The organism is Segetibacter aerophilus, assembly GCF_007991655.1.
Lineage (GTDB): Bacteria > Bacteroidota > Bacteroidia > Chitinophagales > Chitinophagaceae > Segetibacter > Segetibacter aerophilus.
The window spans coordinates 1-57,671 of record NZ_BJYT01000017.1; the positions used below are offsets into that span (position 1 = coordinate 1).

Consider the following 57,671-nt stretch of genomic DNA (forward strand, 5'->3'; position numbering starts at 1 on the left):
TGCGCTACGATAAAGAAACAATTAGTAACAATGTCAAGATTAAATTATTCAGAGAACAAGCGCTGAATACTGACAAATTTACTGGGAGTAAAAGTCCTTCTTTTTCATCGAAGGATGCAGAAATAATGGACGTAAATAGGCTAAATGTGATATTCTCTAATAGCTATGAGATGGATCTCTTAAACGCTGCATTGAAAAAATATAAAAGGCGTACAAAAAGTGTAATTGTTGACACTGCTGAAGGCCTGTATCAGAACAAAATCTATCAATAGTCATAAGATGATAAAAATAGTATCAACACCGCCAGCAATAAGACTCTTTGGATTTTTTAGGGCGAGCGGTGTTGATGTCGAACAAAAATGTTCGATCAACGCTTGGCTCGCTTTTGCTCCCGTTGGTCGCAAAAGAAAAGACAGTTCTAAAACTTAAATATAGAACATATGGAAAAAGTGAGAGCCCTTAAGAGGCAAGCTGGAAGGCCAGTGAAAGCCATTAAGAAAGAAATAAGAGCCTCTGTAAGATTTACTAAAGCGGAATACTTCAGTATTAGAAATAAGGCTTCAAAAGCAGGCATCAAAGCCTCCGCTTATATCAGGGAGATTGCGATTAATGGAGAAGTAAAAATGCGGTTTACAGAAGAGGAAAGGCAATTTGTCAGGCAGATTGTAGGCATGTCAAACAATTTTAACCAGCTTACGAAAAACAGTTATAAAGAAGGAATGTTGACAACTGTTTTTCATTTTGAAGCATATCGTAACCGTTTAGATGACCTGCTAAAAAAGTTTGATTATGCTAAGTAAAGTGTATTCCGGCCACTCGTTTTCCCATGCCTGTAGGTATATAGTAAATAAACAAGGTGCTAAAGTTTTGGAGTGTGAAGGAGTAAGAGGTCACGATTATAAACTAATGTCGGATGATTTTAGAATGCAGCAACAAATGCGACCAGGAAAAGAAAAAGCGTGCTTTCATTGTTCATTGAGTTTTTATCCGGGAGAGGTATTGAGCGATGAAAAGATGGTGAAGATTGCACAGGAATATCTCGAAAAACTTGGTATCGTTAACACACAATATGTAATCACAAAACATACTGATCGGAAACACCTTCACCTGCATATTGTTGCCAACATGGTAAACAACAATGGCAAATCAATCTCGGATGGTTATTTAGGTTTTCGGGGAAAGAAGATAGCCCAACAGTTGACACAACAATACAATCTTGTTCCTGCGGTAAGCAAAAATATCGAACTAACAAACTTCGAAGCATTACGAAAATCTGAAGCAAATAAGTACAAGATCTATAAAGAAATTATGCAGGCATTACCGCACTGTAAAACGTTTCAAGACCTGGAAAAAAAATTACAACAACGCGGCATAGAGGTACAATATAAGTACAAAGGACAGACATTAGAGAAGCAGGGAATAAGTTTTAAAATAGGGGAGGATTGTTTTAAGGGGAGCAAAGTTGATCGCCAATTTTCTTTAGGAAATCTTGAAAAGGCTATAGCGACAAATCAAAAACAATTACAAGAAATAAAGCCACGAGTTGCTGAAGCGACCAGACCACAAGGTCCGTCAATCCGAGATACATCAGTAAGTATGAGGCAACAAAACACGGTTACAAAAGGTCTGGAGAATGTGATAGAGATGTTAGTTAAGCCAGAAGAAAATCCTGCGTTGCCTCCAACTGAATTGCTGAAGGAAAACAAGCGAAGGAAGAAAAGACTGTCTCAAAGACGATTATAGATCATAAACGAAAAAAATGAGGTTATGAGTGAAGCATTATTAGTTTTAATGATTGATAGACTAGATGAGCTGCAAAGAAGAATTGATTCGCTCGGTGAAAAGCTTGAACCTATAAGTAGACAATCGGAAACAATGAGTGTAATTATTACTAAGGTTGATGCTGTAAGAAGTGATGTTCAAAACATCAGTTTTCCTGTAGCGGAAATTAGAGAGTTGTCAATAAACCTTGACACTACTATAGACTTATTAAAGCGGCCGGTGAAAAAAGAAATAATACATCACCATCATGCTACTAAAGTTCTATGGGTAACTGCTGCTTTGTTTTTGATCATTTGCCTTTTATCAACTGGTTGGTATCTTACTAAAGATGCTTTACTGCGGTATAAAGAAAGTGATACTAAATACCGCTACTTGAAGTTGCAGGCTGGAAAAGGTTTGAGCAATGCTTTGTATTTTATTGATAGTCTCTATATAAAAGATGGAAGCATGAGGGATAAGGTAATTAGTAAAGAAGAAGAAAACCAGCGGAAATTTGATTTGCTTGAGAAAGCTTACAAGATGGAAAAGGCTGCAAATGAGCTCGAGCAACAAGTAAACTAGGCAAATTTACCAGAGGAAAACTCGAAGCTTGTAGGGCGTGGGAAAATAAATAAGGTTGGTAAAAATACTAAAAAATGGAGAGTGAAAAATAAAGAAAATTGCTTCACAATTTTTTGCCGCCGATTTGCCAACGGAATTAGTAGAGCAAGTTATTGCTATTCTTCTACATCAGTTTCATTGCAGGCACCATTCTTTGCGCCCTTGCAAACTCCTATCACACCTTGCTTGCGGCTCGCATCATCACGGGTTTATTTGGTGGAGTTATCGGATCAATTTCCCTGGCTATTGTTGCCGACCTGTTCGATATACATCATCGTGGTCGTGTGATGGGATTTGTGCAAATGGGTTTTGGTGCAAGCCAGGTGCTCGGCGTTCATATCGGGCTTTATCTTGCTAACAACTTGGGATGGCGTGCACCGTTTTGTCTCGTAGTAGCTATGGGTACATTGATAGCGGTCTTGATTGTTGCAAAACTAAAACCGGTAACTGCTCACCTTTCAGCACAGCACAGCCGTACACCGCTTCGCTACTTACTAAACACCTTCTCAAAAAGAAATTACCGCATTCGCTTTTTAGCCACCGCCTTTCTGTCTATCGGTGGGTTTACGATGATGCCCTTCAGTAGTGCCTTTGCAGTCAACAACCTGAAAGTAACACATGAACAATTGCCCCTTTTATTTATGGTTTCCGGCTGCAGCTCTCTTGTCATTATGCCGCTTATAGGGCGCATTGCCGACCGCATAAACAAGTTTACTTTATATACTATTGCATCCGCATTGATGATAGTAGTGGTGGTTGTGTATACCAATATGTCAGTAACACCGCTCGCATGGTTCCTGCCGTTGCATTAACAACAGCCATCCCCGACCTCGCAGACCGTGGAGCATTCATGAGTATCAATTCATCATTACAACAAATAGCCGGTGGCGTAGCGGCTGCGGCTGCAGGAATGATCGTAAAGCAAAAAGACAAGTTTAGTCCACTCGAACACTACAATACGGTAGGCTATGTAATGGTGTGTGTTTCCTTATTAAGCGTGTTCCTTTTGTATCGTGTAAGTGTGCTGGTAAAGAAAAAGCTGGGGGAGAAGAAGGTATAAGAGATTCTTTTGTTGGACCCCCTTTAGGCCCTTGATTTTACATCGTTGTTGCCTGCCCCGACGAGGAGCAAAGAGACGCAACTCGGCGTCACTCACTTTTACTGGTAGTAGTTGCTTCGACAGGTTTGAAAGTGAAGCTATTCGGCTTTCCTTCATTTATTACCCTCCATTTGCCCCGTAATAAATTTTGATAGTTCCTTAGGATCAACGGATACACCTTCTTAGTTATAATAATATGTTTAATTTCAGAGCGATCAAATGGATGATTTGCTTGCGTGTCCGTAACAGGGTCATAACAGGACATGTTTTCCAAATCCTTCAGGTCCATCCGAAATGAAATTGTTTCTTCATCGTCTAAAACTATAGCGCTGCTAATTAGGTCTTTGCCGTGAGTTAGGTATAACAAAGGTAGTTTTTCACAAATGGCGGCAGCGCTATGGCGGACATGAAGTTAATGAGCTGAAGAGGGTAAAGGAGCTTGAAGATGAGAACAGCCGTTTAAAGCGCATGTATGCTAACTTAAGCTTAGTACATGAAGCCCTAAAAGATGCAGTGTCAAAAAAGCTGTAATGCCTGACCAGAAAGGCAGCCTGGCTGAACACATGATCATTGAGCATGGCATCATTTAACGTCAGTCATAATACACGCAGGATTACAACTGTTCAAGAACGCATAAGTTGCTAGGTTATATTCCACCAGCAGAGTATATAAAATCCAAATTCCTATAAAAACCAAAAGAAAAATCTATGGCATTTTATACTTTTGATTGGCATGAAAATTAGGGAAGCTTACAGGATAGTTTCTGGCCACATGGACGAAACAGCTTTTTTTACATCGACTTTTATATTTTGCCATGCTCAAATAAATTTCCGTGATCATCAACCTCACAGAAATCCTTTTTTCAACCGCATTTTTTAAAGCGCCAGCACAGCTATCTTAAAGCTAAATGCGAGTATGAAGTACCTCATGCGATTCAAGGTTGTATGAGAAGACAATGTCCTATCTTAAGACAATTTAGTTCAAATTTTTGTTTTATCTTGATCTTCATATACAACCGTTTATGTCCAACCAATCTATTAAAATTTTCCTTGCCTCATCGTCCGAATTAAGAACGGACAGAGATCAATTTAAGATGTTTCTATACGACGAAAGCATCAGGCTAAACAAATCGGGACTCATTCTTGAAATTGTTCAATGGGAAAACTTCCTCGATGCGGTATCTCAGACCAACTTGCAGGACGAATACAATAAAGCACTAAAACAATGCTCCATTGTTGTCTGCCTGTTTTATACGAAGGCGGGAAAGTACACTCAATTGGAATTCGATACAGCACTTAAACAATTCCATGAAACAGGCTTGCCCTTAATTTATACCTATTTTAAAACAGGTGCGCCGGAAGCAGATCCGAATAATGAACAGGCAAAAGATCTGGATAACTTTAAAAAACGCCTCGGAGACATAGGTCATTTTTATACTTCATACAACAATATTGATGATCTCCAGTTACGGTTTCGTAAACAACTGGACAAGTTAGAGGACAACGGGTTTATTAAGCTGCAGGATGATGTGAAAAGAGAAACCAGAGAGGCAGTTGAAAAATATGCAAGAAGCATTAATACTGCCAACATAGATGGAAACGAAAATGTCGTTACTCAGGGAGAGACGGTGAATCAATCAACAATTTATGCGGAAAATCAGCAAGCAGAAAAAATTGTCAATATTGGATCAAATGTTGGAAATATCAGTTTCTAAAATAACTTATTCTAGGCATGCCAAAAAATACAATTGAAAATAGATTTATACCGGTTGGTCAAGGCAATAGAGGTGAGGTGCACGCTGAGGGTCAACAAGCCGACAAAATTGTAAACCTTGGAACTAATGTTGGAGATATTAATATTCAATCTGCAACATTCATTAACAATACTACTGAGGGTAGAAAACCGGTAAGCATGCTGCTTACCCGCAGGCTGATTGACGCACTTGGTGATTTTAGTCCAAGAGCAAAAAATTTTCTATCAAAAATTAAGGATTCCGAAAAGGTAGACTGGGAGCGGCGCAGCGATAACAAATACTTGTCCACTGCAAAAAGTGTCATTGTCTCCTCTTATGCTTCTGTGATGAGCGTTTATATTTCTAATCTTTTTGGCTGCGAAAACGCAAGAGATTATTTTGGACTGAGTATCGCCATAGCAAAAAGAACGCTCCAGTTGTTATGCTTCGCCTTTGTTTCCAGTTTATCGGATCATCTGGAAAATGAAAAGACCGGGTTGTCGGCGCCGGTGCCGGATAGTGTGAGTAGTTTTTTCAATTCGCAGACAGAACTAGACATTTCTGAATATGTAACCCTTCTTAATGCGCTCGTTATTCTATTTCATCAAAATCAGCTTAAATATCCAATTGCAGAAATAAAAAATATCGAAAAAGACCTTAATGGCGAAAGTGAATTCTTAAAGGCTTGCAATAAACTTAATGACTACGCTGTTAGCGACAGTGGCAGTTTGCCTCCCATAGTTGAGATTGAAAATGTGTTAAGTACTTTCCTCGTATCACTCAATTTCCTCTGCGCATATAAAATGATTTCTGTAAAGGAAATTTCCTATGAGGAAGTAAGGTATAGAACCACCGCTCAATACCTCCACTGTTATACACTGCTTGGAATAAATAATGAAAAAAACGGGCAGAAATATAACTATGACGAAAAGCCTTTAAATACCGACGCTGTCATTTTGTTCAAGGATAAGTACCAGGAAGGAATCAATCTTTTCCCATTTATTATTGACTATAATGCATTGATGGATGAACAACAGGCAAATATTTGCTTTTACGTGGGAAATGAAGAAAATTTTACTGAAGAAGACGATACCAAAACAATTAAAATGCTAAGATACTTTAACACCAGTAAAATTTCATCCGGCAATGATGACAAGGACATTATCATTGAATTTGATGAAGAAATAGAAATGGCAATGGCTGTAAAACCTAATAATGATATTGTTACCCGATATAAAACGGAAGACAACAGCAACAAATTCAAGGCAATGAAAAAGAACGAAGCTTACAAAGCATTTCAACAAGCAAAAAAAATAATAACGAGTTAAAGCATTGCTCCGCAAACATACTTCAAAAAAAATCCCTATCACATAGATGCAGGAAAGTAGAGAAAAAAAGTACCCTTTTAAATTTTTAGATTCCTACAACCGGAACGATACGGATATATTTTTTGGAAGGGATGAAGAAATAAAAGTCCTTTATGAAATAGTCTCTCAAAATCCAATGGTCTTGGTTTACGGGCCATCGGGAACGGGAAAAACAAGTTTAATTCAATGTGGTTTAGCTGGAAAGTTTAAATCTTATGATTGGCTACCGGTGACGGTAAGAAGGGAAGGCGATATTAATGTCTCACTTGAAAAATCATTGGTGGATAATGGTGGTAATGCTGAAAACTTTGATGCTGAGCTGGAAGATGCAAGCGAAAATGAATTAAATAGTCTTGCTAAGCTTGTTAAGGGTGTATATCTGAGTAACTTTAAAACCACCTATTTTATTTTTGACCAGTTTGAAGAATTGTATATTCTCGGTAATAAGGATGAGGAAGACCGATTTATAACAGCAATAAAAGACATTCGGGCTACAGGACAGCCAGTCAAATTCATTTTCTCCATACGCGAAGAATACCTTGGTTATTTGTACAGGTTTGAAAAAGTATTTCCACAGCTTTTACGCAAAAAGCTAAGAGTGGAACCAATGACGAACGAGAATCTGAAGGACATTTTAACTGGTATTAACAATTTAAAAAACACTTCTATTCGTGTAGATGGTAAGGAATTAAATGATATCAGTGAAGCAATTTTCGAAAAATTAAGGGGAGACAGTAAAACGCTCCATTTCGAATTACCCTATCTGCAGGTATTAATGGACAAATTATATCTTGATATCACAAAAGATAAGGATTATAAGACTGATGCATTTATTACACTTGATCTGGTAAACAAAATAGACAATCTCGGAAATGTTCTGAAGAAATTCCTGGAGGATCAGGTTGAGCAGGTTAGGGTTTTAGCCGTTGAAAAAAATATTTGTGCTAACAATATTTCTGGGGGAAGCATCTGGAAAATTCTCTCGCCATTTGCCTCATTGGAAGGAACCAAGGATCCAATATTGAAAGATGAAATTAAGCGTCGCATCTACGATAAGGATATTGATGACTCATTGGTTAGCTTTTGTATAGATGAATTTGTAAATCGAAGAATTCTTAATTTTTCCCACGAGACGGAACTTTATGAACTTGCTCACGACTCGTTAGCAAAATGTATAGCTGGTAAGCGAAGCGATGTAGATATTAGGCTGCTGGAAATTTACAGGCTCATCAAATACCAGGCATCTATAAAAGAAGGAGCGCGGGAATTCTTTTCCGAAAAGCAACTAAAGATAATCAGCCCCTATTTGAGTAACCTGAAGCTTAGTGATGATGAAAGTGAATTGGTTTCAGAAAGCCAAAAAGAAGTAGCCATAACAATAAGCAAAAGAAAAAGAAATCGCTATTTAGCATTAACGATAACCATATTTGTGATTGCATTTTTTGCGTGGCTCCTCTATTATAAAAATCAACAGGGAGCAGACAATATCCGAAAGGTTAAACTTGCCAGACTGAAGGAACAAATAAGTACTTCAACGGGCAATGAACAAAAGCTTCTTCCATTTTTTTATATTTTGGAGGCATTGGATTTAGAAAAGGATCTTTCAGAATATAAAAAGCTTATCGAAACAGCAAAAAGGTGGAAAACTTATCCTACCCATACTCTTGAAAAAATATTTGTTGATAGCTCATTTAAAATCGGCGGCGCTGCATTCGTGCAAGGAGACTCATTGATATATGTATGGGATTATAATGGCAAAAACTTAAAGGCATGGGATTATAACGGAGGAAAAATACTTTGGTCAATATCTGTTGAATTGCGGGACCGCAAATCTGATAATCCATTAGTTACACAGCGCAAATTGTTTTTTTTCTCGCGGCAGGGTCTAAAAACAAATGAGAAGAGGGATTCATTAAACATTTCTGATTCATCACTCTTTTTTGTAAAAATGTATATCGATTCAGTCGTTAACAATTGGGACGTTACTGGACTACCCGTTTTACCCAAAATTATAAATAAAATTTATGGCGCATCATTCAGCCATGACAAACAAAATGTGATGACCTGGGGCAAAAATTCTGAGTCCAATTATGATGCTGCTAATGTTTGGAATAGCGAAGGCCCTAATATTGGAACAGCCCTCGTACACGATGGTATAAAGGGATCTGCTTTTAGTCCGGATGACAAATTCGTACTTACCTGGGATGACAGCACCGCCCGGGTGTGGAGATATACGAATGACAGTGCAATATTCAGGTTGCCTTCCAATCTGTTTAAATTGAGAAGCCAGGTTGAGACGGGTCTTGAACTGTCTCCTTCGGATAATAGTACGCTCCGGATTATTCCTCTCCCCGAGTATAACAAACGACGCGAAGAGTATGTAAAACTATACAACGAGTACCTGGAAAAGGAAAGAAAAAAATAGAATCGATATTAGTGACAATCACGCAAGCGTAGTCATGGGTAGGAAAAGTCGGATAGCGTTAATACAAGTACAAGATTGCGACGCTAGAGTACCTTTGGCAGGCCCAAGCTTAACAAAATGAACACCCGAAGGGTCGAATTTTTTTAAAATCAGTAAATATATAAGTGCTGATTTCAAAAAAATTAGAACCATGTTCATTAGTACGATGTCAAGTTCAAAGAACAAATGCGGGTAAAAAAAAATATTATAGTTCAATCAGCGTAAGACTATTGTGTACACTTTATTTAGTAAAAAAGGGATACTAAATTGTAGCTAAGTTGTTTCTTGGAACTGGCGAAAGTTTTTCATGGCATCATCGTTGTGTCACTACTTGTACCGATTGACACATGATGATCTTTCTTTTAAATACGTTTTTAACATCACATCGTTTTATTGATGAATCGTTGCGACAGGTTTGTATACCGCTGAGAAAAAACCCTTTCAAAATTCTGGTCCTTAATTTCTCCTCTTAGGACCAGAAGAGGAGTATGTGGGATGAGGAGCGGGGACCGTTTCGGGGCCATCTTCAGTTGTAGCCAGTATATCAACTGAAGTGGCTGGACCGTCCTCACCGTAAATAAAAATAAAACGGTCCTCTGCAATCCCCTGTTTTTCAACAAAGTATCTAATTACCGCATTTACATGATCCCAGCTAAGCTGTTGTGTCCTTTTATCATAAGTGCCAAATCCAACAATTTTTACCTTACATCCTGGATTTTCCTTTATGTTTTGAGCCGCAGCACTAAGTAAAGCAATGGAGGAATTTAATAATTTTGAACTTCCCGATGCAAATTGAACAGAAGGTAATGGACCTAATTTACAATTGCTCCTGCCGCTTTGGCCCGACACAGAAAACGCCATTACCGAAAATAGCATTCCTAAGGTAATACTGGTTAAGTTGTATTGAAAGTATTTTAAATTTACAACCATGGTATAAAATCTTTTAGCGTTGTTAAATCTAAACAACCAGCACCTTGTTTCCAAATGAATCACACTTTATTACAAAAGATATGCTTATTTGCCCTTAAAGCCCCGACTGTTAAGGGCCATTAACATGATTGCTCCAAGATTACGATAAGGTGGTACATAGTCTTGAAACCGGTTATCATTTTTAAAACGAACGGACAAGGTTTTCCAAACCGACGGCCAATCCAGATTTTTGCCCTTAACGAGCAATTCTATTATATAGTTTATCAGTGGTTGATTGATTGTTATACTTCCTTCCTGTTTAGTTGCGACAATCTGTGCTAGCGGACTGATTTTATATACCTGGTTCAATTGGTTATACCCCCCGCAGCTGCCAATGAAAACCAGTTTATTTTCAGGAGATAGTAGTTTTAAAGTATTATTAAGATGATAGCTATGCCCCCGGTGGATTATTACTGATGGAACTATGTTCCTTTTTTTCAGATAATTGCTAAGTACTTGCTGGGCGTATTCAGCCTGTTTAGTATTATCATCGAGCGGCAGATTGGCATAAATATGTACCGGAATTCCTTTTGTGTTTACAAGCTCATACCAATATTTACTTCTTATGATTTTCCAGTTAGTGTTTCGAAAGGATTTTATAAAAATGTTGAAAGCATCTTGTCCGTCCTGATCTCCGTAAAAGAACTGCTGAATAATGATACTGCCGTTCTTGTTCTGCAGCGAACTGTTCTCGATCCGGTACACATTAGCGATGCCCAAAGTAGCTGTAAGATTGATGTGATTGGTTGTATTGAGGCTTAAAAATAGTGTGTTTAACAAGGAATATATTCGAAGGGAATCGGGAATGGTTTGCGGTCTGATATCTATTTTGTTTTGTATTTCCTTTAAAATAAACTGGCGCAAACTATTGTTGTGGATGCTGGCATAGCTGTCCGCAACATCAACGGCATCCTCTATTGCATTATTGCCATTTAGACCATCAATAAAAGCATGCATAAGTGTATCGGCTTCTTCTTTTTTCATTCGTCTTAGAAAATCATCGAGCGTATTGAAAGTGCTAGCCATTTTCAGAAAGCGCTTAAAATGATCAAAATAGACTGCCTTCAGAAGAGTGTAAGTGTTTAGAGAAGCGGTTTTCTGAAAAATTCGGTTGTAAATCTTGAGATAACTACTTGTAAAAAGGTCATTAACGCCATTGATACATAGGTAATAGAGCTCAATTGAATTAAGGTCTTCAATTACTTTAAGACGAATATCGTCCTTGTATTCATGCAAGGCGTTTAACACACGGACAAAATCGTATGAAGCGGTAAGTGCGATCTTTTTTGTGAGGTACTGAAAGGCAATGGCGGTATCATTCGAGGCGAGACCTTTATTGTAGCCTATCAGAGTTTTAATAAGCAATTGATAGTAAAATACCCGCTTATCTTTCCCTAATGTGTTTGTTATCGCGTCAAATGATATTTTTTTATGGTACAGGTCATAAATGAAAGGAAGATAAAAAGTACCCTTGGGTAACTTTGCGATGTCAGCTATTAATTTAACCAGCGTATCACTGTTCGTAAGTATTCTTTGCCCTAATTTAGAAAGAGAAGCCTGGCTATAAGCATACAATTCTTCAGGCATCTTAGTTGCTGCAAGGATCAAAAGACTGTCAGCACAAATAACGTCAGGAAATTCAAACAATGTTGGAAAAAAGACCGAAGGATCACGATTAAAAGTTTCACGCACCAGGTATTCTTTGCTTTCATTAAAACTTACGGGGTTTTCTTGCCCGATTGTATTCAAAATTACTCTTCCAAGCGTAAGGTCGCTTTCTTTGATTACTGGCAGAATAGATTGATTATTTGCTACCAACGCTCTTGCTTCGCTATACTTATTTAAGAGCACCGGTATGTTTTGGACTACTAACCCACCGGAATGCAGGGCATACGATACGTCATTTAGCAAAACCTGCCATCTTTTTAAACTTGTGTACTTCGCGCTGTCATTCTGAAGAGAATCGGCTTCAATAGCCAATTGAACTGAGTCAATCAAGGTAATAACCGAAGCCGTAATGCTGTAAAGCTTTTTTTCATAATTAGGTAATTCAACAGGCAACTTCTTTTTAACGTCTACTAAAATATCCTGTTGTAACTGGTCAATTTCTTGGTGAAGCATCTTCGTTCCCGATGTATCAGCCACCGAATTGGTCTTCGTGCTATGAAAATCGAAAGGATTGCTGGAAGGTATAGCTAGAGGATGGGATGATGTTTTATACGCAAGACTATACTTGTGGCTAATGTCGTTAGTTTGTGCAGACAGAAAAAGATAAAAAAAATGGGCAGATAATAACAAAGTCAACCTCATTGAATGCCGCCTAATCCTCATGTCTGTAAAACAGGAACAACTCATTAAGTAAATTTAAGTAAGGAAAACTTGTTTGAGGAGAAAAACGAGTGCATTAACTTGTTTTACCTAAACATTAGGTTGGCGGCGGTAATGTTAGCAAGCCTTAGTTGAATGAAATTTTGTTGAAGCCTTTCATTTGATGCAATCCGAAAGCTGCAATTGCCAGTGTGTGGAGATTTCAACTTTGTTCGTCAAAATTGCCTACTGCTCTTACGCTTTGAACTGATATTGCCTTTATTTCATTATCGGGTATGATCTGTGTAATTGACGTTGTATTTGCTCTAAAGGAAGATCAATGCAACCTCTTTCAGTTTCTTAAGTTCATTCCTCAATATATTGCTTATATAAGGGTCTTGGTAACTGATCGTGTAGAGGGAGAACTCCCCGTGTTGTCTTCCCCAACCAGCTTTCTCGGAGTGACCCGAATGTCAAGGGTCTGAAGCTTTAATAAAAATTCTTTATACTGCGTCATGCTACTCTTTAAAATTTTTCAAAGTGCTTACGGGCATAAAACTAATTAACAAGTTCAATATTTCCTGTTTAAAAAACACCGGGCTTCTACGATACTAGAATTTAAATGTTTGCTAATTATTTGCCTAACCGCTTTAAGAAGAAGAGAAGAAAAAAACAGTCTAAGGGATGGCGTTTGTAAGTGTAAAAGTGGCTATAGTAGCACTAGGTTGGAAAACTCAGTTCGGTCGCTTGGGCATGGTTGAAAAAACTTCACGAATTTGTTAGCTCTTTCATAGGCGACGATTAAAATTAAAATATGCTATCATCTAAATGAAGGGAGCTTTTTTATTTACTTAATGTTCAGGCAGACGACGCAAAAGCTTTAGTTAATTTCTAAATGCTTTTCACCTGTTTCTCTATTTCGAAAGAAATTCATAAGTTGGTTGGGTAGTCGAAGGAAATCTCTTTTGTCGATGCGACTAATGCCAGTTCATTCTCAAAGAAGATAGCGTTTACTTTTACACCCCTAGCCTTATTGAATCTATCGTTTCCCTTCGTTTATTCGTACTATTTTTCCTGTGGCACCTTAAAAGGACCCTTGTAGAAACGATTATTTACCCTAACATTATATGCCTAATTCTAAATCAGATATTTAACGCTTTCTGCACACCTTAGGGAGATGTTTAAATACGCGTCATCAGCTAAATTCCATTTCGTTACCGGTATGCCACCTTCAGGTAAAACCTGAAGTACAGCAAACTCTTGTTTTTCCCAGTCAGATGGCCGGAGGATAATGGGAATAATTTCGACCTCCCCTCTCTTTTTTCTTTCAAAAGCGGCCTTCATTTCCTTATGACAATAGTCCGAATTAATAAAATCTTGACTAATCAGAAGGAAGATTACATTACAGGCGTCAAGGCTATCAAAAATTTCCTTTTCCCATTCTTTTCCAGGAAGAATTTCCGCATCATACCAAGATTCAATCTTGTTGCTTCTTTTTAAATGTTTAAAATATTTATTCAGTTCTTCCAAGTACTTCCTATCCTCGTGGGAATAAGAAACAAAAATTTTATTTTTTCTGCCTCTATATCCGCCATTTCAATACCATCAAATAATTCCTGTATGCTAACATCATCTGCACTTTTATTACATTGTACCTGTTGTCTACCTCTTGAGATAAAATTATTAAGGGTGGTAAGCTTATGAAAATATGGAGCTTCAGAATCCTTACACTCACTACAGATGCATGGAATAGTTTCATCAACTAACAGATTACCGCGAAATGAATCATGGATCTCTTTAATTGCTTCCCTAATTAAAAAAAGAAATTCTTTTCGTTCATTTCCTGTAATTCTTATTGCAATATGTTTATTTCCTGAATAAGAATTTTCGACTATCTCTGCAATCGTCTTGTCTTTCTTCAGCACAACCCCTTTAAATAATAATCCTTTTACCACATTAAGGGGAGCTAGTGAGCATCGTTTTCACAACACTCTCCCGAGCTACCGCTTATAATCCTGCTGCAGGTTCGCAGTTCAATGAAAAGGGTAGAAGTGAATTCGTGAGGCAAATATGGCCGGCAAATTTTTCATCCCTCTGGCATATTATTTTTTCTCCCTTAAAACTGTATAATAGCTTTGTAACACAGTAAACCTTTATCAAGTTAGATAAACTGTTGTAGTCCTTTGAGTTCAATCGAGTAATTAATCGAGTAAAAAAAGAGAAGTAATTTTTTTTTAATAGGTTAGGAGAGTGGGGAGAATTCGCTCGGTGTTCTACAATCACATACTCCGTGTTGTTTTAAAAACTTTAAATAATTGGTATCAGCAACAGAGAAAAGCTAGTGACTGAGTTAATAATGTTCTGTTCATGTTATTCATTGATATTTACGAACTCGAAAGAAGGGCCTATGGTATAACCATCCTTTCCTGGAAAAGGCATGGCGGCCAGCTTATCACCATACAATTTTACGTCATACATCAAGCCTAATGTGTAACCGATATAATCAGGGTATCCGTTGAATGTTTTATCAAGTGCATTCAATAAATTGGAATGGGATTGACTGAAGAGCTTTGCTGCACGGTATGCCTCAGTGGCCGCTGGCAAGTCAGCCAGCTTTGTATGGGGATATAGAGGATGTACGCCGGATGCATCAAACGGTATGGGAGGGCCGCTATATGAATAACCAAGTTTTTCAGCTTTATCCGCTAACAACTGTTTGCCATAATATATCTCTGCAAATCGATAATAATAGGCTAGGTCGCCGGAAGGTTTACGCTATGATTTGCTCGTTCCTTCCCCTTATTATGGATTGTACAACGGTTTCACATCAATTGCAATATTTATAGGGGATATCTTATAAAGTTGCATTTGGTTGTTAGAAGTAATTTTTTTATCAACTTACGATTTTGCGGACAATCGGCTGAGCGGATACTTCTCAAAGTAGGTACCAAACCATTGTACATCTTCTTTCAAGAATGTGTGGCGACAGATGGATGTTTCTTTCTAAAATCTATGATCATTTTAAAAAACCTGAAAACGTCCAGAAAGTTATCTTTCCTTTTCCAGTCAAGCCAACTAATTTCATTATCCTGGTTATAAGCATTATTGTTTCCAAATTGGGTTGCTAAGAATTTATCACCCATTCTAAACATAGGGACGCCGTTAGAAAGCAAAAGGATGGTTGCAAAATTTTAGCTTGCTTTTACGGAGCTTCATTACATTTTCAGGCACGTTGTCGTCGCCTTCAACACCGCAGTTCCAGCTGAAGTTACTATCCGATCCATAGGTATTGTCATGGCCGTTCGCTTTATTATGTTTTGTGTTGTAAGCAACAAGATCATACAATGAAAAACCATCGTGAATGGTAATAAAGTTTATTGATTGAAATGGATGGCAACTATTAGGCATTCTATCAGGAAATAAATCATCGCTTCCATATAGCCTGCCCATTAATTTAGCTATCATTCCATCATCACCTTTTACAAATCTTCTTACACCTTTACTTTAATATACCTTTTACTTAAATATCCATTTTCAAATATTTATAGCTCTGCTAACCCCACACTCCAAATTCAGAGTTTTCGGGTCGGACGATTAATGTAAACAGCAGTTTGGTTAACCCAATTTGCATATTATTTTTTTCTCCGTCAAACTAAGTAATAACTTTGTTCCACGGTAAACCTTTATCAAGTTAGATAAACTGTTGTAGCACTTTGAATTTGATCGAGTAAATAATCGAGTAAAAAAGTAGAAGTAATTCTTTTTCAATAGGTTAGGAGAGTGGGGAGAATCCGCTCGGGACCTCTTAAATAAGGATTACAGAAATGTAATCCTTATTTATTTTTATTAAGTTTACATCAACCGCCTCTGCTAGTTATGATTTCGTGTCAAAAAAGGTTTTAGCTGTTCCCCAATCAAATTAATTCTAACACGCAGGTAAGGACTAATCAAGTCTACAATCGACATTGTTAAAACTACTGATACGACAGAGTTCAAATGCAAGTAGTAAAGGTAAAAGTTGAAATATAAACTTTACCAAAAGACAATCAGCATTACAGTCTTATCAGGAAAACGGTACATATTATTCCTTGCGAGCTACAATAATGATATGTCTAGAAGAAGTAGGTCCAATAATTCTTCCTGAATAATGAAGGAGTTTTGCTAAGTGAGGACTAGCTACGATAGGCTTAAGGAGGGATTTAAAAGGCAGCTTTTTAGCGAGAGACTCCAGCAAGTACCAGGGCCGATCATGCAAATACGTAATTTTCACTATTTTGAAAGCGCTTTGGTTAACTAATTTTATGTAGTCAGCAAAATGGTCTGCAGTAGTGTAGTCTGTAAGAATAATGTATCCTCCCTTTTGCAATGCCCTATAAGTATCTTTTAGGGCTGCCTGCTTTTGTTCCTCCGTAAACCACCAGCCGAGAAGGCCGTCACAGAGTGTAACCGTATCAAAGCTACCATCATTAAAAGGAAGTCCGGGAGTAGTAGTAACGTAATACTCAATTTCACAGTTGTGCTTTCGTGCAACAGGATCACATTTTTGCTTGCAAGCTTTTACAGCACTAAGTGAAACATCAGCAGCATAAAGTTTACTGGTAAAGGAGGCGAGCTTAGCCGTCATTAATCCTGATCCACAACCTAGCTCCAATAAGGCACATGGGTGGGGGCAAAATTCTCGTAGTTGTTGAATAGTAAATTTATGCCGAAATATTTCTCCCCCTCTGTGACTATAGTTCCACGGCTCCTCGTTTCTGCTATATTGCTTTTCGAACCAATCATTGTAAGCTTGATTTTGGGAGTGATAGATACCACCTGTAAGCAAAAAATTGTCAGAAAGAGAGGTAGCAGGATAATTTTGTGGCATAATGTTTCCGAGTTAATCGAACATATTGGTAGTTCGGAGGTAATAGCAATAAATCGTAGGCTCTCTACAAGAAAGCACGAAACGAGAAACAGGTGATAGGGTAAAAAAAGAGCAACGTTTAAAGAAACGGCGCTCGGTAGAGAGAGAAGTCAAAATTATTTGCTGATCTTATCGATGCTGATAGAATTGTCGGTAATTGTACCTGTGATCTTCACTTTGTCGCCTATAAACTTCGCTACTTCCTTAGGGTTGCTGATTGCATAAACTTTTTCGCCTACTACAAACACCGGCGCCTCACCACCTTTAACGCATTTTTGGGCACAAGCTGCATGGGTAGAAAGATCTTCTTTAGCCCCGCAATGAGCATCACTGATATAGCCGGTCCAGGTGCCTTTATCGGCCGCATAGGCAATTGTAACAAAAAGCAGGGAGAGCACAACTAAATACTTTTTCATAAAATTCATTTATTAGTTAAGAATATTCAAGCTGTTACAATATACGTAATATAACGTTTGTTGGCAACATTCTGCAGTTCCCGTCTTGTGTCATCTTAGAGCAGTTAGCGATTTATGTTGCTTAAGTCGTTAACTACTATTGGGGCAGCACTTTTTTTAACCGGTAGTCAAATAAGCTTAAGTAGCTACAAGTAAAATCAAACAGTGTACAGGTAGAAATAGTTTCGCTTAGCTAGTTGTGAAAAAGAGGCTGCAAACGCCCAACCTCAAATAAGATTATTGCCGCTTAAGTAAAAAGGCGGCTTAACTTCCGCGCCTTAAATATTTTCGTTCAAATTTGCTTCTTATATGCCGAAATCGATTTTGCCCTTTCTTTTAATGTGTTTTTATAGCAGCGTATACGCGCAGGTTAATCGATCCATTCGCGTTACAGTGCTTAATGACAAAAAAGTTGCCCTACCAGGTTCTACTTTATACCTTTTAACGGCGGATTCTGTAAACATTCGTACAGCTGCAGCAAATGTCGCCGGCACAATTCAATTTACAGAAATTAATGCGGGAAAATATCTGGTTAAAGCAAGTGAACTAGGCCACGAAGAGGGCTTCAGTAAATTGCTCGACCTTGAAAAAAATGACTCTGCTACTGATACAATTATTCTAAAAACCAAAACAGGGTTACTTAAAGATGTAACGGTTATTGCTAAAAAAGCCTTCGTTCAATTTCTGCCTGATAAAACAGTTATAAACCCTGAAGCCAACATTACTAATGCCGGCGCAACTGTTATGGATATCCTTGAAAAATCGCCTGGTATAACTGTTGGAAAAGATGGCTCGCTAATAATGAAAGGAAAGCCTGCAGTTACAGTATTTATTGATGGCAAACCTACACAACTGAGTGGAGCTGAGCTGCAAGCGTATCTTTCAGGCATGAGTGCTTCACAGGTAGATGTTGTAGAGCTAATCGAAAATCCAGGTGCTAAATATGATGCGTCTGGTAACGCTGGTATCATCAACATAAAAACTAAGGCAAACAAACAGAGGGGTTTTAATGGGTCGTTGAATGTAAGCTATGGGCAGGGTGTTTATGCGAAAACAGGTAATACGCTTAACCTGAATTATCGCGAGGGAAAAATGAACTGGTTTATGAATTATAGCGTTCGTGCTAATACTGAATTTCAAAACATTTGGACACTCCGAACTTATTTTAATAAGCAACGCCAGGATTCGGCGTTGCTTGAGCAACCGAATTTTGGAAAAAACAAAGCGTCAGGCCAGAATTTTAAAACGGGCCTCGATTTTTTTGTTAGCAATAGCACCACCGTAAGTCTTGTATTTACCGGCAATATTTTTGACCGGCAGGGAAATTTTCGTAGCGCGATTAATTGGATGAATCCCAAACATCAGGTTGACTCTACAATCAATACTTTAGGCGAAAACAATACAGAGTTTAAAAGAGGGGGTGTAAATCTGAGCGGCAGGCATCAAATAGATAAAAACAGTGAATTTAGTTTTGACATAGATTATGTGAAGTTCAACATAGCCAATGATCAAAATTATCAAACGCAGTTATTGGTACCCGGTAGCGGTGTATTAGCTACAAAGGGCAATACACCATCAATGCTTGATATAACGACACTAAAGGTTGATTACTCTAAACGTTTCAAAAAGTTACTCCTGGAAACAGGCTTGAAAACAGCGATCAATAAAACGGACAACCTTGCTGAATACTATTATCTTGATAACAACAATTGGTTGCAGGACCTAAGCCGCAGCAACCATTTCTTATATAATGAAAAGATTAGTGCGGTCTATGCAAGTGTAGATGCTGAAAAAGGGAAATGGCATTGGCAAACGGGATTGAGATATGAGTTTACATCTTATAAAGCAAATCAATTGGGCAACGCGGTAGTAAAGGATTCTGCTTTTAATAAAAACTATGGCAGCGTCTTTCCCACGGCTTTTGTTTCATACGCTGCTGATAGCAATAATATGATAACGTTTCGAACAGGCAGAAGAATCGATAGGCCCCCATTTCAGTTTCTGAATCCTTTTCTAAGAACATTAAACAAGTATACTTACGAAGGGGGCAATCCTTTTATAAAACCACAGTACACGTGGAATTTTGCTTTGGCTCATACATATAAGCAAATGCTTACCACTGAGCTATCATATGGCTACCTTCGCGACTATTTTTCACAGGTATTTATTATTGACTCAAGCAGCAGGAATGTTAACAAGAACATCATTATTTACACAAGGGGAAACGTAGGTTCTTTTCAAAATATTGGGATAAGTGAAACTTACCAGGTTCCGCTAAACAAATGGTGGAACGTTACTGCAGCGGCAGTGTTCAATCACAAAACTATAAAAGGTGTTGTATGGGCTCCCATCACTGTTAAGATAAGTCAGCTTAATGTGAGCTTGAATAACCAGTTTCAGTTTAAAAAAGGCTGGGGTGCCGAAATTAGTGGTTACTACCAAACAAAAAGCCAGATAGACTTACAGGAATGGCTGGAGCCGCAAGGTGAATTGAACCTAGGTGTTTCCAAGGTCGTGTTGAAAGGGAAAGGTTCGCTAAAACTAAGTATTCGTGATATTACTTATTTCCAGAATTATTCCGGCTATTCTACGTTTCAAAATTCATATGAACCCTTTAAAATACAATGGGATTCAAGGGTAGCGCGAGTTAATTTTAGCTGGAGGTTTGGTAAGACCATGAAAGCAGTAAAACGATCTGAAGGTGGAGCTACAGATGAAATTAACCGCGCGGGTAGTGGAAACTAAGTTTCGTTAATCGAAGGGTTTGATGGGCAAACACGGATCTAAAGCTTTTGTCCAGTTTGTATCTTTCTTTTGAGCTAAGCCATAAACATCTATTTGGCTTCCTTGCGTCGCACATTTCTACTTGTGTACTCACTTCACCAGCTAAGTCATGATGCCTTAGCCTACCCACGTACCTTTTTAGAAGTTTCAGCAGGACAAAGGGGGTAGGAGTTGCAATAATTTTAAGTACAGGTCTTCTACATACCAGATTCAATCCCCCTTCTTATTTAACCGCGTAGCTACCAACAAACGGAACGCACGGAAAGCCTACGAAGACTGAGGGCTTCACTGCTCAATTGCAGCTTTTATTTTTGCAACGTCAATTTTCTTCATTGTCATCATTGCTTCAAATGCCCGTTTTGCTATATCACCGCCCCTCGCCATTGCATCAGTCAAAACACGGGGAGTGATTTGCCACGAGAGTCCCCATTTGTCTTTGCACCAGCCACACTCACTAGCTGTGCCTCCGTTATCAATAATCGCATTCCAATACAGGTCAGTTTCAGCTTGGTCATCTGTAGCAATTTGGAAGGAGAACGCCTCACTGTGTTTAAACACATCGCCACCATCAAGTCCTATACATGGTACTCCGCAGACAGTGAACTCTACTGTAAGCACGTCGCCTGCCTTGCCTCCCGGAAAGTCTGAAGGCGCTTGAAATACCTTTCCGACCGAACTGTCCGGAAATGTGTTTGCATAAAAGTGAGCTGCCTCGACTGCGTCGTTATTGTACCACAAACAGATCGTGTTCTTTTGCATAGCTACCTTTTTTAAGTATTGATCTTTATGTGCCGTTTATAAATTTAGCAATTAATCCGATAAACCTTAAAGCAAAATGCCCTCTGCTTATCGACTCTTAAAATAAGAGATAGTGTTAAATTAGTGTCTAGTCACTAGTATTGTTGAACGATAAAAAAATTGACACTGATAAAATTCCTTAACGACATTTGAAAGAGGATAAACTTTTACTAGTCGCGAGACTGGTGAATATTAAAAATTATAACAATGAAAATTTTTTTCACCCTTCTTATTCTGTCGGGCCTTTGTCTTGCCCGTAATTATTCACCAACCACACATGCAGTTGCTGAGAAAAGTCAGTTAAAAACAGGTGCTGAACAAACTGATAAATATGTGCCTTACCTAAAGGGGAAAAGGGTTGCTATTCTTGCTAACCTCACAACAATTATTGGAAGGAGGCATTTGGTGGACAGCCTCAAAACCCTTGGAGTTAATATCGTAAAAGTCTTCGGTCCCGAACACGGTTTTCGCGGCAATGCAAGCGCGGGTACTGCTGTTGCTGATGAAATTGATGTTTCTACTGGAATACCTGTAGTCTCCCTGTACGGCAAAAAAAATAAACCCACAAAAGAAGATCTTTCTGATGTTGACATAATCATTTACGATCTACAGGATGTGGGGTGCCGGTTTTATACTAACATCAATGCGCTCTCTCGTTTAATGGAGGCCTGTTATGAAAACGGTAAAGAACTCCTTATTCTTGACAGGCCAAATCCAAATGGGTATCTAGTTGATGGACCAATACTCGATATGAAATTTAAATCAGGCATTGGTATGTTTCCTATACCTATGTCGCATGGATTAACTGTTGGTGAATTTGCACAAATGGCGAATGGCGAAGGATGGCTGACAAACAAAGTAAAATGTAATCTAAGAATTATTAAAGTGGCGAATTACAATCATGACATGTCGTACGATTTACCTGTAAGCCCGTCCCCTAATTTAAATACACAACAAGCGGTGATGTTGTATCCTTCTACTTGTTTATTTGAAGGCACTTACCTCAATCATGGTCGAGGTACTTATTTTCCATTTACCGTAATAGGCAGCCCTGAGCTAAAAGGCAAGTATACATTCAGCTTCACCCCAACAAGCATTAAGGGAATGGCAGAAACGCCGCTCTTCATGAACGAGGTATGTTATGGCCTTGACTTGCGCAAGTATGATGTAGACCTCTTGAGAAAAAAGAAGCAGATTAATTTGGAATGGATGATGGAATTGTACTCCGCTTCTCCTTACAAAGAAAAATTTTTCGACTCCAAGTTAAGCAAGGAAATGGGCGTGATTGAAAGACTTGTAGGATCTGCTTTGTTCAGGCAACAAATTATTGATGGCAAATCAGAAAAAGAAATCCGAAAAAGTTGGGAGCCTGGCTTAAGTGAATATAAAGTGATGCGAAAAAAATATCTGCTTTACCCCTAACTGAAGAATGAGAAATGTAACCTAACATGTTGGTTCCTGAACTTAGTCTTATTCCCTTTTTAATAAAAGTATTGTAAAATGCTTCAAAGCTAGAATGAGACTTTTGTTTCTCTTCATTTCATTTCAAGGAAAAAAACCTCACTACAGTTTTTCATCCTTGCCCATTTTCTGTAGCAAAATAAACAACAAGTAAACGAGGGTCATAGCAGATAATACCTGTAGCAGGGCCATATAGAAGTTTTACTAGTAGCAAGACGCCACAGTAATAGATGTTAGTTGCAAGAGTTGTAATCAACAAGGGAACAATAAGTCTTGATTGGATAAAGTGAGCCCATCAACAAACCAGCCGCTAATTCTCCTAATTTTATTTCTATACCATGATGAGTAGCAAAACAAACAATAACTAATAAAATAGGCCACAATAAGTAATAAAGGACAAAAGAATAACTATAACGGGTGTATTAATGTCGATACGACAATAATACTCTACGTATGAGGTTGAATAAGTAGCGTTTTAATTGCTACCAATGAAATATCTCAATTTTTGTAAAACCTTTGCCGAAACCTTTATAGCAGTAGCTATACTTGCCCTTCCATTTGCTGCGAGTGCTCAGAACAAGAGCTTAAAGTTTGAGCATATAGGCATATCAGCAGGTATTTCGCAAATAAATATTACCTGTGTCTTCCAGGACAGTTATGGGTTTATGTGGTTTGGTACAAGAGATGGCCTGAACCGATATGATGGATATAAGTTCACGATCTATCGACATGACTCAAAGGATGATAATACGATCAGTAATAATTTTATCCAGGATATAAAGGAAGATAAATCAGGTAATATTTGGATTTCTACAGAAGGCGGAGGTGTGAATAAGTACGATGTTAAACATCACAGGTTTACGAGGTATATGAATGATGGCCGGAATGCGAACAGCATTTCGAGTAACAGCGTAAACAAACTATTATTTGATGAAGAAGACGATTTGTGGATCGCCACTCAAAAAGGCGGGCTAAATAAGCTGGATTTAAAAACCAATCGGTTTCAACGTTATATCCATTCTGATAGTGACCCTACTACTATTAGCGACAATAATATTATGAGTCTTTTTCAAGACTCTCATAAGCATCTCTGGATCGGAACTTCTACAGGTGGCTTAAATCTAATTGATAGAAAAACTGGTCGGGTCACAAAGTTCTCCCACAAGGAAAACGACCCTAAAACTGTCTCAGGGAATAGTATTAGCGCAATGTTCGAAGACAGTAAGCATCGCTTTTGGGTAGGAACGCAGGGTAGTGGTCTTAACCTGTTTGATGAAAGGGAAAAAACGTTTACCACATTTAGGCATAACAGTAAAAAAGGCAGCATTGCAGGTGATAATATCTTATGCATAAATGAGGACGGCGGCGGAAATTTGTGGGTCGGTGCAGAAAATGCAGGTATTAGTATTCGTAATAGCGAAGCGGACATTTTCGAAAATTATGCTCACGACGACATCGATTACAATAGCCTTAGTGCTAATTCCATCTATGGTATTTCAAGAGATAAGACAGGTAATATGTGGCTAGGTGCTTTTAGCGGTGGCATCAATCTCTTCAAAAAAAGCACAACCAACTTTTCTCACTATACTCATAATACCTCGCCGTTTAGTTTGTCAAATAATTTCGTGCTTGATTTATTTGAGGACGCCGACCATAATATCTGGATCGGAACCGATGGCGGAGGTCTCAATAAATTTGATCCGGTTAATGAAACATTTACTTCTTACAAGGACAAGAATAACTACAATGGACTTTCGGGCAATTTTGTGCTTTCGATAAACCAGGACCAGGACCGCAAATTATGGATAGGTACATGGGGAGGTGGGCTGAGTGTCTTAGATCAAAAAACAAATCGTTTCAAACATTTTGTTCATAACGAAAAAGACACTAATAGCTTATCAGGCAATAATGTGTATTCGATCATACATACGCTAGATAAAAAGACATGGATCGGCACTTACAATGCAGGATTAAACGTGTACAACCCAACTAGCAACAATTTTACTCACTATAAATTTAATCCTAAAAACGTCAATAGCTTAAGCAGCGACAGGGTATACTCGATCGTAGAAGACAGGCGCGGTAATCTGTGGGTGGGTACGTATGATGGAGGGCTGAATTTACTGGACAGAAAAAAAAACAGCTTTACCCGGTTTCAACATGATGAGAAAAAGAATAGCCTGAGTAATAATACCGTCACCAACATTTTTGAAGCAGAAGATGGAAAGTTATGGCTAAGTACTTATTCCGGTTTGAATGTGTTTGACCCCGAGACCAGGCAGTTTACGGTCTTTACCAGGAAGGACGGTTTGCCCAGCGATATTATTTATGCTGTAAAGGAAGACAACGGTGGCAACATGTGGATCAGTACTAATAATGGACTGACCATGTTTGACTCAAAAAATCGCCGGTTTCAAAATTATACTATAGAGGATGGTTTGCAAGCCGACGAATTTAAACCTCACTCGGCTTTAAAAAGTCATGATGGAACGCTCTACTTTGGAGGTTTAAATGGCTTTAACGCCTTTAACCCGGAAAGAATAATCAAAGACAAACGCTGGTCACCTTTGGCCATTACTGGTTTCAATGTTTTTAATAAAGCATTGCCAATTTCCGAAAATAGTAAGAACACGGGCGTTTTAAAACAAGATATTTCTTACACCCAGGATGTGCGCCTTTCTTATGATCAATCTGTTATTTCTCTCGAATTTGCTGCACTTGATTTTACCACTGCCACCAAAAAGGAGTACGCTTTTATGCTGGAGGGTTTCGACAAAGACTGGAACTATGTTGGCAGCAGAAATACGGCCTCTTATACCAATCTTTCGCCAGGAAATTATAGGTTTAAAGTGAAGTATAGAACCAACGAAGGTTTGTGGTCGCCTGTAAATGCAGGGCTTGAAATTACTATTGTACCTCCCTTTTGGTTAACCTGGTGGTTTAAATTACTAGTAGCGCTGACAGTTGTTGGAAGTGTTTACGGCGTATTTAAGATTCGGTTACAGAAAATTAGATTTCAAAAAGAGCGGCTTGAACTACAGGTGAAAGAACGGACGGAAAGACTAGCCCAATTAACTGTTGTTGAACGCCATTCGCGTGAAGAAGCTGAACGCGCACGCGAGGAAGCTGAAAACGCCAATAAGGCAAAAGATGTATTTCTAGCTACTATGAGCCACGAGATCCGCACGCCGATGAATGGAGTAATAGGAATGTCGACTTTACTGTCAAATACCACTTTAACTCTCGAGCAACAGGACTATGCCGAAACAATCAAAACCTGCGGGGACGCGCTTTTAACAGTTATCAATGACATTCTTGATTTTTCTAAAATCGAGTCCGGCAACCTGGAATTAGACGAACAAGATTTTGATATCAAAGATTGTATCGAAGGAGTACTCGATGTGTTTGCCGCAAGAGCCGGGGTATTAAATCTTGACCTGGTTTACCAAATAGATGCTAACGTGCCATCCAAAATTATTGGAGACTCCGTAAGGTTAAGGCAAATTTTGATCAACCTGGTGGGCAATGCAATTAAGTTTACAAGTCATGGGGAAATCGTTATTGGCGTTAAAGTAAACAAACAGCAAAATGAAAATATTGAATTGGTGTTTGACGTACGCGACACTGGTATAGGCATTCCAAAAGATAAAATACATCGTCTATTTAAAGCATTCTCACAGGTAGACTCGAGCACTACAAGAAGATATGGAGGAACAGGTCTTGGACTAGCGATCAGTGAAAAACTGGTAAAACTGATGGGAGGCGATATTAAAGTAATGAGTGAACCGGGGGTAGGAACGACTTTTAGTTTTAGTATACAATCTAAAATAGGAGTTAGTGGGCTAACTACCTATGTGCACCTTAGTATGGCTAATATGGCTAACAAGCAGATTTTAGTGGTGGATGATAATCTTACCAACAGGAACATAATGGAAAACCAGTTGAAGCAGTGGAACTTTATTCCAGTACTTGCTGAGTCTGGGCAGGAAGCCCTCGACATCCTGGGAAGAAATAAGTCGATTGATTTAGTTATATCGGATATGCAAATGCCCGAGATGGATGGAGTAGAGTTAGCCGAAATTATCCGGAAAGTTCGGCCGCAGCTAAATATCATATTACTTAGTTCTGCCGGAAACGAGCAAAGCCGCAAGTATTCCCATTTGTTTAATGTTATCCTAAATAAGCCTACTAAGCATTCGCTCTTGTACAAACACGTTTGCGACCAGTTGAAGCAAAACAGTCACAAGCCTTTTGAAAAACCAGAAGGCGCGCGGCCGTTATTTTCAACCAATATTGCCCAAGCCTACCCAATGAGTATTTTGATTGCGGAAGACAACGCAGTAAATCAAAAGTTGATGTTACAGGTATTGGCTAAGATGGGTTACGAGGCAGATGTCGCCAGCAATGGTCTTGAAGTGCTAAGTGCAATGGATAGTAAAACATACGACCTAATCCTGATGGACATGCAAATGCCTGAGATGGATGGGTTGGAGACCTGCGAGTTTATAAGAAAAAATATGAATGATCAACCCATTATAGTTGCTATGACAGCCAATGCCATGAATCGGGATAAGGAATTATGTATCAAAGCCGGGATGGACGATTACCTGAGTAAGCCTATAAAAATTTCAGAGGTAGTACAAGTGCTCGAAAAATCAGGGCGTAAGGCACGCAATAAGGTTAGAATGAATTAAGGTCGAATTTGCAATTATTGATAATTTACAAAGTCACTAACAATACTTAAGCTTCGATACAAGTCTAAAACCAGATTGCTCTTTTGATTTACCTGAACATCCAATCCAGAAGAATATAGATACAATAATTTGAATTTACGTTTTCCCTATGAAAAACCTTCGTAGAAAGATAACCTCCTATGCGACTAGTCATTATACTTGGGCAGGTTGTACACTGTGTCCAGCAGCAGAACCTGAATCACAAAGCAGGAATGTCTTTTACAGCTATACTTTCAACCAGCTAGATCAGACAATTGTATAGGTTTTTATAATTTTAGTTCAATATCCTTTATACTATGAGAAATGTCCATTCAACAGAACGGGATTCAGAAAAAATATACAACATACTTCTTGCTGAAGATGATGAAGACGATTTTTATATTTTCAATAACGCTGTGACGTCAATAGGCCGCCCCATTCAAATACTACATACTTCTAATGGGGTCATGTTTTCTTCGATGATCCAAACCCAAATAAGCCCGGATGTTATTTTCTTAGATATTAGTATGCCTTATAAGAACGGTATAGCATGTTTGAAGGAGATCAGAAGTAATCCAGCTTTTATGGAAACAAGAGTAGTAATGTATTCAGGGAGTAGTCAAAAAAAAGAAATTGACACTTGTTTTGATCTTGGTGCGAATTTTTATCTCGTCAAACCTACAGAGTTCTCACTTATTCAGCTTCAGTTAAGGGACTTGTTTCAGAATAAACACTTCAAGTTAAATGTGCAACCTTCGCGGGATAAGTTTGTGATGAACTATCAGAAAACACGTAATAATAAATTTCAAAACAAATTGGTTGCTTAATAGTAATCACTAATTCTAGCCAAAGTATCTAGCATAGGAGTAGTGAATCATTTGATTTGAAAGTGATGTAGAATTCGGTTCCCTTATCCTCTTCGCTTTGTACTTCAATTTTTCCTCCAAGTGCCATGATTTGGGTCTTCACCATATATAGTCCCAAACCAACTCCTTCTTTGCCAGCGTGAAAGCGCTGATATAACCCAAATATCTGCTCTTTATGGCGCTTCATGTTAATACCGCTGCCGTTGTCTTTAATCACAAGAACAACTTCTCCCGTAGCCTTTTTTGTGGTTGATATATCAATCACAAGTTTCCTTGCAGGTGAACGATACTTTATTGAATTAGACAAAAGGTTTATTAAAATACTTTCCAGATAAGATTTGTTTAAAACAATGTTTTCCACAAGAATATTCCTGTTAATTGTGCAATCAATCTCTGCAATCTCGTAACCTAAAGAACTGCACACGTCATTCAATACATTGGTAATGTTATTATTGACAATATTTACGTTGAGGTTATTTTTTATGATCAAAATCTGCACAAGATCATTAATTGTTTTATTTAACTGATTGGTAGACACCTCAAACATCTTAACAATTTCCCTGTTGTTTTCGGTTAAAGTACTTCTATCAATCAGGCTTAACAAGCCAATAAGGTTAGACAAGGGCGCCCTGAAATTATGAGAAGTAATGTAAGTGAACTGTTTAAGGTCATTGTTACTCTTAACTAAATGCTCAATCAAATATTCCCTTTCATTTTCTATTTTCTTTCGCTGAGTAATATCTTCCATAGCCCCAACAAAACGTGTTGCCTTACCCACATCATTATAAATAAGGTAGCCTCGGTCGTATACAATAGCGATCTCACCGTCAGCTTTCAGATACCGGTATTCATCTTCCCATAGCATCCCACCGTTATTAATAACATTAGAAAAGCCATTCTTTACTCTTTCCCGATCTTCAATATGTATTTTATCGAACCACTGTTCTGCATCCAAATTCTGGTTAACATTCTTGTAACCAAAAATTCTTTCATAACTCTTATTCCAATACATTTCGTTAGTCAGCAAGTTCCAATCCCATATTCCGTCATTTGTTGCCTTTGTAACTATCTGGTATCTTTCATTACTTGTCCTTAATTTTTCCTCGACAAGCTTTAAATGCGTTATGTCTACAATCATGTTTACCGCGCCGACTAATTTTTTGTCGTTGTCGAAAAGTGGAATAGGGTTGGCGCGTGCAAAACGTTTTTCACCATTAGGGTGTTCAATGATAACTTCAAATTCAAAGTTTCCTTTTCCATTTTTAAGGGTTGAAGCCATGGGACCTTCCTCAGGCAAGATCGGCGAGCCATTAATATAGTAGGTTTTATAGGCACCAGACCAGTAATCTTTGCCGATAACAGGTTCTCTACCCCACAGCTTCACGGCAGCATTGTTATACAGCTCTATTTTACCTTCGGCGTCACACGTGTAAACTGCTTCGGGCAAGTTCTCAATCAGCTGCCGGACACGTTTTTCACTTTCTTCTATCCTTTTTCTTGCCTCAACCTGTTCTGTAACATCTACAGCGAAAAAGAAAACTCCTTCTATTAAATTTTTACTGTTTCGGTAAGGGTGGTAAACAAAATTTAAATATTTGTTTTCTAACTTACGATCATTATTTATGTCAACCTGCACCAATCGTTCATTGGCAGTAAACGGCACCCCAGAAGTAAACACCTCGTCCAGTAGTTGCAATAAACCCTGATTTTCCATCTCCGGAAATACTTCGAGTACGGTCTTTCCAATAATATCTTTCCTACCTGTTAACTGCAGGTAGGGTTCATTTGCCATTTCAAACACATGCTCACTGCCTTTAAAAACACCTACACTTGCGGGTGCATGCAGAAATAACTCCTGCAGCCGTTGTTGCTCGCTGTCATAGGCAGCCTCCATTCTTTTTTTCTCGGTACCATCTTTCGCAATACAGTACATCGTCTTTTCATCATCATCCCATCTTGCCGACCAGAGCATGGGCACAATACTGCCGTCTTTTTTAACGCATCTATTTTCGAACATGGTTACAGCATTTCCCTGCACAATATCCCTTGCTGCTTGAAGGGTAATTTTTTCGTCAGCAGGATAGACGAGGTCCATGTACAATGCGCCCTTCAGTTCGCAGGGCTCGTAGCCCCAAATAGAATTAGCTGCTGAGCTAACGGTTACAAACCGGCCTGTGTTATCAATAGAGCAGATAATGTCAAGCGACGAATCCATAATCTTTTCTACATCCGTAAGCGCTCTTTTAAGCTCCAGCGATGTATTAAGAATTTGCTCATCAGCCTTTTTGCGTTCTGTAACATCCCGAATAATCATGGAAGTTCTTTTTTCCCCGTCGTCTGTTCCGTAAACAGAACTGGTTATTTCGCCAGGAAAGCGACTCCCATCTTTGCGTAAAAAGTTAATTACCCCTTTTACCTTGCCTTCAAGTTCACGTTGTTCTAACCCTGCCGGTAATCTTTCGTCTGTGGTATCGACCAAACCGAATCTTCCTGCTTTACAGATTTCTGCTTCCGTCATCTGGAACATGGCGCATGCTGCAGGATTAGCGCTTGTAACGTGCCCATCTGTTACAGTGATTAAAATGCCATCCATGCTATTTTCGAAAAATGCACGATATCTTTCTTCGCTTTCCTTAATGGCAATTTCTGCCAGCTTACTAGCTGTGATGTCCTGGTTTGTTCCAATTAAACGTATAGGTCTTCCTGCTTCGTCGTACTGTATATGTGCAACAGATTTGATGAAATGAACGGAACCATCGTTCCAAATAATGCGATATTCGGATGCGAATTGTGCGCTTTGTTGTAAAGCCATACTAAACTCCTGCACAACTCTTTCTTTATCTTTAGGATGGAGAAAGCCCAACCAGATTTCAAGGGTAATGTCAATGTCAACCGTGCTCGTGCCATATAAGGATAAGAGCAAATCGTCCGCTATAAATTTGTTTTGTTCTATTTCATATTCCCAAATGCCAATGCCGGCTGCCTGGGTTGCAAGCAGTAATTTATCAGATAAATTTTGAAGCTTGCTCTTTGCTAAGGCTTCTTTTTGGTGAGCGTCGTCTATTAGTCTTTTGCGGTCTTTTTCAAATCGGTACTTGTCAATTGCGTTGCTAACTACAAAAGGAAGACGGTTTAGCCTGTCTTTAAGTACATAGTCATCAGCACCTTCTCTTACCACAGTCATGGCGACATCTTCGCTCATAGTAGCAGTGATAACGATAAAAGGGATATTCAGTCTTCGGTCTTTAATGATCTTCAATGCTGCAAACGAGTTAAAGGCTGGCAGAGAATGGTCGCACAAGATAACATCAGGCGAAAAATGATCTAAAGCAGCTATAAATTCCTGTTCAGTATCTATGACGAGAAAATCAAAAAGAAAATTGTGACGTCTTAAAGTCCTTGCTACAAGCTCTGCATCTGAAGCAACGTCTTCAAGATGTAATATTTTAAATCGATCCTTCATTTTTTTCTTCTATTATGCAAAGGGAGGCTGATTGATAAGCACCCAATACAAACCCAGCTCGCTTACGGCTTTTGAAAAATTATTAAAATCAACAGGTTTTACCACGTAGCTGTTGACTCCTAATTGGTAGCTTTTTATAATGTCCAATTCTTCTTTGGAAGAAGTCATTATAACAACAGGAATGGTCTTCGTAGCCTCATGCGATTTTATTTGCCTCAGCACCTCAATTCCATCCACTTTGGGCATTTTGATGTCTAGCAGAATCAAGCGAGGTACATTTTTTATTTTCCTTTCCGCATATCTGCCTTCGGCAAAAATAAATTCGAGTGCTTCTTCCCCGTCCTTCACATGTACCAGGTTATTGGCAAGATTTACTTTTCGGAGTGCGCGGGTTACTAGCTCTGCGTCACTCATATTATCTTCTACCAATAATATCTCTACCTCGTTATACTTACTGTCCATTGTTGTAGTTTTTAGGAATGCTGAAGTAAAATGTGGCACCATGATCTTTTTTTGCTTCCGCCCAGATCTCTCCGCCGTGCTTAGTAATTATTCTTTTTGCCAGTGCCAATCCCAGGCCCGTTCCCTCAAATTCGTCCTGCCTATGAAGGCGCTGAAATACGCCAAAAAGTTTGTTGGCGTATTTCATATCAAAACCCGCCCCATTGTCTTTCACATAGTAAATGTGATTTTTGTGATCGTCTAACGCGCCGACCTCAATATTTGGTTTTTCCTTTTTTGCTGAGTATTTAATAGCATTTGTCAGAAGATTTTGCCACACCTGTTTCACCATTTTAACATCGCCGTTGCTGGCCGGTAGATCCAGAATATTAATACAAAATTTTGGTTGAGCGTCACCCTGCAAAAGCTCGGTCATGCATTGGTCTACCAGACGCTTCATATCAATAAAACCATTTGCTGCTTCAAGCCTTGCCATTTTTGAAAAAGTTAGCAAATCGTCTATCAACTGCCCCATCATTTTTGTATTATCAACAATATTATTGATGATGCGATTCGCCTCCGAATCCAGTTGATTTTCGTAGTCTTCCTTTAGCATCATTGAGTATCCGCTAACTGCCCGTAAAGGTGTTCGAAGGTCATGAGACACCGAATAGGAAAAAGCCTCCAATTCTTTATTTACAATCTCAAGTTCGTTGGTGCGCTGCCTGACTTTGTCTTCCAGGTTTTCCTTCAATACAGCATTTTCTTCTTCCAATGTTTTATACACTGTTAGATCACGTGTAACTTTTCCAAAGCCTTTAATAGATTGGTCGTCGTTATAGAGAGTTGTAATGATGATATGAGCATAAAATCTGGATCTGTCTTTTTTTAGTTTCCATGTTTCATATTCTACTCTTCCTACTTCCCCGGCTACTTGTAAGTACTTTGCTGCCTTCTCTGCTAATTCCACCTCCCCATGAAGCAATTCCACAGACTGTCCTACAATTTCGTCTGAATTATATCCATATAAGTATTGCGCTCCCAAATTCCATGTCAGCACTTTCCCCTCAGAACTAATCATGATAATTGAGTAGTCTTTAAACTCTAACAGCAATCGATATAAATCCTCGTCTATTAATTCTGCTTTTTTGTTTATCGAACCAGTGGACTTTTGTAACAGCAAAGCAGCAATATTTTTATAATGATAAAATCAACAGGAACTTTTCAGGCCTCTTTTGAATATGACACAAAGAAACCAAGTTTCAGAAGTATCTAAAATAGAGTAACATCTATTCCTTGTGTAAGCGTTATTCTACAAAAGGTTTAAAAAAAATTAAAAAGCTGAGGAAAACATTAAACGGAAATCGTTTTAATCGAAGAAAGATTTGTGATTAAAAAAGGACTTTCTTCCTTCAAGTCGTCTTTTAAAATTTAGTCCGCAAAAAATGATTTATTGATAAGAGATAACTACACCCCTTGCCTGACATGTTTTTATCCCGTAAACTGTTATGATAAGGAGGCTAGGATGTGACGAATATTGTCAAAGTCTTTAGACTTATCTAAAAAGTGGTCAGCCCCCATTTTGAAACACAATTTCTTATAGTAATCACTGCTTTGATTAGTAAACATGATTACAGTAGTTTCAGGAGAATACATCTTTACATGCTGCAATAACTCTATACCGCTCTTATCAGGCAAATTAATATCAAGCAATGCTACAAATGGTCTGGACGAGTCAATCAAGCAAACAGCATGCGCGTAGGTGCCACAACTTTTAAGTGAGGTTGCCATCTCTAGGTCGTCAAGAAGCTCAGTTATTTTAGAGACAATTAATTTTGAATCATCTACGATAAGAATATCCATTTTTAAGTATATATACCTAATACAGGCAGCTTTTCATCTTTTAAAAAGGTATCTGCTAAGCCTAGAGTATTAAATAAGTTAATTCCGAATTACGAAGGTCATGCAAGATAAATTTTTAATATTTGATGCAAATACAGAAACATCCTGATTTCTTGTAGCGGAGGGAAGGAGATTGGCGTAGTATTACTACTACACCTGCCATTTAAATCAGGTTATTTTCGAGCGAGTATTGTGTGAGGTCTGCGTTTGTCTTCAAATTCATTTTAGCAAGAATTCTTGCACGGTATGTACTTACGGTTGTGCTACTTAAAAATAATGAAGATGCGATATCTGATATTGATTTGCCTGCTGCCAATAGTTTCAGTACTTCAAATTCGCGATCAGACAGCCGTGCGTGCGCTGGTCCCTGTGTATTCAAATCGATGTTTGTAGCAAGTTTTTCAGCTATGGATGGAGTAATATATTTTCTGCCTGAAAGAACTTTGTGGATTGCATTTACTAATTCTTCAGGTGCCATGTCCTTATTCAAATATCCTGAAGCACCTGCTTTTAATACCCGGATGGCATATTGGTCTTCAGGATACACACTTAATATAAGTACCGGTAGTTTTGGGGCATGTATCTTTATTTGTTGTAATGCTTCTAATCCGCTGCGACCAGGCATTGAAAGATCTGAGAGAACAATGTCCCATACTTCTTTAACCACTTTATTTATAAGGTCTTCTGCATCCGCAACTTCAGTGATTTCCGCTGAAGGAAATGCTTCAAGAATAATTTCTTTCAGTCCCCGCCTTACGATTGCATGGTCATCTGCAATTAAGATCCGCCTCATGTAATGATTATTTTTTTTTCAACTTGATAATGGAATTCTTACAGAGACGTGTGTACCATTGTCGGGTTGACTACTAATTTCATACTTCCCGTTTAATATTGCAACACGTTCTTTCATTCCCAAAATACCTAACGTCTTTCTTTGATTTAGCTCTTGTAAATCAAATCCGCTCCCGTTATCTGAAATAGTTAGGATAAGGTCATCACCTTTTTTTTTCAAGCTGCTCTGTACTAATGTAGCCCCTGAGTGCCTGGCAACATTAGTCAGGGCTTCCTGAAAAATTCTAAATAGAGCAATTGAAACTTTAGGTGCGAATTTCATTTCAGTTACTTCTGAGAAAAACAGCACTTCTATTGCTGTTCGTTTGCAAAACTCGTGACTGTGCCAATCAATAGCATCGGCAAGGCCAAGATCATCTAGAATGCTGGGCCTAAGTTCTGATGCAATTTTTCTTACTGTGTTTATTGTTCCATCAATTAGCTGAAGCGATGATTTGATTTTGGCAATTACATTCTCATCCTGCTTTATCAGTTTCCTGTTCAGCCATGCAATATCCATTTTTAGTCCCGTTAATTGCTGCCCCAATTCGTCGTGAATCTCCCGGGCCATGTTAGTTCTTTCATCCTCCCGAACGTTTTGAAGATGAGACGCTAATTCACGTAATTCCTTTGTAGTAGTGATTAAATTATCTTTTATGTTTTCCTGCTCGGTGCGATCAATTAATAAGGCAAGTTGCGCTCTTTTATTTTCGAATTGAATAGTGCTTACTGATATGTCCACCCTGATAATTTTTCCATTTTTTTTTCGATGCATTGCAGTTCCAATAAATTTATTCCTACAATCTTCATCATTTATATCTGCGTTGAAGCCGTTGTTGCCATATACACTAATGTCGGCTAAGGTTAGAGTAAAAAATTCTTCCTTCGAATATCCATATTGTTTAATGGCAGCAGGATTGATTTCTAAAAACAGCATTGCCTCCACGTCGTAAATCCACATCGGAACAGGACTCTTATCAAAAAGGAGTTTATATTTTTCTTCTGATTGTATCAGCTGTTGTTCAGCTTCTTTTTGTTCGGTCAGATCATGGCTAACTCCTAGCAGTTTAACAACCTTTTGTTGTTCGTCTTTTATTGGGATGATAGCTACCTCAAAAATCTTTTGATCATCTTTTACTTTCCTGGCTGTCATGTATTTCTGAATAACTCCACTTCTAACTGCCTCATCCGTCTTTGCAGCAAAGCTTGAAAACAACTTCATATCAAGAGTTGCGTTTACTAACTTACCTACCATTTCTTCTTTTGATAAGACAAGAACATTTGACAAAGACTCGTTTACCATTTCAATTCTAAAAGTTTCATTATCCTCCAGTTTTAATAGCCACATCGGGCTTATCGTATTATTGAAAACCAAAGACAGCTGCTGTTCTCTTTCCTTCAATGCACGAGCATAATTTACCTCCGCTGTTATCTCACTTACTGAGCCCAGCCAAACATGTTTTCCTTTATAGAAGATCTTATTAGAGGTAACTTTTACAATAATAATTTCACCATTCTTTTTTTTATGTCTGGCCGTTGAAACTATTATCGTTTCAGTATCGTGTTGCTTCAGTAACTGCTGCACAACCGAGTTGTCGTCCTTTAATCTCAACTGCCAGAGGTTCATGCTAAGAAACTCATCATAGGAATATTCATACTGTTTTACGGCAGCCTCGTTTACTTCAACAAACTGCTGGGTGTTAGCATCCACCATAAATAATGGAACAGGATTTTTCTCAAATAGGACTCGGTAATTATTCTCTGATAGACGAAGCTCTTCTTCAAGCAATTTTTGTTCTGTAACGTCTTGCACCATTCCCACCAATGTTGAGGGCTGTCCTTTATCATCATTATGAACTTCAGCAACCTCATGCAAGTACTTTGTTGACCCATTTTCCAGTACTACCCGGTGTATAAGGTTAAATGATTTTTTGCCCGTAAAGGATAAAACATGTACTTGCTGGAGCATCTCCTTGTCCTCCGGATGAACATGTTTGATAAAGTAGTTGTAATCAGGCGTCGTCTGCTTTCGCTGCAATTCAAAAATCCGGTATACTTCGTCGGACCATAAAAGTATACTGGTAGACAAGTCTAACTCCCAATGTCCCAGTTTCCCCATAGTCTCCGCTCTTCGGTACTTCTCTTCACTGTCTTTTAACTTCTGTTCCGCTAATTTTTCTTCAGTAACATCTCTTGAGATGCATGCAACTCCTTCTACTATGTCGTTGTTGAAAATAGGATTGAAACTCACTATAATCCAGGAGGTAGGGCTTGAAGTCTCTAAACTTGCATTTATTTCTTCTTTAAAAGACAACCCTGCTAAAGCTTTATCATACAATTTTTTCCAAAGGTTAAGGTAGTGTGTGGGGACATCGTTGGATGATAATAAGGGTGTGCCGACTGTAGGCTCGACTCCTAAAGAGCCCTTCATACTATTTAAAAAAGCTTTGTTTCCTGCAATTAACTTGTAATCATTGCTTACACTCCAGATTAAATCAGTAGTGCTATTTATCAGTGCGTCCCTATTTCTTCTTTGGAACTCTTTTTCTTCTTCTGCTGCCTTTAAGTATGTAATATCAGTCACCATTGCAAGGCTCCCTTTGAATTTACCTTCGTGGTCAAAGATGGGATTAGTTGAAACCTGGGTATATAACACGCGCCCGCTTTTGGTTATAAACTGCGACTCGTGCTTTTCACTTTTACCTTGCTTTCTTAGTTGTGCTCTGTCTAAAACATCCTGCAGATCGTTTTGATTCCTGAACGAAAACGGTGTTTTCCCGATAATTTCCTCGGAAGAATACTCCATCATCTCGCACATCTTTCGATTAACATAAGTAGTTTTTAAATCCTCATCGGTCATCCAAATGCCCTCTTGCGCTGTTTCAACTATTGTTCTGTATCTTAATTCACTTTCAGCAAGTGCAGTTTCCCCTTTCTTTTTATCTGTAACATCTTCGAAAAAAACAGACATGCCCTGGTCGGAAGGATAAAGAATGGCTTCATACCACTTATCGAGCAACTCTAAATATTCAATAACCCGAACCTGTTGCTGTCCGTTGGCAGCTTCAAGATAGGCACTATAAAAAGCCGTTTCAAAAAGGGATGGTGCTACTTCCCAAATGCGTTGTCCTATCAATTTTTTAATGTCCCCGCCAATAAAAGAAGCAGCGCTGGTATTGATGTGAGTACAATTTCCTTCTTTGTCAAAAGCTATAAATCCGGCAGAAATTCGATTAAACACGTCGGCTAATTCATTGGTCTTTGCAACTACTTTCTGTTCCAGTTGGTCATTTAAATCCCTTAACTGTTCCTCTAATTTTTTTTGTTTAGAGATATCTTTTATCACTGATACAAACTGAGATATGTCACCTTCTTTATCTCTGACAATTCCTACTGAGACAAGAGTAGAAAATGCTTCTCCGCTTTTTTTATGTGCAATAATTTCTCCCTTCCAATAGCCTTTCGAAAAGAGCAGTTCCCTTACTTTTTCAGGAGTTGTGCCAGGATAGAGTGGCTCCGCGATGCTTCGTACCGACTGGCCGATTGCTTCTAGGGCTGACCATTCGAAAATTTCTTCTGCAGACCTATTCCAGTTAGTAACGAGAAAATTTCTGTCGGTTACTATAGTGGCATCTGAAATAGTATTAAATAAGACTGAATGAATGGATGAGCTATTATCCTCTAAAAGACAACAATTAGCAGGCTGTTTTTTTTTATTTTCAGTAACATATGGCATTGCAGAATATTAGATATTGAGGTAATGAAATTTAAAAGTAGCACATAATTACAACGGGAAATGATGCGTGTATAAAGCAATATTCAGAGGAGTGATAACGCTAACAGAATTAGGAGTAAGTGTATTAGAAAGATTGCCGATATAAGCAAACGCAGGGAAATTTGTGATATCAAAGTGTGTATTTACACAGCGTTGCTTACAAAAACATTTTCAATAGCCATAAATCCATCAATTCTGCTTAAATTAATTTTTCAAATGAAAACTGCCATAGAAAAATGAGTATCTCGACACAAACAAAACCGTCTATGCTCGACAAAGTGGGTATCCCGAAACCACTTGCCTGGGGCTATTTAGGTATCATGATTTTTATGATGGGTGATGGAGTAGAGCAGGGGTGGTTAAGCCCTTTTTTGCTTGAAAGAGGAATGAGTATTCAACAATCAGCTCTTTTATTTACGGTGTACGGAGTCACTATTGCTATTTCATCCTGGTTTTCCGGAGTGCTTGCTGAAGGTTTTGGACCGAGGAAAACGATGTTGACAGGACTGGTACTTTACATCCTGGGTACTTGTGGTTTTGTTGGTTACGGTCTAAACGGGCAGAATTACGGAATCATGCTTATCACTTATGCCGTCCGTGGATTTGGTTATCCTTTGTTTGCATATTCTTTTTTGGTTTGGATTACTTACAGAAGTCCGCAAGAAAAGTTAGGCCGTGCAGTTGGTTGGTTTTGGTTTGTATTTACTGGTGGTTTAAATGTTTTTGGGGCATATTATTCCAGTTGGGCAATTCAGCATCTGGGTTATCTAAATACGCTTTGGAGTTCAATCTTCTGGGTGTGCGTCGGGGCGCTGTTTACCCTCGTCTTAAACAAGGATAAGTTTGCACCTCAAAATAAAGGCAAGACCAGTAGCAAGGCCGCAGAGTTAGTAAAAGGTTTGACGATTGTAAAGGAAGAACCAAAAGTTTTATTAGGCGGTATTGTTCGTATTATCAATACAACTGCACAATTTGCTTTCCCGGTTTTTTTGCCAACTTATATGTCTCAGTTTGGCTTCTCAACTACAACCTGGCTTACTATCTGGGGCACTATTTTTACCAGTAATATTCTTTTCAATTTAATTTTCGGTTTTGTGGGTGATCGGATGGGTTGGCGCAATACAGTAATGTGGTTTGGGGGAGTAGGCTGTGCATTGACGACACTTTTGTTTTTCTATTCGCCTCAATTTTCCAACGCTAATTATTGGGTGGTTTTGTTGTGCGGAGTAGTATGGGGCGCATGCCTGGCAGGTTATGTTCCACTTAGTGCACTCGTTCCCTCGCTTGTAAAAAAAGATAAGGGTGCTGCAATGGCAATTCTAAATCTTGGTGCTGGTCTGCCTGTGTTTGTAGGGCCGGCGATCGTTGGTCTTTTTATAGGATCTTTAGGTAGCGAAGGGGTCATCTGGATCCTTGCGATTATGTATCTTATCAGTGCCATTTTAACCAGGTTTATTACCCTTCCTGATAATGCAAGAACTACAAATCATATGAACACAGAGGTAGTCATGAAACCTGTTGCAGGATGAGGATAAACAAGAGACAACCTTGAATATAAAGGAAGTCTCTAGTACAGGTCTCCAAGTATTGTAGGTGTTATGTTATAAAACGAGCCGAGGTTTTTCATGGCATCACCGTTGTGTCACTCACTTGTACTTTAAGATATCGTTTCAACTTTTCTGCTGTCATAACCAGTAAACAACTAGAACGTACTTTGGGTGTTTGTAACATTGGCTGCCTGTCTGCATTCAAAACTAGAATAACTAAATTTTGAAGAATTAACTATGAAAATATTGATCACGGCGCCATACCTCGAAGCGGCGCAAATTGAGTTGAAAGCAAACATCGGAGAAACTATTTACAAGCCTTGGAAATTAAACGGCCGGGCATATAACGAAGACGAGTTAATCCAACTACTACAAGAAACAAAAGCAGAAGCTTTAATCACTGAGCACGATGAGGTAACAGAAAAAGTAATTGCTTCATATCCTGCTCTTAAGTTTATCGGAGTGTGCCGCGGTACTCCCTCTAACGTCGCAATTAAAAAAGCTACTGAAGTAAGTATCCCTGTTTTCTTTACGCCCGCCCGTAATGCGCAGGCTGTCGCAGAAATGTTTGTGGCAAACGTAATAACTTTTATGCGTTATACGCTTCCTGCAATTGCCTGGTTAAAAGGTGGAAACTGGGGCGAAGGAGCTCACACTTCCTACTTGCAATTTAAAGGAAATGAGCTGGCTGGAAAAACAATTGGAATGGTTGGCTTTGGCGCAGTAGGGCAACGAATTGCAAATATGGTAAAAGGTTTTCCCTGTCACATCCAATACTACGATCCTTATATTCAAGACGTAGATCCTCATTATAGAAAAACAACAATTGAAGATGTTTTTGAAACAAGTGATATCGTTTCCATCCACCTACCTGTCAACAACGACACAAAGGGAATGATTAATAGAAACTCTCTGGCTTTAATGAAAAAAGATGCAATTTTTGTTAATACCGCAAGGGCAGTAGTTGTAAACAACGACGATTTATTACAAGCTTTAGAAACTAAGCAAATACGTGGCGCCATACTTGACGTTTTCGATCATGAACCTCCGGGTGGAACAGATCTTAAATTGATTAACCTTCCAAACGTTCTTGCCACCCCTCACATCGCTGGCGCCACATTCGAGGTGGAGGACCACCATGCTGAAATAATGAACGAGGCTTTGATGGAATGGTTTGTAAATGGAAAATCATCGACAAGGTTATTATTCAATAAAGAAATCCTGACAACTAAGACGACATTATCATGACAGCAGAAACTGGTTATTTAATCATAGACATTGGCACTGGTAATGTACGTGTTGCTATTACCAATCAAACTAGTCAGGTATTGCACCTGGAGCGTGACAATGTGCGGTATGTGAAAGATGAGTTGTACCCCGACGCAGTGTATTTTGAGCCTAATGAACTTTGGGGACAGATCATGATGATGGCGGAAAAAGCAGTAAGTATGATGCCTCATGTAAATATTCGGGCTATTACGGCTTCGAGTCAAAGAGAAGGAATTGTCTTACTTGATGACGAAGGGAAATCTTTGATAGGCCTTTCTAACCACGACCACAGGGGTCGCGAGTGGGAAGACATGATTGATGATAAGCACTACGTTTATTCCTTAACCGGCAGGTATCCAACTTCTCTTTTTTCAGCTTTGAAGGTTATTGGCATAAAAAACCGTCGTCCCGAAATTTACAGCCGTTTTGCAAAAATGTTAAGCATCAGCGACTGGGCTCAATACCAGTTGTGTGGGATAGAAAGCTACGAGCATTCACAGGCGTCAGAAACAATATTGTATGACGTTGAAAGGAAATGTTGGTCAAAAGAGCTGTGTGATATTTTCGGCATCAACATGAAGGTTCTACCAGAACTAAGGAACTCAGGAACCATATTAGGTAAAGTGTCACCAGCATATGCAGAAAGATTGAAACTTAATACTGATACTGTAGTGATTGTTGGAGGGGCAGATACCCAGTTGGCTATTAAAAGCACCAAACCTTCAGTTGGCGATATTGTAATCGTTTCAGGCACAACTACGCCAATAGTAAAAATCGTAAACGACTACGTAACAGACATCCATCAACGTACCTGGACTAACCGCCACATTAATGCTGACAACTTTATTTTAGAAGCGAATGCAGGAGTGACGGGGTTAAACTATCAACGATTAAAAGAGATATTTTATCCAAACGAAAATTATGACGTTATTGAAAAAGAGTTGGCAAAAAGCCCAAACTGTCACTGTGTTGCTTCGTTAGGATCTTTAGTGGCAGAAGAAAAGTCACCTATTATACAAGGGGGATTTGTATTTAGTACGCCGGTCTCTCACGAATTGAGTAGAGCAAGTTTTGTTCGTGCAACGCTGTGGGATATCGCTTGTTCCATTAAAGAGAATTATGAAATCCTTTGTAGTGTTTCAAGTAGTATTCCCGGCTTTATATGGGCTTGTGGGGGCGGCTTTCAAAGCAAAGTTTTAGGACAATACATTGCCAACTTAACGAGAACAAAGGTATTGATCCGCGAGGGTTATCAGCAAGCGTCAGTAGTTGGTGCATCTCTTGTTTGTAATGAAGCGCTTGGAATAAAGACAGAACAGGAAACTGCCATAGAAGAACTACAACCGCAGGTTGACAAAAACGAACATGCATTATACAACCAGTGGAAAGATGTGCGAAGTAGTTTCCGGCAAAACGTAATGGAGGAAATGATATGACAGCGCCTTTCTTCCTCGGCGTTGATATAGGTACCCAAGGTGCCAGGGTAGTTTTGATCGATTCAAAGGGAAATCAAATAGGAAGTGAAGAAGAAGATTTTGCGTTGAGTGATGAATCAAGGGAAGAACAATCTCCTGCTGAATGGTGGCAGGCATTGCTGCGGTCACTTAAACGACTAGTCGATAAGGCAAGGTTGGTAGTTGATGTTGATTATATAAAGGCTATTGCAGTCACGTCAACTTCAGGAACGGTAATACCGATCGCTGTAAATAATGAGCCTCTTCATAATGCCATAATGTATAGCGATAAACGCTCTGCAGAAGAAGGCAAGCTATGTAGGGAAGCAGCTTTACGACATAACAATACTGGCTACACAGGCTTTAATAGTTCGAGCGGGCTATCTAAAATTGTCTGGTATTTACGCCATTTTCCAACACAAGTTGAAAAGATCAGGAGGTGGGTTCATGCATCTGATTTTATAACCGGCAAATTAAGTGGTAACTGGGGAGTAACGGATTATACCAATGCGTTGAAATCAGGCTACGACTTGATTAATCTTTGTTGGCCGGAGTACCTGTCCACAGAATTACAAATTAAAAAAGAGTGGCTGCCAAACGTTGTTGCTTCGGGAACAGCTGTGGGTACTTTAAATAAGGACGTTGCCTTGGAAATTGGGCTAAAAAATACAATTCAAATTGTTGCGGGAATGACTGATGGTTGCGCCTCACAAATCGCATCAGGCGCTGTTAACTTAGGTGATTGGAACACGACAATCGGAACGACATTAGTGGTGAAAGGTGTAACCAAAAATGCTATCACAGATCCCGAAGAAACTCTTTACAACCATCTCCATCCTGAAGGATTTTGGATGCCGGGAGGCGCTAGTAATATCGGGGCAGATTGGATTACTAGAGATTTTAAAGAAGATCTGGATTTACTCAATGAACAGGCGCAGCTGCTAATTCCTACCGGTAAGATTGCTTATCCATTGAGACAAGCCGGAGAACGTTTTCCTTTTGTTGCCCCACATGCACGGGGTTTTCAGGAAAAAGGATTGACTAGGGAAGAAGCATTTGCTGCAAACATGGAAGGAGTTGCCTATGTAGAACGGTATGCATACCAAATGATTGAGAAACTGAGTGGCGAAAAAGTAAAAGTTATCTATACAGCAGGCGGCGCGAGCAATAGTAGCGTATGGCTCAAGATCAGAAGCAATGTATTGAATTTGCCGATTTACAAAATGAAGTATGTCACGGGTGCTTTTGGTGCGGCAATACTTGCAGCATCAAAAACTCATTTTTCAAATATCATTGAAGCAACGCAGGCATTGACACAAATAGAAAAGGAAGTAATGCCTGAAAAAATACTCGTAGAAAAGTACCAAACTATCTACTATAGTTTTTTGCAGGCATTAAAGGAAAAGGGTTACATAAAAAACGAGGTAAATGCTTAGAGTTTATTTAATAAGGCACGGGCAAACAGAATGGAACGCGGACGGAAACAGGTATTGTGGACGAACAGATCTTCCATTAACAGAAAAAGGAGTTCGGCAAGCAGAGACAGTATGTGAGCAATTGAAAGCACTGTCTTTCGACGCCTTATATTCGTCCCCACTACAACGCGCCTACAGAACTGCGCAAATAGCAAGTGGTCGTGAAGATGTAATTAAAGACGAACGGTTGATTGAAGTAGACTTTGGTAAATGGGAGGGAAAACCAAAAGAACAATTCATCCAGGAAGATGAAGAGCTTTGGAACAGTTGGACAACAAATCCTGCAATTACCAAAGCTGGTGGCACTGGTGAAACTGCCGCACGAGTGATTGAGCGTGTTGATGACTTCTTTAAAATGTTACAACATAAACACCCTTCCGGGAATATTTTGGTGGTTGCCCATAATGGAATAAACAGGTTTTACCTGGCTTACAAATTAGGGATGAATTTAAAGGACTACCGAAAACTGGTTCAGGAAAATTCGACGGTCAGCATGTTCGAACTTGACGAAGCCGGAGAACTCACGCTTGTTCATCTTAATAGTAAGCTATAGTTGAAAGATTTAGAGCAAGTTGTACGACGATATATAATTGCGAAGTAAAGATTCAAAGTAGTCTATGGCTTGACGATATCTATATTATTCAGCTTCTCGAAGAATTAGCAGTGTGACTATAGTCTTTTGTTCCCAACTTCTTCGAGCATTTTATTAAAAACACGGTTAGTCTTTACTATCTATACCTTATTGGTAGCATGTCCATTTTAAGTAATAACAATAATAATAGCATCGATACAGTTCCTATAGCTGCAACTACGTTAACGAGTTTTTGTGCTTTAGCACTATTACCGAAAGCACTTGAAATAGCTTTAAACAACAATAATCCAATTACTCCGCCTAAAGTATTTGTTATGACATCTGTAACATCGAAGGCGCCAATTCTCAAAATAAATTGAAGTCCTTCAATTAGTAAACTGATTAAGAAAAGTAGGAGAAGGTTTTTGCGGAACGTCCAACCCTTAAATAGAATTGCTACATATATGCCAAGGGGCACGAAAATTAAGACATTCAAAATGTTTTCACTAGTTAGAATTGAAGGCCCATTAAAGGGTATCAAGTTTGCCCTACGATCGGTCATATAAGAAAAATGTACTCCTAACTTTAATAGTAAAATCCAGCATAGGGCAACCAGGTAAATTGCAAATAATACCCTTGTTAATTTGTTTGTTACAGTACTATTTTTCGTTTGATCCCGCATTTTTTTGGCAATTTATACTATTGATGTTATTGGTCCCGTTTGCTTTATGTAAAGACATTTGGTATACAAGATGTTTAGAAGTGCCTTCTATAATCGAGGTGACATCGGAAACATTCGTAACCATCTTAGAGCGACCACTTTTGTAAACTTTCCAGAGCGAAAGACCTTCATAGACTTTAACTAAATCAAGTCAAAAAAGACTTAAACTAACCAGCACGTTAAGGGTTACATAAGCCGATCGTTCTTGCCTCGCTACATAAAAGGCCGTAATGAACGGAGTTGCGAAATTCTCCGTTGAAGTAAAAATCCTCTTTGAAGAAACCTTCCTGTGCAAAGCCTGCCGTAACCAGCAAGTTGCCCGACGCTACGTTATCTGCGTCAATTATAGCTTCTACACTATGCAGGTTCAAATGATCAAAACCATATTTCAACACACACTTTAGCGCTTCAAGCATTATGCCTTGCCGATGCCACGCTCTTGAAAGGGAATAGCCTACTTCAGCCCTAAAGTGTTGTGGTTTCATGTTTACATAGCCAATCATACCTATCACTTTGCCGGTAGATTTTGCGGTGATGCCCCAGTTTATCTTTTCACCTTTCTCTATAAATTCATTTACCATTTGTATAACCGCGGCTGCATCTTCAACCGTTATAGCCAAAGGACGTGGAATGTATTGCATAACCTGCGGGTCGGATCGCATCACGAAAACGTCCTCGGCATCCTCATTGCTCAGTTGTCGTAGCAAAAGTCGCTCGGTCTCCAAGACGGGAAATGGTGTAAATGTCATGTTGCTAAGATAACATTTTACTTAGCACTTACTTTCTGCATCAAACAGTACTTCGTTCGTCTACGTTACAGCTTTGAATGATTTGCGGATTGTTTTAATAACCGCTTTGAACATTTCTACAACCTTTTTCTAAATAAAATTTTTTTAATAAAAATTCCCATTTTACTTTTGTCTACCAATCTAGTAGACTAATAGTTTCTAACCTTTATTTTTATAGCATGAATGTATATTTTGACAATGCCGCTACTACACTGCTTGATGAAGAAGTTTTTGAAGGAATGCTCCCGTATATCCGGTATCACTATGGTAACCCATCGTCAAGTCACTCGCATGGAAGACAGGCTAGAAGTGCAGTCGAAGACGCAAGGAAAACGATTGCACGATTACTTGGCGCTCAACCATGCGAGATTTTTTTTACATCAGGAGGGACGGAAGCGGACAATACGGCTATCTTATCTGCTGTCAGAGGTTTGGATATAAAGCATGCAATTACATCAAAACTCGAACATCATGCTGTTTTAAACACTTTAAAGGCATTTGAAAGAAATGGTGAAATAAGAGTGAGTTATATTTTGAATGACAACTGTGGTAACCTTAACCTTGATCACCTTGAATACTTGTTGAAAACAAATGAGAGATCACTTGTCTCTGTGATGCATGGTAACAACGAGATTGGAAATATTAATGACATAGCGGCAATAGGCGAAATCTGCAAAAAATATGATGCAGTATTTCATAGCGATACAGTACAAACAATGGCACATTACGAGTTTGATGTATCAAAATTAAGCGTTGATTTTATCGTAGGTTCAGCTCATAAATTTCATGGTCCAAAAGGCGTTGGGTTTTTATATGCGCGGAAGACAATAACGCCTGTGCCACTAATTAATGGCGGTTCACAGGAACGGCATCTGAGGGCTGGAACTGAAAACGTCGCGGGAATAGTTGGCCTTGCGACTGCACTTGAAATTGCTTATCGTAATTTAGATGAACAGCAACTCCATATCGAAAAATTAAAGCGATGTTGCATAGAACGTCTTCAAAACGAAATCCCCGGTATTCAGTTTAATGGTAACTCTGCTCTTGGTACTAAAAGCTTGTATACCGTTATAAGCACAAGTCTTCCGGCAACTGGCACAGACTTGCTTTCAAGCCTCGACTATAATGGTATTTCAGCATCAGGCGGTAGTGCCTGCAACAGCGCATCAGTAAATAGTTCTCATGTTTTAGCTGCGCTCAATAGGGAAGGGAATAGACAAACCATCCGTTTCTCGTTCAGTAAGTACAACTCGCTGCAAGAAATTGATTTCTTAATTGAGAAATTGTCAACTGTTTGTAAAGAAAGAGCAGTTGCTTAAAACCTTTGTCTTTTTATCCTACTGTTTTTATAGACTTGTATTATATTTGCAAACTAAAAGGCAGATAAGGGCTCAAAACTTATTGCCTTTACAAAATAGAATTAAAATCAGAACAATGAAATATGCCAGGAGCCTTAACGAAAAGGCATCAGTAAACAACCAAACTATCTTAACCGATTCCACTGCCTCTTCTTTTACTTCCCTTTGCATGCGCTGCTGTTGTATGTGCTAATCTTTCTTTTCCTTCTAACGCTTGTATTTTTTTGCCTGAATGATCATGAATGACTACTTACAGAAGTATCATTCATAAGCTACCGCTTTTTACTTTTTTCGGCAATCGATAGCTGCGAGACAGCTATGCATTTTTACATCCTTAATTCTATTCACCATGTCAAAGCATTACAAATTGCTTTTCGGAGTATTTACACTCCTTTTTTACAATGGCGTTTTTGCGCAAAACATAACCGTGAATGGTTCGGTTACAAGCAAGAATGACAATAAACCATTACCAGACGTAACCATTACAATAAACGGAACCAATAAGGGAACAAAGACCGGCAGCGATGGAACGTTTACATTAACTGCTCCGGCAAACAGTGTCGCTACATTTTCTTTCGTTGGTTACCAGCCACAGCAGTTTACACTAAGCACTGCATCCTCTCCTTTAAACATTTCACTTGAAAGCGGTGAAAACGCTTTGAACGAAGTGGTGGTTACGGCGCTTGGAATTACAAAACAAAAGAAATCGCTGGGTTATGCAGTACAGGAGCTGAAATCGAAAGACTTTTCCGAGGCAAAAGAGCCAAACCTGGTAAATGCTTTGGAAGGTAAAATTGCAGGGGTTAGGGTTACAAACAGCCAGGGCGATATGGGCTCGTCAAGAATTGTTATTCGGGGTGAAACTTCTATATCAGGTAACAACCAGCCACTGTTTGTGGTAGATGGTGTGCCTGTAGACAACTCTCAATTAGGGGCGGGTGGTTCGAGAGATTATGCAAATGCAATTGCAGACCTGAACGCTGAAGACATTGAAACCATCAGCGTATTAAAAGGACCAAATGCAGCAGCGCTGTACGGCTCACGGGCTGCGCACGGTGTGGTGCTCATCAAAACAAAAACCGGCAAACATCAAAAAGGATTAGGCATCACAATAAATTCAAATACAACCTTTTCAAACTTACTTGTTCTGCCTAAATATCAAAACATATTTGGTCAGGGAGCGAATGGTCAATTTAGTTTCGTTGATGGAAAAGGCGGTGGAATAAACGACGGCGTTGACGAAAGCTGGGGACCAAAACTGGATGGAAGATTACTACCACAGTTTTATTCTAATGGAGTAGCTGTTCCATTTGTAGCGCAGCCGAACAATGTAAAAGATTACTTTAAAACTAGTGTTACCCTTAACAATGGTGTTGCAATAGCCAATGCAGGAGAAAATTACGATTACCGGGTTTCGTATAATAATTCGAACCAAAAAGGGGTCATACCAAACAGCGAGTTGAATAAACACTCACTATCGATCAACACAAGTTTTAAAGTTGATCCTAAACTTACGTTAACAGCTGCAGCTAATTATTTTGTTGACGATGCTCCTAACTTACCGGGTTCGGGAGGCAAGCGGGCAACAAGTACAATGCTTCAGTTCACTTGGTTTGGCCGGCAAGTCGATATAAACCAGCTAAGAAATTACAGGGACGCTAATGGCAACACCTTCAACTGGAACAACAGTTATTACAGCAACCCGTTTTTTGTTGCTTACGAAAATACAGTTCAACAGAGAAGGGACAGAATTATTGGCAACGTTGGGTTGAACTATAAGATTACCGAAAACCTTTCAGCCAACTTCAGAAGCGGAAGTGATTATTATACCGATCGTCGCAAGTTGAAGATTGCTTATGGCACCAATGGTACACCGTATGGGTCATATGAAGAGGATGCTTATACCGTTAATGAAAATAATACAGAGGGTACTTTGAGCTTTACAAAGAAAGTAAACAATGACTTTTCTTTCGATGTTTTAGCAGGTGGAAACAGCCGGACAAAAACGTACTCCGAAAATATCCAGCAGGCACCAAGGCTAGCTGTGGCGGGAGTATACACACTCAACAACTCAAGAGATCCGTTGGTGTCTTCTAATTACTTCAGCAAATTAAAGCAGTACAGCCTCTTCTCTTCTGCACAGGTTGGTTTTAAGAACTATGCTTTCTTAAACTTTACTGCACGCAACGACTGGTCATCTACATTGCCGGTTGAGAACCAATCTTATTTTTATCCATCAATCAACGGGAGCATTGTTCTTACAGATGCATTGGACATAAAAAGCAATGTACTAAGCTATGCTAAAGTGAGAGGTGGGTGGTCGAAAGTAGGTAGCGATGCTGACCCTTACCAGTTAATCAACACTTACAATTTTAATGCACCGTTTAATTCTAACCCGCAGCTAACTGCTACAGGTAAAGACCTGAACCGTAATCTTAAATCAGAGTCGACTACCTCTTCTGAAGTAGGCTTTGAAGCAGCTTTTTTTAAAAACAGGGCTCGCCTTGATCTAAGTTTATACAACACGAACAGCTATAACCAGATTTTGTTTGTAGATGTAACTGCCACAACTGGCTACACTTCGAAGTTGCTAAATGCAGGCCGGATAAATAACAAAGGAATAGAAGTTCAGTTAGCGGTTACACCTGTTAAAACAAAAGCATTTGCCTGGGATGTGAACCTGAACTATGCATCAAATAGAAGTAAAGTTTTAGAACTTGATAAAGAAGGCCGGTTGCAGAATTATGTGTTAGGTTCTTACCGCAGCGTGCAGGTGTTGGCAGCGGTGGGGCAACCGTATGGAACACTGTTTGGAAATGCTTTTTTACGTGATGCTTCAGGAAACATTATTGTAAATGCAGACGGTTTACCTGCTACAGATCCTAACAAAAAAATCCTAGGAAAGTATACGCCCGATTGGACTGGTGGTATTACCAACAGCTTCTCCTATAAAGGAATTAACCTAAGCGTATTAGTTGATGCAAGTTATGGTGGATCTATTTTCGCGGGTACCAATTCAACCGGTAGTTACACAGGTGTATTGGAGTCTACATTACCGGGACGAGATGCAGCAAATGGCGGATTGACTTATTATTATCCCGGCAACAACAAAGCAAATGGATCGGTACAATTAGTTGGAACTGCTACTGCTCCTGCAGGTGTAACGGTGTATGACGATGGAATGATCTACAACGGTGTAACTGCCGATGGCAAAGCAAACAGCAAGATTATACCCGCTTCATCGTACTATAAATCAACAAGAAATATTGAAGAAGCTTATGTGTACGATGCTTCGTTTGTAAAGTTGCGTGAGGTTAAATTAAGTTACGCTTTACCCTCAAGCCTTATTAAACATATCGGTTTTGCAGGAGCTTCTGTTTCACTCGTTGGACGAAATCTTTTGATCCTTCATAAAAATGTTCCAAACATCGATCCTGAAACAGCTTTCAATAATGGCAATGCACAAGGCCTCGAAGATCTGGGCCTGCCTACAACCCGCAGCTACGGATTCAATATCAACTTTAAATTTTAATACTTCCAGTCATGAAATTCAGATATCTCAATATACTCACTGTAGCCTTCCTCTTGTTTACAACAAGCTCGTGCAAAAAGGAACTTGCTGAAACAAACATCAACCCAAATACTGCACAGGTTGCTCAGCCCGATTACCTGTTAACTGCCGCTTCAAAAATTACTGCAGATGCTTACTGGGGTGCAGATAATAATTTTAATTCAAGTCTTTTGTTGGTACAGCATTGGGCTAAGATCCAGTATACAGAGCCGGATCGCTATATCTTTTCAAACAGCAGTTTTGTTTCTCTTTGGAACACCGGCTACTCGCAAAGTATAACCAACTTAAATACCATCATCAAGCTTGCGGACGCGCAGGGAAATTCGAATTACAAAGGCGTAGCGCTTGTTTTAAGGTCGTGGGTGTTTCAATTGTTAACTGATGCTTATGGTGATATTCCATACAAGCAAGCTGGCAATATCGATCAATATCTTACTCCCGCTTACGATACCCAGAAGGATGTTTATTTTGGTTTGCTCGACGATTTAAAAACTGCGCAGGCAGCATTAGACCCGGCAGGCAAGGCCCTAGCTGGCGACGTTATTTATGCGGGCAAAATTGCTTTATGGAAAAAGCTGGCTAATTCGTTGCGTCTTCGCATTGCACTTCGCATAGCAGACAGGGAGCCTGAAAAGTCAAAACAAGTGTTGGCAGAAATTGCCGCACAAGGTTCGGGATACATTAGTTCAAACAGCGAGATAGCGCAATTGGGTTACTTCGATTCACCCAACCAGAATCCTATAAGTGCATGGTTTGAGACTCGTGATGATTTCCGCATCAGTAAAACGCTAACCGATAAATTGGTTCAGTTAAACGACCCACGCCTGGCAGTTTTTGCAAGCAAGACCCAGGCAACTACTCCAACTGGTTACGTAGGAATTCCCAACGGACTAACTACCGGTGATGCAAATAACCTGGGCTTTTCCAAAACTTCTAAACCTGGCACTTATATCATTGCGTCTCGTGCCCCGGCTGTAATTATTAGTTATGCCGAGGTGTTGTTTGATAGGGCAGAAGCAGCGGCTCGTGGACTAACCGGCGAAAATGCTGCTGACTTGTACACCCAGGCAATTCGTGCATCTTTCGCTCAGTACAGCGTTGCTGATTACGACATTAGTGCCTATCTCGGCCAGCCTGCTACTCAATTCGATGCGGCGAACTACAAGAAATCGATAGGGGAGCAGAAGTGGATCGCGCTGTATGGCCAGGGGCTTGAAGCATTTGCGGAGTGGCGTCGCCTCGATTTTCCAAAGCTTGCTCCTGCAGTTGCTGGCGTATTAAATAACCAATTACCTGTTCGTTTTATTTATCCCGGAACGGAGCAATCGCTGAACAAAGAGAATTATAAAAATGCAGTTGCAAACCAGGGAGCCGATGTGCTGACAACAAAGCTTTGGTTTGACGCTTATTAGTATGAATTGTTTTAATAGCAATTTGCTAAAAGGCTGAACAAAGAAAAAACAGTTGCAGTGAGTGACACAACGATGTTGATGATAGTTAAGAAGTCTATCCCCCAAAAAAGCTTTCTAATCACCCTTTAAAAAGAGCTAAAGAAGTTTTTGGAGCCGGACAGTAAAGCCTTGATTAAACATCGTTGCGTCGCACACTTGTACTAACCAACGCTGCTAAGCAAAATGAAAACCTCATTACAGTAACGACCTTTTGAGGCATAAAAAGTAAAAAACCGGAAATGTCGTTAGATGATGCAAGAACGAATTACAACCTTGTTGTTATTGGCAGGAGCAATCCTCAACAGAGTAAAAATTATAGCTACAATAAAATAAATAAAATGAAGAAGAATTATATGAGACAGTCTTTTAAAAGGAGTGCCTACCTATCGCTTTTTTCACTACTACTGCTGGTAAGCTGGACAGACAAAAAGCCGGTTTTTAAAAACGGCATTTATCGAACTGTTTTGGTAAGACCGGATAAAAAAGAAATCGTTTTCAACTTTGAAGCAAGGGACAGTGCAGGCAAAAAAATCTTGTATGTCCTAAACGCTGACGAGCAATTATTGGTTGACAGCATAACGATAAAAGAAGACTCTGTCTTTATACAATTGCCGTTTTTCGAATCAAGCTTTAAGGCAGCAATAGATGACGATGGAAACCTGGAAGGGCAATGGATAAAAAAGTTTGCAGATAGGGACCAGGTGCTGCCATTCAAAGCGACCCGTAACAAAAAAGAACGCTTTGCCACCGTTGCAAAACCGAGCTATAATGCCTCGGGAAGATGGGACGCAACATTTGTTGGAAGAAACAACGCGGAAACAAAAGCAATCGGTGAGTTTACTCAAACCGGAACAAAGCTTACGGGAACATTCCTTACATCAACAGGCGATTACCGCTACCTTGAAGGCATTGTTAGTGGTGATAGTTTAGTATTGTCAGGATTTGATGGAGGACATGCATTTTTGTTCACCGCAAAACTAGCCGACAAGAATACGATTATAGCGGGTAACTTTTATTCGGGCGCTGTGGGAACCGAAACATGGACAGCAAAAAGAAATGACAAAATTGAGTTGCCTGACGGATACCAACAAACAAGCCTGCGTGAGGGTGAGTCCAAATTAAGCTTCGAGTTCACTAGCACCAATGGTGAAACCATCTCTATCAATGACGCTCGATTTAAAAATAAAGTGGTGGTAGTTCAACTCTTAGGTTCGTGGTGTCCAAACTGTATGGACGAAACCGCTTTCTTAAGCGACTACTATAACCGCAACAAACAAAAGGGAATTGAAATTATCGGGTTGGCTTATGAAAGAACCACTGATTTCGAAAGATCGAAAACAGCGTTGCAAAGATTTCAAAAAAGATTTAATGTTCAATACCCGGTTCTAATAACTGGTGTAACGGTTACCGATAAACAACGCACAGAAAAAACATTACCGCAGTTGACAGAAATCAAAGCATTTCCGACATCGATATTCATTGATAAAAAAGGCAATGTAAAAAAGATCTACAGCGGTTTCAACGGTCCGGGAACCGGCGAACACTTTAAAGAATTTCAGAAGGAATTTGACGAAACGATTAAAAGTTTGTTGAGTGAATAACGGGGGTAGTTTTATCGCTTCTACTAATAATTGTTGTACGGAATATTAGGCCTATAAATGTTCAAAGCGAGGGTTTCCCAGGGAAGTTATCTCTTGATTAATCCTAAATTTTTGATCAGTTTTTAGCGTAATGGTTTATCATTTGGAGCCTTATTGTATTTGTCAAGGCAACTGTCAAGCTGCTGCCCGTTGTTATGGATACAATCACAGAAAGCGTCGCCGGCGGTAGTCCTGTTAGTTCCTATAAATTGCTTCTTGCAGTCTACGAAACTATTGTATGGTTTGATGTCATACAAGTTTGCAGCAATGAATAGAAAAAAGATGACTGTAGCAACCACGCCGGCGAAAAAAAGTACCGGGAATTTATTGCTAATCCTTTCCGGCTTTGCAGCAGCTGCATCAATTGCAGGATGTTTAAAAGGAAGAACGTACTTCAACCTGTCGTAGTGCCAGCAAAGAAGAAACAAATTGCTTATCACCATCAAAGGTGAAGTAAACAATGAACCATCAAAACGCACTGCAAACGACAGGACAAAGATGTTTAAAATGATAGGGAAATAGATCAATGCGCCAAGTAAAACCGTCCTTGGAATCAACAGGAGTATAGCCGCGGCTACTTGAAGCACGCCTATAAAGGTGTAGTAATAACCCGTGTGGTGCAGTGCTTCCAAATAACTACCCATAGGATGCTTAACTGATAGTCCACTAGCGAATCGTTCACCCACAATCTTCACCATGCCTCCGGCAAAAAAACCTATTGCCAAGGCTATACGATTGAAAATTGCGAAATACCGAAGCCATTCATTTTGCTTCGCCTGCAAGTGGAGCCGGTCAAGTGCAACAAGAATACTCATACAAAAATTTATTTGATAAATTGAAATAAAAAAGCGCTTTGCATTTCAAAGCAAAGGTATGTTTATCAAAGTTGCTTCCGCACCGTTTTTTTTATTTTTGAGAATTGAAAAAAGCAGCTCTAGAAACTTGAAAGCTTATACTTTTTGACCGCTATTTAACAAACACCATCTGCAGTTTATTCCTCGGAGAATTCTATAATAAACTCATTTCTCACCTTTAAAGTAAATACGACGGAAACTATTGAAACAATTTCTGCTCCTGCGATGGACGAAAAAAAGGTAGAGCAGTATCTATGATGCTCCAAGACCCGTAATAATTAATTTGGAAAGCAGGATCTGCATTTTCAAGCGTGACTGGATATAAACCTTGGGGTTTCGTACTAGTATGACCTACTGTTCTGTAACCGCTTTCGGTAAAAGGGCTCTTAAAACATTTAAACCAGCCTAAGACTGCTACAACAATAGAAATGGTAAGAAATGGCAGGAAGGCTTTGCCTATATTGAGTTATTCACAACTGCTACAATGACTAGTTGATATACGCCTAAAGAGATTTAAGAGCTACGGTAATGATCCATTAAACTTTGTCTCGAAAATAAGCAAGTGCCATAAAACCTTTCACTTCTTCATTAATGTCATCCTTAGAGATCATTCTGAAGTGATGGTTGAATTGTTTGTCGTCGCCCGGAACTTGTGCAATCTTCACAAAACACAAATTGTCATGATACGGCTGCCGAAAAGGGAAAACTATGTGAACGAAGTTTTTACCAAAGTGAGTTGCCCAGGCAATAGTTCGATGTGGGCTGCAAATACCAATCATAGTTTTTGCCGCACGAAGTTCTACCATTCCAATACTATCATAAACCTCTTTAAAATAGTTAAAAAGCTCAATGGAAACAGCGGACTTACCCTGTAAGAATTCGCCTATTGTTTTATTATTATCGGCCATACAGTATTTGATGGATAGAGTAAAGTTGCATGAAAATTCTGGCGGTTCGGCGTTGCGTTTAAACAGTTTCGTGGTTGCCCGGAAATATTAAAGTATGCGCCAGATTTTCTTCTTTTAAAATGAACTCATTGATTGGTTTCCTGATAGCTTCTATAGTCTTGTCTTGGTGAAAAATCAAACCTCCACCCATTGGAATTTCATAAGCTCTTTTTATATCTGAAATTTGTAATAGTACTGCTACTTTCGCAAGTTCATCCTTATCCTGGTGCACCAGTACAATAAAGGGTAGCAGCTTTAAAGCTTCTGTGGCATTCATTTTTTCGTTGACTGCTTTGAAGGACTGCCATCCTAGTTGAACAGCTCCCGCAGATATTCCAATTAAAATAGAACCTTCAGCATATTTTCTTTGCAAAATTTCATCTATCCCTTTTTCCCGGAAAATTTCAAGCCCGAGTTCTGTGTCTCCTCCTGCCAACAGAATAAGATCGGCCTTGTCTAAAAAATCGCGGCCATCTTCATTAAAAGATGAACTAATTTTTTTGCAATTTGTAAGTCCGAGGTTTTGCATTGCTGCAATGAATAACTCGTAAAATACCGGCTCATCATTATTTGAAGCGCCGATATAAGCACATGAGGGATCGGCATTTGTTATGTCATTCATTACTGATTGCAGGTAATACTCCTGCTGGTCATTCTTAAGGAAAAGGAGCTGACTGTCTGCGAATAAAAATATAGGTTTTGTTTCCATTCAATATCTTATAATAATGCTTGTTCTGGTACGATCAAATTTAGAAATCTAAACAGGTCAGGATGCAAAAAATCAACCTCCAACCCCTAATATTTACGCAATCATAGTTAGAACCTTTTTAGAGCTATTTCTTCTTTTACCTAAGAAGTTTATCAGGAGTAATAGGCAAAGTTCGAATTCGTTTTCCCGTTGCGTGATAAACAGCATTTGCAACCGCCGCTGCAAAACCCACATTAGCAATTTCACCTAAACCCTTACTACCAATTGGATTTATGAAAGGGTCTGGTTTATCAATAAACAGTGCTTTTATATCCGGTACATCGGCGCTAACAGGTACGTGGTAATCGGCAAGGTTGTTATTGACATAACGTCCGAAGCGATGATCCATTACAGCATCTTCCATAAGCGCCATTCCGATACCACTGACTACACCTCCCATAAGTTGACTTGCGGCAGTCTTTTCGTTGATGATCTTTCCGGCATCAGCTACTGTAACTACTTTTTTTATGCGAACAACTCCCGTTAACCGATGCACTTGTACCTGAACAAAGTGAACAGCAAAGGAGTAAATAGAATACTTATTTCTTTCGTCTCCTGCCTGT

General features: G+C 39.1%; 45 protein-coding genes (1 of these 45 running past the window's edge). 23 read left to right on the forward strand and 22 right to left on the reverse strand.

Translation table 11 applies throughout. The features are described 5' to 3' along the window. The 6 genes from SAE01_RS24565 to SAE01_RS24845 all read left to right on the forward strand — a co-directional run. On the forward strand, positions 1-272 hold a 272-nt coding region (locus SAE01_RS24565; protein WP_170234203.1), incomplete at its 5' end, for a hypothetical protein. A 168-nt stretch (positions 273-440) separates the two neighbouring features. Next, positions 441-800 carry a plasmid mobilization protein gene (locus SAE01_RS18390; protein ID WP_147205267.1) on the forward strand — a complete coding sequence of 120 codons (360 nt, stop codon included), beginning with the start codon at positions 441-443 and terminating at the stop codon, positions 798-800. Then, a complete protein-coding gene (locus SAE01_RS18395) occupies positions 790-1,743 on the forward strand; it encodes a relaxase/mobilization nuclease domain-containing protein (protein WP_147205268.1) in 954 nt (317 codons plus the stop codon). Before SAE01_RS18390 ends, SAE01_RS18395 begins: the two co-directional genes overlap by 11 nt. Positions 1,744-1,767: 24 nt before the next feature. Continuing rightward, entirely contained in the window at positions 1,768-2,343 is a 576-nt protein-coding gene (locus SAE01_RS18400; protein WP_147205269.1) for a hypothetical protein, read from the forward strand. A 152-nt stretch (positions 2,344-2,495) separates the two neighbouring features. Then, a complete protein-coding gene (locus tag SAE01_RS18405; RefSeq protein ID WP_218029193.1) occupies positions 2,496-3,194 on the forward strand; it encodes an MFS transporter in 699 nt (232 codons plus the stop codon). Then, on the forward strand, positions 3,173-3,442 hold the full coding sequence (locus SAE01_RS24845; RefSeq protein ID WP_218029194.1) for a hypothetical protein: 270 nt from the start codon (positions 3,173-3,175) through the stop codon (positions 3,440-3,442). Before SAE01_RS18405 ends, SAE01_RS24845 begins: the two co-directional genes overlap by 22 nt. An 88-nt stretch (positions 3,443-3,530) precedes the next feature. Here SAE01_RS24845 and SAE01_RS18410 read toward each other — a convergent pair whose 3' ends face one another. Continuing rightward, on the reverse strand, positions 3,531-3,848 hold the full coding sequence (locus SAE01_RS18410; protein WP_147205270.1) for a hypothetical protein: 318 nt from the start codon (positions 3,846-3,848) through the stop codon (positions 3,531-3,533). Here SAE01_RS18410 and SAE01_RS25210 point away from each other — a divergent pair. From SAE01_RS25210 to SAE01_RS18430, 4 genes are all read left to right on the forward strand, one after another. Then, the gene (locus SAE01_RS25210; RefSeq protein ID WP_147205334.1) at positions 3,842-4,012 is read left to right on the forward strand and encodes a transposase; all 171 of its coding nucleotides are present in this window, start codon (positions 3,842-3,844) and stop codon (positions 4,010-4,012) included. The genes SAE01_RS18410 and SAE01_RS25210 overlap by 7 nt on opposite strands. 490 nt (positions 4,013-4,502) lie before the next feature. Continuing rightward, positions 4,503-5,195, forward strand: coding sequence for a hypothetical protein (locus tag SAE01_RS18420; RefSeq protein ID WP_147205271.1), 693 nt, complete (start codon positions 4,503-4,505; stop codon positions 5,193-5,195). A gap of 17 nt (positions 5,196-5,212) precedes the next feature. Further along, on the forward strand, positions 5,213-6,541 hold the full coding sequence (locus SAE01_RS18425) for a hypothetical protein (RefSeq protein WP_147205272.1): 1,329 nt from the start codon (positions 5,213-5,215) through the stop codon (positions 6,539-6,541). Between the two features lie 46 nt (positions 6,542-6,587). Further along, a complete protein-coding gene (locus SAE01_RS18430) occupies positions 6,588-9,005 on the forward strand; it encodes an ATP-binding protein (protein WP_147205273.1) in 2,418 nt (805 codons plus the stop codon). A 495-nt stretch (positions 9,006-9,500) separates the two neighbouring features. On the opposite strand, the gene SAE01_RS18435 is transcribed toward SAE01_RS18430, so the two are convergent. From SAE01_RS18435 to SAE01_RS18475, 8 genes are all read right to left on the reverse strand, one after another. Further along, positions 9,501-9,974, reverse strand: coding sequence for an OmpA family protein (locus SAE01_RS18435; protein ID WP_147205274.1), 474 nt, complete (start codon positions 9,972-9,974; stop codon positions 9,501-9,503). An 84-nt stretch (positions 9,975-10,058) separates the two neighbouring features. Further along, positions 10,059-12,368 carry a hypothetical protein gene (locus SAE01_RS18440; protein WP_147205275.1) on the reverse strand — a complete coding sequence of 770 codons (2,310 nt, stop codon included), beginning with the start codon at positions 12,366-12,368 and terminating at the stop codon, positions 10,059-10,061. Positions 12,369-13,457: 1,089 nt separating this feature from the next. Continuing rightward, positions 13,458-13,850, reverse strand: a complete 393-nt coding sequence (locus SAE01_RS18445) for a toll/interleukin-1 receptor domain-containing protein (RefSeq protein ID WP_170234204.1) — start codon at positions 13,848-13,850, stop codon at positions 13,458-13,460. Then, positions 13,838-14,275, reverse strand: a complete 438-nt coding sequence (locus SAE01_RS18450; RefSeq protein WP_147205277.1) for a hypothetical protein — start codon at positions 14,273-14,275, stop codon at positions 13,838-13,840. Before SAE01_RS18450 ends, SAE01_RS18445 begins: the two co-directional genes overlap by 13 nt. A gap of 415 nt (positions 14,276-14,690) precedes the next feature. Then, the gene (locus SAE01_RS18455) at positions 14,691-15,032 is read right to left on the reverse strand and encodes a hypothetical protein (protein ID WP_147205278.1); all 342 of its coding nucleotides are present in this window, start codon (positions 15,030-15,032) and stop codon (positions 14,691-14,693) included. Positions 15,033-15,482: 450 nt separating this feature from the next. Further along, positions 15,483-15,785 carry a hypothetical protein gene (locus tag SAE01_RS18465; RefSeq protein ID WP_147205280.1) on the reverse strand — a complete coding sequence of 101 codons (303 nt, stop codon included), beginning with the start codon at positions 15,783-15,785 and terminating at the stop codon, positions 15,483-15,485. A gap of 616 nt (positions 15,786-16,401) precedes the next feature. Beyond that, positions 16,402-17,187, reverse strand: coding sequence for a class I SAM-dependent methyltransferase (locus SAE01_RS18470; protein WP_147205281.1), 786 nt, complete (start codon positions 17,185-17,187; stop codon positions 16,402-16,404). A gap of 155 nt (positions 17,188-17,342) precedes the next feature. Continuing rightward, entirely contained in the window at positions 17,343-17,642 is a 300-nt protein-coding gene (locus tag SAE01_RS18475) for a hypothetical protein (protein ID WP_147205282.1), read from the reverse strand. Between the two features lie 348 nt (positions 17,643-17,990). Here SAE01_RS18475 and SAE01_RS18480 point away from each other — a divergent pair, with 348 nt between their 5' ends. Beyond that, positions 17,991-20,426: an outer membrane beta-barrel family protein gene (locus SAE01_RS18480; protein WP_147205283.1), complete on the forward strand. Its 2,436-nt coding sequence runs from the start codon at positions 17,991-17,993 to the stop codon at positions 20,424-20,426. 324 nt (positions 20,427-20,750) lie between these two features. Here the strand turns inward: SAE01_RS18480 and SAE01_RS18485 are convergent, their stop codons facing one another. Continuing rightward, positions 20,751-21,224: a VOC family protein gene (locus SAE01_RS18485; RefSeq protein ID WP_147205284.1), complete on the reverse strand. Its 474-nt coding sequence runs from the start codon at positions 21,222-21,224 to the stop codon at positions 20,751-20,753. A 246-nt stretch (positions 21,225-21,470) separates the two neighbouring features. Here SAE01_RS18485 and SAE01_RS18490 point away from each other — a divergent pair, with 246 nt between their 5' ends. From SAE01_RS18490 to SAE01_RS18500, 3 genes are all read left to right on the forward strand, one after another. Beyond that, entirely contained in the window at positions 21,471-22,685 is a 1,215-nt protein-coding gene (locus SAE01_RS18490; RefSeq protein ID WP_147205285.1) for an exo-beta-N-acetylmuramidase NamZ family protein, read from the forward strand. Positions 22,686-23,212: 527 nt separating this feature from the next. Then, the gene (locus SAE01_RS18495; RefSeq protein ID WP_147205286.1) at positions 23,213-27,418 is read left to right on the forward strand and encodes a hybrid sensor histidine kinase/response regulator; all 4,206 of its coding nucleotides are present in this window, start codon (positions 23,213-23,215) and stop codon (positions 27,416-27,418) included. 335 nt (positions 27,419-27,753) lie between these two features. Beyond that, complete coding sequence (locus SAE01_RS18500; protein WP_147205287.1) at positions 27,754-28,263, forward strand: response regulator; 510 nt, start codon at positions 27,754-27,756, stop codon at positions 28,261-28,263. A 28-nt stretch (positions 28,264-28,291) separates the two neighbouring features. On the opposite strand, the gene SAE01_RS18505 is transcribed toward SAE01_RS18500, so the two are convergent. From SAE01_RS18505 to SAE01_RS18530, 6 genes are all read right to left on the reverse strand, one after another. Then, entirely contained in the window at positions 28,292-31,765 is a 3,474-nt protein-coding gene (locus SAE01_RS18505) for a response regulator (RefSeq protein WP_147205288.1), read from the reverse strand. A 12-nt stretch (positions 31,766-31,777) separates the two neighbouring features. Beyond that, complete coding sequence (locus SAE01_RS18510; RefSeq protein WP_147205289.1) at positions 31,778-32,227, reverse strand: response regulator; 450 nt, start codon at positions 32,225-32,227, stop codon at positions 31,778-31,780. Further along, positions 32,217-33,389: a sensor histidine kinase gene (locus SAE01_RS18515; RefSeq protein WP_147205290.1), complete on the reverse strand. Its 1,173-nt coding sequence runs from the start codon at positions 33,387-33,389 to the stop codon at positions 32,217-32,219. The genes SAE01_RS18510 and SAE01_RS18515 overlap by 11 nt, the downstream gene beginning before the upstream one ends. Positions 33,390-33,712: 323 nt before the next feature. Then, on the reverse strand, positions 33,713-34,069 hold the full coding sequence (locus SAE01_RS18520; RefSeq protein WP_147205291.1) for a response regulator: 357 nt from the start codon (positions 34,067-34,069) through the stop codon (positions 33,713-33,715). 202 nt (positions 34,070-34,271) lie between these two features. Continuing rightward, entirely contained in the window at positions 34,272-34,901 is a 630-nt protein-coding gene (locus SAE01_RS18525) for a response regulator (RefSeq protein WP_147205292.1), read from the reverse strand. A gap of 18 nt (positions 34,902-34,919) precedes the next feature. After that, the gene (locus SAE01_RS18530; RefSeq protein WP_147205293.1) at positions 34,920-38,675 is read right to left on the reverse strand and encodes a PAS domain S-box protein; all 3,756 of its coding nucleotides are present in this window, start codon (positions 38,673-38,675) and stop codon (positions 34,920-34,922) included. Between the two features lie 275 nt (positions 38,676-38,950). Here SAE01_RS18530 and SAE01_RS18535 point away from each other — a divergent pair, with 275 nt between their 5' ends. The 5 genes from SAE01_RS18535 to SAE01_RS18555 all read left to right on the forward strand — a co-directional run bounded on the left by SAE01_RS18535 (position 38,951) and on the right by SAE01_RS18555 (position 45,012). Further along, on the forward strand, positions 38,951-40,243 hold the full coding sequence (locus tag SAE01_RS18535; protein ID WP_147205294.1) for an MFS transporter: 1,293 nt from the start codon (positions 38,951-38,953) through the stop codon (positions 40,241-40,243). A gap of 255 nt (positions 40,244-40,498) precedes the next feature. Next, complete coding sequence (locus SAE01_RS18540; RefSeq protein WP_147205295.1) at positions 40,499-41,509, forward strand: 2-hydroxyacid dehydrogenase; 1,011 nt, start codon at positions 40,499-40,501, stop codon at positions 41,507-41,509. Beyond that, positions 41,506-42,966 (forward strand): FGGY-family carbohydrate kinase, encoded by a 1,461-nt coding sequence (locus SAE01_RS18545; protein ID WP_147205296.1) that lies wholly within the window; start codon positions 41,506-41,508, stop codon positions 42,964-42,966. The genes SAE01_RS18540 and SAE01_RS18545 overlap by 4 nt, the downstream gene beginning before the upstream one ends. After that, positions 42,963-44,420 carry an FGGY-family carbohydrate kinase gene (locus tag SAE01_RS18550; protein WP_147205297.1) on the forward strand — a complete coding sequence of 486 codons (1,458 nt, stop codon included), beginning with the start codon at positions 42,963-42,965 and terminating at the stop codon, positions 44,418-44,420. Before SAE01_RS18545 ends, SAE01_RS18550 begins: the two co-directional genes overlap by 4 nt. Further along, complete coding sequence (locus SAE01_RS18555) at positions 44,413-45,012, forward strand: histidine phosphatase family protein (protein WP_147205298.1); 600 nt, start codon at positions 44,413-44,415, stop codon at positions 45,010-45,012. The genes SAE01_RS18550 and SAE01_RS18555 overlap by 8 nt, the downstream gene beginning before the upstream one ends. 175 nt (positions 45,013-45,187) lie before the next feature. Here SAE01_RS18555 and SAE01_RS18560 read toward each other — a convergent pair whose 3' ends face one another. Both SAE01_RS18560 and SAE01_RS18565 read right to left on the reverse strand, forming a co-directional pair. Beyond that, the gene (locus SAE01_RS18560; RefSeq protein ID WP_147205299.1) at positions 45,188-45,712 is read right to left on the reverse strand and encodes a VanZ family protein; all 525 of its coding nucleotides are present in this window, start codon (positions 45,710-45,712) and stop codon (positions 45,188-45,190) included. Positions 45,713-45,930: 218 nt separating this feature from the next. Then, complete coding sequence (locus SAE01_RS18565) at positions 45,931-46,500, reverse strand: GNAT family N-acetyltransferase (protein WP_147205300.1); 570 nt, start codon at positions 46,498-46,500, stop codon at positions 45,931-45,933. Between the two features lie 218 nt (positions 46,501-46,718). Here SAE01_RS18565 and SAE01_RS18570 point away from each other — a divergent pair, with 218 nt between their 5' ends. The 4 genes from SAE01_RS18570 (at position 46,719) to SAE01_RS18585 (ending at position 54,520) form a co-directional block, all read left to right on the forward strand. After that, positions 46,719-47,858 carry a cysteine desulfurase family protein gene (locus SAE01_RS18570; protein WP_147205301.1) on the forward strand — a complete coding sequence of 380 codons (1,140 nt, stop codon included), beginning with the start codon at positions 46,719-46,721 and terminating at the stop codon, positions 47,856-47,858. A 388-nt stretch (positions 47,859-48,246) separates the two neighbouring features. Beyond that, positions 48,247-51,429: a SusC/RagA family TonB-linked outer membrane protein gene (locus SAE01_RS18575; RefSeq protein WP_147205302.1), complete on the forward strand. Its 3,183-nt coding sequence runs from the start codon at positions 48,247-48,249 to the stop codon at positions 51,427-51,429. An 11-nt stretch (positions 51,430-51,440) separates the two neighbouring features. Next, positions 51,441-52,880, forward strand: coding sequence for a SusD/RagB family nutrient-binding outer membrane lipoprotein (locus SAE01_RS18580; RefSeq protein ID WP_147205303.1), 1,440 nt, complete (start codon positions 51,441-51,443; stop codon positions 52,878-52,880). Positions 52,881-53,158: 278 nt separating this feature from the next. After that, entirely contained in the window at positions 53,159-54,520 is a 1,362-nt protein-coding gene (locus SAE01_RS18585) for a peroxiredoxin family protein (protein ID WP_246113276.1), read from the forward strand. Positions 54,521-54,642: 122 nt separating this feature from the next. Here SAE01_RS18585 and SAE01_RS18590 read toward each other — a convergent pair whose 3' ends face one another. The 4 genes from SAE01_RS18590 to SAE01_RS18605 form a co-directional block, all read right to left on the reverse strand. Next, entirely contained in the window at positions 54,643-55,374 is a 732-nt protein-coding gene (locus SAE01_RS18590) for a DoxX family protein (RefSeq protein ID WP_147205304.1), read from the reverse strand. A 575-nt stretch (positions 55,375-55,949) separates the two neighbouring features. Next, on the reverse strand, positions 55,950-56,321 hold the full coding sequence (locus SAE01_RS18595; RefSeq protein ID WP_147205305.1) for a DUF5655 domain-containing protein: 372 nt from the start codon (positions 56,319-56,321) through the stop codon (positions 55,950-55,952). Between the two features lie 58 nt (positions 56,322-56,379). After that, a complete protein-coding gene (locus SAE01_RS18600) occupies positions 56,380-57,069 on the reverse strand; it encodes a Type 1 glutamine amidotransferase-like domain-containing protein (protein ID WP_147205306.1) in 690 nt (229 codons plus the stop codon). A 136-nt stretch (positions 57,070-57,205) separates the two neighbouring features. Then, positions 57,206-57,671, reverse strand: partial view of a xanthine dehydrogenase family protein molybdopterin-binding subunit gene (locus SAE01_RS18605; RefSeq protein WP_147205307.1) — the final stretch only. Its footprint extends 1,766 nt past the window's final position; 466 of the gene's 2,232 nt are visible here — the last part of the coding sequence; its start codon lies beyond the right edge, outside the window; the stop codon is at positions 57,206-57,208.

Coding starts and splice junctions, on each gene's coding strand:
- SAE01_RS18390 (WP_147205267.1), top strand. CDS start 441: ATGGAAAAAGTGAGAGCCCTTAAGAGGCAAGCTGGAAGGCCAGTGAAA.
- SAE01_RS18395 (WP_147205268.1), top strand. CDS start 790: ATGCTAAGTAAAGTGTATTCCGGCCACTCGTTTTCCCATGCCTGTAGG.
- SAE01_RS18400 (WP_147205269.1), top strand. CDS start 1,768: ATGAGTGAAGCATTATTAGTTTTAATGATTGATAGACTAGATGAGCTG.
- SAE01_RS24845 (WP_218029194.1), top strand. CDS start 3,173: ATGGTTCCTGCCGTTGCATTAACAACAGCCATCCCCGACCTCGCAGAC.
- SAE01_RS18420 (WP_147205271.1), top strand. CDS start 4,503: ATGTCCAACCAATCTATTAAAATTTTCCTTGCCTCATCGTCCGAATTA.
- SAE01_RS18425 (WP_147205272.1), top strand. CDS start 5,213: ATGCCAAAAAATACAATTGAAAATAGATTTATACCGGTTGGTCAAGGC.
- SAE01_RS18430 (WP_147205273.1), top strand. CDS start 6,588: ATGCAGGAAAGTAGAGAAAAAAAGTACCCTTTTAAATTTTTAGATTCC.
- SAE01_RS18435 (WP_147205274.1), bottom strand. CDS start 9,974: ATGGTTGTAAATTTAAAATACTTTCAATACAACTTAACCAGTATTACC.
- SAE01_RS18440 (WP_147205275.1), bottom strand. CDS start 12,368: ATGAGTTGTTCCTGTTTTACAGACATGAGGATTAGGCGGCATTCAATG.
- SAE01_RS18465 (WP_147205280.1), bottom strand. CDS start 15,785: ATGATAGCTAAATTAATGGGCAGGCTATATGGAAGCGATGATTTATTT.
- SAE01_RS18470 (WP_147205281.1), bottom strand. CDS start 17,187: ATGCCACAAAATTATCCTGCTACCTCTCTTTCTGACAATTTTTTGCTT.
- SAE01_RS18475 (WP_147205282.1), bottom strand. CDS start 17,642: ATGAAAAAGTATTTAGTTGTGCTCTCCCTGCTTTTTGTTACAATTGCC.
- SAE01_RS18480 (WP_147205283.1), top strand. CDS start 17,991: ATGCCGAAATCGATTTTGCCCTTTCTTTTAATGTGTTTTTATAGCAGC.
- SAE01_RS18485 (WP_147205284.1), bottom strand. CDS start 21,224: ATGCAAAAGAACACGATCTGTTTGTGGTACAATAACGACGCAGTCGAG.
- SAE01_RS18490 (WP_147205285.1), top strand. CDS start 21,471: ATGAAAATTTTTTTCACCCTTCTTATTCTGTCGGGCCTTTGTCTTGCC.
- SAE01_RS18495 (WP_147205286.1), top strand. CDS start 23,213: ATGAAATATCTCAATTTTTGTAAAACCTTTGCCGAAACCTTTATAGCA.
- SAE01_RS18500 (WP_147205287.1), top strand. CDS start 27,754: ATGAGAAATGTCCATTCAACAGAACGGGATTCAGAAAAAATATACAAC.
- SAE01_RS18505 (WP_147205288.1), bottom strand. CDS start 31,765: ATGAAGGATCGATTTAAAATATTACATCTTGAAGACGTTGCTTCAGAT.
- SAE01_RS18510 (WP_147205289.1), bottom strand. CDS start 32,227: ATGGACAGTAAGTATAACGAGGTAGAGATATTATTGGTAGAAGATAAT.
- SAE01_RS18520 (WP_147205291.1), bottom strand. CDS start 34,069: ATGGATATTCTTATCGTAGATGATTCAAAATTAATTGTCTCTAAAATA.
- SAE01_RS18525 (WP_147205292.1), bottom strand. CDS start 34,901: ATGAGGCGGATCTTAATTGCAGATGACCATGCAATCGTAAGGCGGGGA.
- SAE01_RS18530 (WP_147205293.1), bottom strand. CDS start 38,675: ATGCCATATGTTACTGAAAATAAAAAAAAACAGCCTGCTAATTGTTGT.
- SAE01_RS18535 (WP_147205294.1), top strand. CDS start 38,951: ATGAGTATCTCGACACAAACAAAACCGTCTATGCTCGACAAAGTGGGT.
- SAE01_RS18540 (WP_147205295.1), top strand. CDS start 40,499: ATGAAAATATTGATCACGGCGCCATACCTCGAAGCGGCGCAAATTGAG.
- SAE01_RS18545 (WP_147205296.1), top strand. CDS start 41,506: ATGACAGCAGAAACTGGTTATTTAATCATAGACATTGGCACTGGTAAT.
- SAE01_RS18550 (WP_147205297.1), top strand. CDS start 42,963: ATGACAGCGCCTTTCTTCCTCGGCGTTGATATAGGTACCCAAGGTGCC.
- SAE01_RS18555 (WP_147205298.1), top strand. CDS start 44,413: ATGCTTAGAGTTTATTTAATAAGGCACGGGCAAACAGAATGGAACGCG.
- SAE01_RS18560 (WP_147205299.1), bottom strand. CDS start 45,712: ATGCGGGATCAAACGAAAAATAGTACTGTAACAAACAAATTAACAAGG.
- SAE01_RS18565 (WP_147205300.1), bottom strand. CDS start 46,500: ATGACATTTACACCATTTCCCGTCTTGGAGACCGAGCGACTTTTGCTA.
- SAE01_RS18570 (WP_147205301.1), top strand. CDS start 46,719: ATGAATGTATATTTTGACAATGCCGCTACTACACTGCTTGATGAAGAA.
- SAE01_RS18575 (WP_147205302.1), top strand. CDS start 48,247: ATGTCAAAGCATTACAAATTGCTTTTCGGAGTATTTACACTCCTTTTT.
- SAE01_RS18580 (WP_147205303.1), top strand. CDS start 51,441: ATGAAATTCAGATATCTCAATATACTCACTGTAGCCTTCCTCTTGTTT.
- SAE01_RS18585 (WP_246113276.1), top strand. CDS start 53,159: ATGTCGTTAGATGATGCAAGAACGAATTACAACCTTGTTGTTATTGGC.
- SAE01_RS18590 (WP_147205304.1), bottom strand. CDS start 55,374: ATGAGTATTCTTGTTGCACTTGACCGGCTCCACTTGCAGGCGAAGCAA.
- SAE01_RS18595 (WP_147205305.1), bottom strand. CDS start 56,321: ATGGCCGATAATAATAAAACAATAGGCGAATTCTTACAGGGTAAGTCC.
- SAE01_RS18600 (WP_147205306.1), bottom strand. CDS start 57,069: ATGGAAACAAAACCTATATTTTTATTCGCAGACAGTCAGCTCCTTTTC.